The organism is Paenibacillus sp. FSL H7-0756, from assembly GCF_038006765.1.
Taxonomy (GTDB): domain Bacteria; phylum Bacillota; class Bacilli; order Paenibacillales; family Paenibacillaceae; genus Paenibacillus_AQ.
In genome coordinates this window covers 2,191,515-2,249,185 of record NZ_JBBOVT010000001.1, presented here as the reverse complement: position 1 = coordinate 2,249,185, position 57,671 = coordinate 2,191,515, and the positions used below count along the sequence as shown (strand labels likewise).

Here is a 57,671-nt window from a genome sequence, read left to right as displayed (position 1 = left end):
TGCCGAATCCGCACGCAGCGGCATCTTCCAGATTCTCGGCCATATCGATGCCATGAAGGGCAACTATCCGCCCTTCTCCGAGATCGCTGCTCCCAAGGAGATTGACGAAGCCTTGCGCGTGATCGGCGAATGCGGCCCGGCCATCGAGATCAACACCTCCGGCGGCACCAAGCTGTGCGGCGGCTGGTACCCATCCGATGAGATTCTGGAGCGGGCCCTGCACTTCGGCGTGGAGGTCAGCTTCGGTTCCGATGCCCATCTACCTGCACGTGTTGCCGACCAGCGTAATCAGGTGGCTGCGCGGCTGAAAGAGATTGGCTTCGAATACTGGGTCTATTACAAGCGCCGCGAGAAGGTTAAGGTTGCGTTGTAGGCAGACGCATAATTCATTTCAAAAACCCCGCCTTGCCAAAGTCTGCACCAGACTTGCAAGGCGGGGTTTCTATTGGGCTAAGTCGATACTATTAGAGAAGCGGACTACAAACTGTTAGCTGCTACCTTCCAACTCTTCACTAACATCTAACAGCTGCCTGCCCACCGACTGAGCCGCAGATCCCGGGAGGATCTGCATTCCTCCAGATGTTAACTAGTTACTCCTTATTCAGATTCTCACAGGTGAAGCCCTGCTGCTTCAGCGTACGCTGTGAGTCCCCATACTGCGGATTCAGAGCGTAGAAGCGGGCAATCATGCTGGTCCAGCTCCGCTCCGTCAGCCCCTGGGACTTGAGCAGCTCCCGGTGGGTCTCATTATATTCTTCGATCAAGTGTTGCTGATCAGGGTTATAGACCTCTTCATGGTATACAGCTGCTATAGGCAGGCGTGAACTCTTCGGCTGTTCTCCCGCCGGATAGCCAATGCAGAGACCGACCACAGGAAATACATACTCTGGCAGCTGCAACAGTTCAATCACTCCTGCCGTGTTGCGGCGCACGCCCCCGATCGGGATAATCCCCAGCCCCAGCGACTCGGCGGCAGCCACTGCGTTCGCTAGCGCAATGCCGGCATCCGTAGCTCCAACCAGCAGCGCGTCTACATCCGCAGCCGTTTCGAACGGCTGGCCTTCCAGCTCCGCCGCAAGCTTGGCCCGGTGAAAGTCCATGCAGAACACCAGGAAGACCGGCGCTGCCGCCACGTGCTTCTGGTTGCCGCACAGCACCGACAGCTGCTGCCTGCGTTCCTCACTGCGTACCGCAATCATCGATACCTGCTGGCCGTTCACCCAAGACGGTGCCGCCTGAGCTGCCTCAATAATCGTCTTCAGCTTCCAAGGCTCCACCGCCTGCCCGCTGTAGTTCCGGAACGAACGGTGGTTCATAAGTAATCTAATCACATCATTCAAAGGTTCATTTCCTCTCCCATCTATATTTGTCCATGTACCATCTACACTATCATAGCCCAATCCCCTTGGAGACTGCCAGCACACAATGTTTAATACCGCAAATATGGTGGCTGCAAATTCAGGGGCACTAATGCCCCTCATTCACTCCTCCAGCCCACTTCTAGCCGATCCAAAGGGATTTATCCCTTTCATCTCGGGCCCCTACCCGCACACGCCCAAAAAAAATGGACCCGAATCATCGGGTCCCAACAGCAGTTATATTTTCAAAAGGGGGTCATGTACTTAGTTTAACCGCTGACTGTTAGAGTTTGATAACGGCATTATTTCATTTGTGTAACAATGTGAATACTTTCATTACATCGCCCGAGCCGTCCGCCATCGGCAGGGTCCGCTCCAAGGTGAGGCCGTTCCTCAGCATGACCTGAGCGGACCGGTGATTATCCCCCCGGCAACGTCCCTCGACCTTCCTCAGGCCCAGTTCACTGAAGCTATAAGCCAGTAGCAATCCCAGTGCCTCAGCCGCATAGCCGCGGCCCCAGCATAACGGATTCAGCATATAGCCCAGTACCGCATGGCCCTCCTGCCGGTTCCAATTCTGCAAGGAGACTGATCCTATCAGCTCCGGCTGGCCTAAGATATAGATTCCTGCATGCAGCGCGCCGGGATCGTAGCCATGCAGCATCCGGGTCACCAGTTTATCCAGCACGCCCTGCCGGGAAGTCGATGCATGGCGCAGCTGAATATGCGGCTGCACCTCCGGATGGGAGAGGAGCGACTTCAGCAGCGCTCCGTCGCCGGACGCCATATTCTTCAGTTCCACCATAGAGCCTTGCAGCAACATCCCCATGATCATCTCATAAGTGCTCATGAACTTCTCCCTCTTCTTCTCCCGCCTATGGCGCCCCTCTCTTGCAGTCCGGCTACCCCCGGCGCAGAGTCAGCACGGTAAGCTCCGGGCGGCACAGGAAGCGCAGCGGCATCATTGTCTCGCCGAAGCCCCTGTTCACATACACCGGCATCGCCTTATTCTCTGTATAATACAAGCCGTCTATGTATTTCTTAGATCCGTAAGGCGTGAACGGCGCTCCGACCAGCGGCAGACGAATCTGACCGCCATGACTATGACCTGAGAGCTGAAGATGAAAAGGATAGGCTTCCGCCACCTCGGCGTAATCCGGCTCATGCATCAGCAGCACCGTGAAGATGCCTTCTGGAATATCCCGGACAGCTGCCTCCGGGTCCGGCTTGCCGTGCAGCATGTCATCCAGTCCTGCTACGGCAATCGTCGCTCCGCCTTGCTTGATCAGATAAGACTCGTTCCGCAGGACGCGGAATCCGGCCTCCGTCAGCAGACGGGTCAGCAGCTCCGTATTCTTGTAATCATGGTTCCCGAGGATGGCATACTTCCCAAGCGGGGCCTGCAGCTCCGCCAGCAGAGGGACTGCATCGGTCAGATCTTCAGCATAGCTGTCTACGATATCCCCGGTGAAGCAGATCAGATCCGGCTGTTCTTCCTTGATATGCTTCGTCAGCCGGGCCAGATCCTTCGCATCCTTGTTGAAGCCCAGATGCACATCGCTGAAATGGACCAGCCGGGTCCCTGCGAACGCGGACGGCAGCTCGGCAAGCGGCAGCTCCCGGCGGGTCACCTCTAACCAGTTCGGCTCTCCCTGCCAGGCATAGCCGCCGGCGAGGAGGCCTGCGCCGACTACCGCGCCTGCCCCCCGGGCCAGGAACTGTCGGCGGGTCATCTTGCGGCCGCCCCGGCCTTCCGGCTTCGGGGGGCCAGTTCCCGCGCCGTCCGCCGCAGCGGAAACTGTACGTTCGGGAGAGCCTCCGAACGATTTTTTCATAGGGAGATTCTCCTCTCTGTCTTGAATTCTAATCGGGTTATTGTCGATCCTCTACGGCTTCATCCACCTTGTCATCAATATCTACTTCAATGGCTGCCTCAACCTCTTCCTCTGTGGTATTTCCCCCAAGAATCTTGCGGAACAAGCCCAGCATGGATAGCGCATAAGCGACCGTAATGAAGCTGAAGCAAATCTGCATAACTACAACCAGCCTTGAGGTATTGTCTATGGGAGCTATATCCCCGTAACCGACTGTCGTAAAAGTAGCCACGCTGAAATAGAGGAACGTAATGAACTGGCTAAGCAGATCCTCGCCCAACCCTTTTCCCTGGAACGAGGACTGTCCAAACAACTTATATATCGATGTATATACGACTGTAAAAAAAATAATACAGGTGAATGCAGCGATGCTGATCCGGACCAGCGTCTGCTGCAGCCTGACCTCCTTGCTGTTGGAATCCCTGATTTCATGGAAAATAAACAGAATATAGAACAAGACTGAAGCCAGGACAAAAAACAGAATCAGTCCGCGCAGTCCCCGGTTGCCAGGTACAATCGTACCCAGATCGATTAGGTTCAGCAGATCCTCCACTGAGATCAGCGCATAGATGAGAATAGGAGCGAGCAGCACGCCTCGGCCTATCCAGCTCAGCTTCAACCGGGCAAACCTCACTACCAGGAATACAATGACAATGATATTGAAAGCCCAGATCCACCATGCCATGGCCTTTACACTCCTGTTCTATGCTCCCGGCTTCCCGCCGGGAAGGTCCTTATCCGGTCCTGCTTATACTCGCAGAGCAGCGGCTTGCCCGGACTTATACTACCCCTTAGTGCGCTGACCGGCTCCGGTCTTAGCCCGCGAGTCCTCCTCCGGTCCGCTAATGACCTTGATCCGGCATTCTTCCTCAGGAGCCTCGCGGTAGGCGCGGGCAATTCCCTTATCCTTAATGTCCGCCCGGCTGACCCGCCGCTGCTTGAAGCTCACTTCAACCTCCTGCGTGAACGGAAACGGAGTCAGGGTCAGCGTAGCGCTGTCCTGCCACTCCGCCTCAATGGCACGGCCGGAGGTGAAGCTGAACTCCTCGCTGCCGGAGAAGCCGTCTACGAACCAGGGGTGCTTCTCGGATTCGGCGCTGCCCGGCTTGCTCAGCGCCAGGAACAGCGACAGATCGTCGCAGAATTGCAGCAGTCTGGCGTCATAATACAGCTCGCCTTCTTCAAGCGGCTTGCTCTGCTCCAGCGCCCGGTGGATACGGGCGCGGCGGTCCGCTTCACCCTCCAGATATTGTGTCAGCTCCGGGCATTCCTCACCCGACACCTCAATTAACCGTTCAAAATGCGAGCTGCACAGCAGCGCCCCGTATGGGGTCTTCGCTTCCACCTCATCAATTCCCCGTCTATAAAAGGTCAGCTTCGGCACAACCGGGAAATCAAGGAAGCTGTAAGGCAGCCCCTCCGCATCATTCCAGAACGGTGTCTCATCCAGATCAATCCAGCCCCGGTCATGGTTGCTTACTGCCCACAGCACCTCAGCCCGGCGGCCTTCCGCAGGCGTATGCTCTTCCTTGAACCACTTAGCAAATTCTCCGGCCAGCAGCCCGTGCTCATGCTGCTTCGTCATTACAAGCGTTCCATCCTGTTCACGGCAAATCACAGTCATTCCTCCCCCTTATCCGCTACGCTGGCGGCTATCTTCAAAATATAAGAATTTATAGGTTTTACGCTATAAATTATCCTTCTATTTCTCGCTGAAACGATACCGTCCTTAAAAGGACGGCAAAGCCGTTTCCACTTGGCTATGTAGATTATAACATATCCACCTATATTTATCGGAACCTGCGGACGTATGGCTATTCTATGCAGCTTCAGGCTCTTCATTACAGGCTGTCTACACATGTACCCCTTTTCCAGCCGGCCAGAAACATCCGTACCTGTAACAATGCCGGGCGCAGCCAAACAGGCCACCCAGTAATGACATCTGAATGGCCTGCTACGATTCTGTTTATAGACGAATGGTCTGAAAAATGCTCAGACTCCCAGCCAACGCTTGAACATATGCTTGGTTGTCTGCTTGTTGATCTCGGCAATGGAGGTCGTGAGCGGAATGCCCTTCGGGCAGGCACGCACACAGTTCTGCGAGTTGCCGCAGCCATCGATGCCGCCGTCATCCATGAGCGCATCCAGGCGCTCTTCAGCGTTCATCTCACCTGTCGGGTGAGCGTTGAACAGGCGCACCTGGGAGATGGCTGCCGGCCCGATGAAGTTAGTCTTCTCATTAACATTCGGGCAAGCCTCCAGACAGACGCCGCAGGTCATGCATTTGGACAGCTCATACGCCCATTGGCGCTTCTTCTCCGGCATACGCGGTCCCGGACCGAGATCATACGTGCCGTCAATCGGAATCCAGGCTTTGACCCGCTTCAGGGCATTGAACATCCGGCTGCGGTCAATGACCAGGTCGCGCACGACCGGGAAGGTCTTCATCGGCTCAATGCGCACCGGCTGCTCCAGATTGTCGATCAGCGCTGCGCACGCCTGACGGGGCTTGCCGTTGATGACCATGGAGCAGGCGCCGCAGACCTCCTCCAGACAGTTGGATTCCCAGCATACAGGAACCGTATTATCGCCTTTCGCATTCACCGGATTCCGCTGAATCTCCATCAGCGCACTGATTACGTTCATCCCCGGACGGTAGGCAAGCTCGAACTCCTCCGTATAGGGGCTGGTCTCCGGTTCATCCTGGCGGGTAATAATAAATTTCACATTTTTGGGAGCTGCTGCTGTTTCCGCCATGTCAGTTACCTCCTAGAAAGTTTGGTTAGTCTAACCGGTCAGTCCTTCGAGTAATCCCGCACGCGCGGAGGAATCAGCGACACATCGACTTCCTCGTAGGAGATCTGCGGGCCGTCTGCTGTCCAGGCGGCTTTGGTGGTCTTGAGGAATTCCTCATCATTACGCGTCGGGAATTCCGGCTTGTAATGCGCGCCCCGGCTCTCGTTGCGCAGCAGGGCTCCAAGTGTCATCGCCTCCGACAGCTCCAGCATGTTCCAAAGCTGGCGGGTGAAGGCTACCCCCTGGTTGCTCCAGCGCGAAGTGTCGCTCATATTGATATTCTTGTAGCGTTCCTTCAGTTCTTTGATTTTGCCGATGGTGGCTTCCAGCTTCTTATTCTCACGCACCACAGTCATGTTCGCCGTCATCCACTCGCCAAGCTCCTTATGGATCACGTAAGCATTCTCTGTGCCAGTCATCCCGAGCAGCGACTCATATTTATCGGTCTGAGTCTTGTGGAAGCTGTCGAACACCGTGGAGGAAATATCCTGCACCGATTTCTTGAGGCCTTTGATATACTCCACGGCCTTCGGTCCGGAGACCATCCCGCCATAAATGGCAGAGACCAGGGAATTCGCTCCCAGACGGTTGGCCCCGTGGTATTGATATTCACATTCCCCTGCCGCGAACAAGCCGGGAATATTCGTCATTTGATTATAGTCGACCCACATGCCGCCCATTGAATAATGCACAGCCGGGAAGATTTTCATCGGAATTTTGCGGGGATCATCCCCCATGAACTTCTCGTAGATCTCGATAATCCCGCCCAGCTTGACGTCAAGCTCCTTCGGGTCTTTATGCGACAGATCCAGGTAGACCATGTTCTCGCCGTTAATGCCCAGCCCCTGATCCACACACACATTGAAAATCTCACGGGTAGCAATATCGCGCGGCACCAGGTTACCGTACGATGGATATTTCTCTTCGAGGAAGTACCACGGCTTACCGTCCTTATAGGTCCAGATCCGTCCGCCTTCGCCGCGTGCCGATTCCGACATCAGCCGCAGCTTGTCATCGCCGGGAATCGCCGTCGGGTGAATCTGAATGAATTCCCCGTTCGCATAGTGCACACCCTGTTGATACACGGCGCTTGCGGCGGTTCCTGTGTTGATGACCGAATTCGTCGTTTTGCCAAAAATAATCCCCGGACCGCCGCTGGCCAGAATGACCGCGTCCGCCGGGAAGGTCTGAATCTCCATCGTCTTGAGATTCTGGGCGCTGATACCGCGGCAGACCCGCTCGTCATCCAGAATCACCGAGAGGAATTCCCAGTTCTCACTCTTGGTAACCAGGCCTTCCGCTTCCCAGCGGCGTACCTGCTCATCCAGCGCATACAGCAACTGTTGCCCGGTAGTCGCACCTGCGAAGGCTGTGCGGTGGCGCTTCGTTCCGCCGAACCGGCGGAAGTCGAGCAGCCCCTCCGGCGTACGGTTGAACATTACGCCCATCCGGTCCATCAGGTGAATAATGCCCGGTGCTGCTTCGCACATGGCCTTAACCGGCGGCTGGTTGGCCAGGAAGTCGCCGCCGTAGACAGTATCGTCGAAATGCTCCCAAGGCGAGTCGCCCTCGCCCTTGGTATTCACGGCGCCATTGATGCCGCCTTGCGCGCAGACGGAATGTGATCTTTTGACAGGGACCAGTGAGAATAGATGTACATGCGCGCCGGACTCAGCGGCCTTAATGGTAGCCATCAGGCCGGCCAGACCGCCGCCCACGATGATGATATCGGCTGATGCCATGATTGTTCCCCTCCTAAAAAGTTTTGCGGAAGATCCGCTTCTTCGAGATAGCTGAGCAGCAAAACTTGCTTCGGAAGCATAGGCTTAAGTTTTGTCAGCGTCTGCTTCCTGATTCCTCATCGTACAAAACTTGCCTCGGAAGCATACGCTTTGGTTTTGTGAGTGTGTCCCAGCAAAAGTTAACCGCTTCCACTCACCTGTATATCCTTAAATGAAACTGCGCACTGACTGCATCGCCGTAGCGGCAGTTTGGAATTCATCGTTACGGAAGGTAACCAGCGACAGGACGAACATGAAAGTAACGATAACGAAAATACCGAGGCAAAGTACCGACGATACTCTCTGCGAACGCGGACCCACCGTGATTCCCCAGCTGATCAGGAACGACCATAGACCGTTGGAGAAGTGGAAGCAGGCAGCCACGATTCCGACAATATAGAGAGTCATCAGCAGCGGCTGGGTCACAATGTTATGCATCACTCCGCCAAGCTGATCATGCTCCACCTTGCCGAGCGCTACCTGGACGCGTGTGTCCCACAGATGCCAGACAATGAAGATGAAGGTGACAACTCCGGTGATCCGCTGCAGCGTATAACGCCAGTTGCGCTCTAGATTGTAGCGGTTCAGGTTCGGCTTCGACTGGTACGCGATGTACAGGCCGTAGACTCCATGGTACAGCAGCGGCAGCCAGATGCCGAACAATTCCAGGAAGAAGACAAGCGGCAGGCTGTTCAGCCACAGCACACTGTCTGTGAAACCAGAAGCGCCACCCTCTACTGCTGCGAAGTTCGTCAGCATGTGCTCAAGGAAGAATGCCCCGAGCGGGATAACGCCGAGCAAGGAATGAATCTTTCTGGAATAAAATCCTCTCATGCAAAGTGTCCCCTTTCCATATAAAACAGCGTTTTCACAAGTCTTTTTAAAGAGCATACACCGCCGGGAGTACAGTTGAAACAGGGCAGCGGCAGTCTTGATTTACCGGCTAATAGTCTGTTTTCACCACTATCCATTGTTTTCCCGGACTTTGCTGAATAATTCACAATATGTGAATATCTTGTGTCACTTTTCATGTTACTCTTTTTTTGCTTATAAGGGAATTGCAATCTAATTATTAATCGTTATACAATAATTGCATAAGAATATTTTTAATATGATAATAATTCTCATTTAGCTTCATCAATAACTTACAATTTAGGGTTGTCTTCCTGCACATCAGGAGAACCTTGACACATCGGCTATGCCTTTTATCACAGTTGTATGGGATTTGTAAGAGAGGAGCACTATGAAATGTATGATGATTTAGATGCTTTTGCTGCGGTGGTGGAGCATTCCAGCCTGAACCGGGCCTCGCGCCAGCTCAACCTGTCCCAGCCGGCCCTCTCCCGCAAAATCTCCAAGCTGGAGGAGCGGCTCGGCGTCGCCCTGTTCAACCGCTTCGGTAAGCGCCTGGAGCTTACAGAGGTCGGCCGCCTTACCTACACTTATGCGCTGGAGCAGCGTCAGCAGCGTTCCAAGTTTCTGGAAGCGTTATCGAAGTTCAAGGAGGGAGAGCCGCAGCTCGTAACCCTGGGCGCCAGCCTTACCACACTGCAGACAACCCTGCCCCCTCTGGTAAAAGCGTACACAGAGAAGTATCCGGCAGCCGAGCTGAAGCTCATCACCGGGAAGACTCATGAAATGGTCACCGCTGTCAGCGAAGGCAAATGCGATGTCGCCATCATCGCCTCCCAGGTCCAGGAGCCGGGGCTGCGCTGCATCCCGCTGTTCGAGGACCAGCTCCGGCTGGTCGTCTCCGAGCAGCATCCGCTGACCCTGACGCCGCGGCTCACCATGGAGCATCTCTCCCGGCTGCCGATGATTCTTTTCTCCAAGGGAACCTGGTACCGCCGGACGACAGATGATCTGTTCCAGCGCTGCGGGGTTGATCCCGATGTACGGATGGAGATCGACTCCTTCGAGGCCATCGTCCGCCTGCTGCCGACGATCAAGGCTGCGGCCCTGCTGCCGAACTCTTACTTGCGTCCGGAGCTGCTGAACGGCGGGGGGCTGGTCTCCCTGCACATCAAGGAGCTGGAGCAGACGCAGCGGACCACTTGCCTCATCTACCAGAGCAGCGGCGGACTCAGCACAGCAGCGCGCTGCCTGGTGCAGGTCACGGAGGATGTCTTTCTGAACAGCCGCGAGTAGCGGCGGGGAACACAGCAATCACCCGGCAAGCTTCCGTAATGCTACGGATCAGCCTGCCGGGTGAGGATACTGCCGGGTAATTCTTTTGCTATACTAAACCAGACTTACACCGGATTAACGGAATTTGCCTGCATCAATTGCCGCCTGCTTCTCATCGAGAATCTCCTGGTAGCCTGCCTCCAGATACGTCTTCTTGGCGGCTTCATACGTAGCATCGAATTCAGCCTCCGGAGCGAGCACCACCTTCACGTACAGCTCCTGGAACAGCGTGTTCAGATCGGCCTTGTATTCGTTCACCTTCTCCAGCACCACATTGAACAGGGCATCCGGTGTACGGAATTCGGCAACCTCGTCATAATATTTCACCAGATCATCCGCAAGCGGCTCATAACCGGCCGGTGCCCAGTTCCGCAGGTTGGCCTTGCGGGTCTTGGCTTCATCCGGGTACTGGGCAATTTCCGTCACCAGACCCCAGTAGTCCTTGTTATTGTTCTGTGCCAGCACCGCTTCGCCCTTATAATCCGGGTTCTTCAGCGCAATGCCGTCTGCGTCAAGCGTATAGTTCTCCCCTTCGATCCCGTTCTGGAACTTGAACAGGTTCTCCGGCTGGCTGAGCCATTCCAGATACATCCACACGGCTGCGCGTTCTTCCGGCGTGGATTCATAGTTAATGCCCATAATGAAGCCGAACGGCCAGTAAGCGCGTCCCTGAGGCTTCTTGCCTTCCGGAACCCCTGCATACGGAGGCACCACCGCAAACTCAGCATCGGGGTTATTCTGCAGCGTAGCCGCAAAAACATCGGTGTTGTTCGCCAGATAGAAGCCGAAGTTGCCGGTTTTGCCTGCCACGAATTCCGCCTTAATCTTCGGCTCATCGTTGCGCAGGTAGAATTCTTTATCAATCAGGCCATTGTTATACTGATAATTGAGGTTTCGCAGGTAAGCCTCTGTCTCCTTCGTAGTCAGATCGGCAACGCTGAGATCGGAATACAGCGCACGATACTTCGCATCCACGGGCCATTCACGGAACGGATAGTTGAAGTTGAAGAAGTTCTGCAGCAGATTGCCGCCGCTCACCCCGAGTCCGGCTTCCTTCCACTTGGCAAGCATCTCGTTATACTTTTCGAGCGAGGTGAGATCCTCCACCTTCATGCCTACCTTTTCCACCCAATCCTTGCGGATAATGTTGACGAAGTTGTCGGCTTCCGGGCGTGCAGCGAAGAAGAAGGTCTTCTGCTCATCCACGGTACCATACTGTTCAATCGTTTCACCCATGTTCTTCCAGTAGGTCGGCGCATAATTCTGGATCTCTGCATAGTCGAGCGGCTGCATCACATCCTCGCCATAATAAGTAAGCGCTTGCGGCATATCATAATGGAAAATAATATCCGGTGCCTTGTGCGAAGCCAGAAGCTGCTCGAAATCCGTTACTTCCTTGGAGCGGGTAATCGGCACATAGTTAACCTCTATATTATATTTGTCGCCGAACTCCGCCTGTACCCAGCGGGTATAGTAGTTATCGGACACGTTCCAGCCTTCATAGGCACGCTCATAGACCGGAATGTCCAGCGAGACTTTTTTCTCGAAGCCCTTGGAATAATCAGGATAGGCTCCTTCGGCCTGGTTCGTAGCAGCGGCTGTCTCGGCCGGCTTATTGCTGGATTCGGCTGTATTCTTGGTGTTATTTCCCCCGGAGCATCCGGCCAGCAGGCCGGCCGTCATGACGGATGCCATCATTAACGAATACACGCTTCTTTTACTCATCGCAATTCCCCCATTTTTTGAATTTTCGTAATTCCAAAGAATGACTATATACCAGGGACGCAGGATTACTCCTTAACGGCTCCGAGCATAACACCTTGAACGAAGTACTTTTGGACGAACGGATACACACAGAGGATAGGCAAGGTAGCGAATACAACGACTGACGCCTTCAGTACTTCGGGATTGCTGAGCTGCACCTGGCTGGCTTCCAGCTGGAAGCTTTCACTCGCCTGAATGACCAGATAATACAGCTTGAGCTGAAGCGGCCGGAGGGAGGTCTCATGCTTGATATAGAACAATGCGTCCTGATAAGCATTCCAGCGGCCCACCGCATAGAAAAGGGCAAGTGTCGCCATAATCGGCTTGGATAAAGGCAGCACAATGCTGAACAGAATCCGGAAATGCCCCGCGCCGTCGATCCGTGCTGACTCTTCCAGACTTACGGGAATCCCGTGCGTTAGAGAAGTCTTCATAATCAGCAGATTGAAGGCACTGAAGGAGAGCGGCAGCACCAGTGACCAGATCGTATCCATCAGTCCCAGATTGTTGATGTTCATATAGTCGGGGATAATGCCCCCGCTGAAGTACATGGTGAACAGGAAAATGAAGGTGATCACTCTGCGGCCCTTGAACTGGGTTCTGGACAGCGGATAGGCGGCGCAGATGGTCAGGATCATGCCCAGAATGGTGAACAGCACCGTCACGATGACCGAGATGTACAGGGAACGGAGGATGCTGGCATCCGCGAAGATTTTGTTATACGCTTCAATGGTGAAGCCCTGCGGCCACAGAAAGACTTTGTTGGCAATGACGAAGGAGTCAGAACTAAGGGATTTCGATACGACATGAATAAACGGCAGCAGGCAGATTAATGAAATGATGACGATAACGAGGCGGATCAGTGTTTCCCAGATATCTATGCGTGCTTTGTGGGGTGCGGCAGTGCCTCCGGCTATGGCTTTCATGGTTCCTCTCCTTTCTACAAAATCCCATCCTCGCCAAGCTTCTTGGCTACGCGGTCCGCGGAAATGACCAAAATAATTCCGATGACGGACTGGAATAATCCGATGGCGGTCGCCCTGCTGAAATTGCCGCTCTCGATCCCCCAGCGGTATACGAGGACCGGTATGGTGGTGGTGAACTCGGTGGTCGCTTTATTTTGCAGCGCATAGATCCGCTCGAAGGAGCCGTCCATTACTTTGCCCAGCGCCATAATCAAGAGCGTCACAATCGTTGCCCGGATCGATGGAAGGGTGATATTCCAGACCTTTCTCCAGCGGCCTGCCCCGTCTACCGTAGCCGCTTCGTACATCTCGGGGTTGATCCCGCTCATCGCCGCCAGATAGATAATCGTACCCCAGCCCATGCTCTGCCAGACCCCGATCACGAGATAGCTGATCAGCCAATTCGTATCCTGCTGCAGGAATGGAATCCGGGTGCCTCCCATCAGTTCTATGAGGTTATTGACAACACCGCCCCCCTCGCTGAGGAGCTGATAGGCGATGGCTCCGATAATGACCCAGGACAGGAAGTGGGGCAAATACAGCACCGTCTGATTGATTCTTTTGAACCGTACGCTCTTGATCTCGTTCAGCAGCAGAGCCAGCACAATCGGCATCGTGAAGCTGAAGCAGAGGTCAAGCACGTTCAGCAGCAGGGTGTTGCGGACGGCCCGGATGAAATCAGGCTTGGCAAACAGGTCCTGGAAAACCTGTAATCCCGCCCATTCACTGCCCCAGAAGCCTCTGGCAATCTTATAGTCTTTGAAGGCGATTACAAGTCCGGTCATTGGCAAATATTTGAATACGATGACAAAGGCCAGCGGAAGCATCACCAGCAGATAGAGCTGCCAATCCCGCTGTAAATAATAGCTGAACCCCTGTTTCCTTCTTAATAAAGGACTGTGATTCGTTTGTGAAGCGCTTGCAGCTTTCAACATATTCACCTCCTGCCTTGAATTCTTCTTACCGGCTGCCGGCTCATGGTCTCCGGCCTGACTTCTATGCTATCGCCTTTGCCGGGGCTTGAATATCATGAGTATTGATGATCACCTATCACAATTGATTCACAAATGATTGTTGCCCGGCACACCAAGCTTCAGACGAAAGTGCATTATCAAAACTGATAGGCATTCCCAAAAATAATAAAGCGCTTTCATTTATGGTGTCAGGTACAAGGTGGATAAAAATTGGATGGTGAGGGAGGGGGGTTGTGCTCTTCATTCGCTCGTTTAGCCAACTTTCTCGGGATTCAGGTGCACTTGTGCTCTTCATCTACTCACTTTCAGCTCCATCAGAGGGATTTATCCCTCTCATTTCCCTATCCGGCCCACTTTTTGCTCCATCAGAGGGATTTATCCCTCTCATTTCTGCATCCAGCCCACTTTCAGCTCCATCAGAGGGATTTATCCCTTTCATTTCCCTATCCCGCCCATTTTCGGCTCCATCAGAGGGATTTTTCCCTTTCTTTCCCGCCGCCTACCCACTTTCCGCAGACAAGCCGAAACAATATGGTCCCTGAAAGGAGCTACCGTTCCGCCGGGGAGGGCTTTAATGGGCTCCTAAGGGCTTTTATTTTACAGGATTTTATGACCATCTATGAACTTCTAAGAACTCTTGCTCTTCGCTGACTTGTAGCCGCTTGGCGGCATGCCTTCATACTTGCGGAAAAAGCGGTTGAAGCTCTGCACATTGGCATAACCGACCTCAGCGGCAATCTGCTTGATCGTCAGCCCCGAATCCAGCAGCAGCTCCTTGGCCTGCTCAATCCTTAGCTGGTTGACGAAGTCAATCATGCTGCTGCCGGTCTGCTCATATACAAGCTTGCGCATATAGGAGTAGCTGATGCCTATCTGCTTGGCCATATCCTCGAAGACGATCTCTTCCCGGTAGTGCTGCTTCAGGTACTCCGTGATCCGCTGCGCATAATTGGTCTCATGGGCGCTGCGGTCCAGGCTCTGTACAATCTCACAGTAGAAATCATACAGGTACTCCTCCAGCTCATCCAGCGTATCCATGGCGGCGAGAATCGAATATACGTTACCCCGGCCCATAATCATCCGTCCGGTCCCGAGGTGATTCTCGCGCAGATGCTTGATCGTCGCGCCCATCAGCTGATGATAGATGAACATAATATTATCGTAGGAGATATTGTCCTCTGCGGAGATCTGGCTGCGGATGCTCTGCAGCTCCTTGAAGATACCCGCCAGGTCGCCGGCATCCAGGAAATTGAGGATTCGCCGCTCGCTGCTCTCAGAATCAACATACTTGCGGCTGTTATCCTCCCCGTCATGCCAGTACATGATGCTTCCGGCCCCCTTGATCATGCGGCGCTTGATCACCTCCATCGCTTCGAACAGCCGCAGCGCCACCCTCTCCGGAGCATCCGTCCGCTCACTTACCCCAATCGTGACCGAATGCTCCAGCAGCTCAAGGGACTGGTCACGGATCTCCTCCAGCGCCTGATGAATCAAAGTGCTGTGCACCTCCCCCTCCTCCGGGGCAAAGTTCAGTACAATCACTGTACAGCCCTCATTATGGTAGACACAACGAGCTACCAGCGCTTCTGGGAAAACACTCTCATATTTGGCACTCAGCAAATACCGGTGATAGCTGCGCGTCTCGACATTGGTATGTCCAACGTATCTTCTATATTGGTCGATGGAGACCACCACCACTCTGTAGCAGGCATGCGGAAAAACCTCCGTGATCCGCGGCGGAATCTCACCGCGCAGCAGACGGTGTACGGCCAGACTGCGGGTATCCTGTTCACGCTCCTGCAACAGCTGGAACAGGCTTTCTTCCTCCTCCTGCATCCGTTTGAAGGCCAGATCCAGGAAGGCCAGCTCATTCTTGTTCACTACGCCCACATCAATCTTCGAGCGTATCGTCTGCACCAGCTGCCTCAGGGGCCTGGACAGCCAGGTGGCAAGGAAGATGGCCAGCAGCGTTCCGAGTACAATGATCGCCCCCGTCAGCAGAATGATATTTCCCTGCATCTCTCTCGATTTGGTCATCAGCTCATCCATGGAGCTCCAGCTTACATTCCACCACCCGGACAAGGAGGAACGGCTCCAGGCATACACCGTCCGTTTACCCTCCAGCTTACGGAAGGTGTAGCCTTCACTGGCTTCCTGATTCAGAATCTCCTGTAAGAACGGCAGCTTACGGCTGTCGGAGAGCAGCATGGACTGGTCATTGAAGGAAATCACCGTACCCGCAGCGTCCAGCAGGAGGTAGTTGCTGTCACCCACCTCGGTAGCATGCAGATATTTGCCGATCTGGCTCTCCTTCATATTGACGACGATTACTCCCCGGGTGGTAGTAGACAAGCGGTTGAGCGGGTACACATAAGACACCACGTTCTCGCCCGACGCAAGCTTACGGGGCACCCATACCCCGCTGATCCCCCTGCGTCCCTTAAGCGCTTCTGTAATCCATCCGATAGGCTCATAGCGGGCAAGCGTCGTGATGCTGCTGTCGGTAGAGAAGACATAATCCGAATCCTCCAGGACAAAGAATGAAGAATACACACCATCCACCCGGCGGTTCAGGTTCAGCAGCTCCTTAGTCACGGACAGCGCCAGACTTACATTATTATAGTTGGCGTTAATCTCATCGTAGGTCTCGAAGCTGCGGATGCGGTCAAAAATATTCGTCGCCGCCAGACGTGACGTATCCTGGGCCAGATTGGCCAGCGCGTTCTCATTCAGCCTGCGGTTGGCATTAAGCCCGGCCAGCGTAGATTCCCCGATAGCTGCTTCAGAATTCTGTATAATCTGTGACCCGCTGTACCAGGTCAGGACTGCTGTAGGAATAGCCATAATGCAGAATAGAATCAACGCCAGCTGCAGGATCATCGGTGTTTTTTTCATCACATATCCCCCTAAGGATTTCAATGTTACCGCTTTCAATATTTTTATTTTATCATTTCAGGATACATTTTACATATGTGTATAGGAAAATTTTTCAGTCTCCGCACAGCATGTCACAGGCTGGTGTCCATTGCTCTGATATGCGGATGCAGGCTTACGCAGAAACAGCAAAAACGCCTGGATGCATAGCTATCCGGGCGTTTATAGCTTTCTTTTATCGGGATAGGCTGGCTGGCAGGAAATGCTTACTCCGCATTCACCGCTTCATCCTCGAACTCCTCGATGCTGTCGTTGGAGCCGATCACCACCATGATATCCCCCTGATGCACATAATCATGTGCGGTCGGGGCTACGATGATGCCATCCTCGCGGTTCAGGGCAATGATGCTGCAGCCGTATTTGGCGCGGGTATTCAGCTCGGAGAGGCTTTTACCGTTCATGCAGGCGGGCACCGTCAGCTCAACGACCTTGTAATCCTTGGAAATCTCGATATAATCAAGCAGATTCGGCGTCACCAGCTGGTGAGCCACGCGGATACCCATATCACGCTCCGGGAAAATCACCCGGTCCACCCCCAGCTTCGACAGCGCGCGGCCGTGCAGAATGGAGATCGCTTTGCCGACCACCTGCTTGACGCCCAGCTCCTTCAGCAGAATCGCAGCCAGAATACTCCGCTCCATATTATCCCCGATCGCCACAATGCCGCAGTCGAAATTACGCACCCCGAGTGAGCGCATAATCCCTTCATCCGTAGCATCCGCCATGACCGCATGCGTCAGCCGGCCGCTCATTTCCTCCACCCGCTCCTCCTGGTGGTCAATGCCAAGCACCTCGTAGCCCATGGACATCAGCTCCAGCGCCAGACTTGAGCCGAAGCGGCCCAGGCCGATTACAACAAACTGCTGTGGTTTCATGACTTGATTCCCCTATCCAATTATCATTTTGCCTTCCGGATATTTATATAATGGTTTGCCCTGTCTCGGACCAAGCGCATACGCCAGCGTAAGCAGTCCTAGCCTTCCGGCGAACATGGTCAGGCAGATCAGGATCTTGCCGACCTGCGTCAGCTCCGGGGTCAAACCCAGACTTAGTCCGACATTGGCAAACGCCGAGATCGTCTCGAACAGAATCATCAGATACGGCAGCCCCTCTGTAGTCGAGAGCATCATTGAGACCGTCACGATCAGCAGCAGCGCCAGCAGCGTAATCGTCAGTGCCTTGAACACGCGCTCCTGAGCCAGCCGGTAACGGAAGAGCACGATGTCTTCGCGGCCGCGCAGCATGGAGATAACTGCACCGATCATCAGCGTGAAGGTCGTGGTCTTGATGCCGCCGCCGGTAGAGCCCGGGGATGCCCCGATGAACATCAGAATCACGATGAAGAACTGCGTGGCCTGACGCAGGCCCGTGATATCCAGGGTGTTGGCTCCTGCCGTACGCGGTGCCACGGATTGGAACAGGGAGGCCCACAGCTTGCTCCCGAGGTTCAGCGGTCCCAGGGTCCGCGAATTGGTGAACTCGAAGATGAAGATGACCACCATTCCGGTCACAATCAGTCCGGCCGTCATCGACAGCACCACCTTGCTGTGCAGCGACAGCCGCCGGGTGCGGCGGAAGTCGGCCAGATCGGAGATGACGATGAAGCCGATCCCCCCGGAGATGATCAGGAACATAACAACCAGGTTAATGACAGGGTCTCCGACATAGCTGATTAAGCTGTGATCATGCCCGCCGAACAGATCGAATCCGGCGTTATTAAACATCGACACCGCATGGAATACCCCGTAGTAGACTGCGCGGCCTAACGGCATATCTACCGCCCAGCGGATAGACAGGAGAAACGCTCCCGCAGCTTCAATGACCAGAGAATAGAGCAGCACCTTGCGGATCAGCCGCACAATCCCTTCCATCGAGCTCTGATTCATGGCTTCCTGAAGAATCAGCCGGTCACGCAGGGAGATTCTGCGCCTGAGCACCAGGGCAAACAGCGTGGCCATGGTCATGAACCCGAGCCCGCCAATCTGGATCAGCACCAGAATGACCGCTTGTCCGAAGCCGGTAAGATGGGTCCCGGTATCCACTACAGCCAGACCGGTCACACAGGCGGCGGAGGTGGCTGTGAACAGCGCATCCATGAAGCGGAGCGGCTGACCGGGTACACTGGATACCGGAAGCATAAGCAGCAATGTGCCGATGAGGATGACCGCAGCGAAGCTCAGCACCAGGATTTGCGGAGGAGCCAGCTTCAGGAATCGGAAGCCGGTGATCTTGGAAGACGGTGACGCCAAACTTCTCATCCTTTCAGGGTTCCTTATTTAGAAGTTACGAATCAGTCAGTATCAGATAAGCATACAAAATTATATACGTTATTGCCTAACTTCACAAAGACTCATTTTGACAAGCAGATAAAATAACATGCCTTTAAGCATAAGCCTGGACTTTTCCACGTAAAAGGATAATAAGGCATTTCTTTGTACCTGCCCGGTAAGTAATACTATAATGGATGGATGAGAGCATTATATTTCAAGGAGGCGTTCCATGAATCCCGTCGGCCAGCCCCTGCACCAGCGGCCCCTTACTATTAAACTTATCCTTGCCGGAATTCTCGGACTCATTCTATTTGTCATGTTCCAGATCGCTCCCCAGCTCATCTCCAGTTCAGATGGGGATACAACCATTCTCAGCAAAAGTGAAATCCGGGAGAAAGCCGCCGCGTTTGCCGCCGGGCAGCTCGGCTACGAAGCCGCAGCCGGAGATGAATGGGTGATCCTGTACAAGACGGACTCTTCCTTCTACGGCTATATGTCCCGTGAGAAGCTGCTCCCGGACTATTCCAAGAATAAGCTGGATCAACGCTATCCATTCGATGTGTACCATGCGGTGCTCTATACGTCCGGAGAGGCTGCAGCCCGGCTGGCAGTCGACCTCAATATGTATAACGGCGAGCCCGTGGCTTTTGCCGTTGGTGCCGATGCCGATGCAGCGGCCGGACTGAATTACGGCGAGCGGCCCGCAGCAGCAACCAAACGTACCGGTACTGCCAATCCTGCAAGCAGCCTACCGGATCTGAGCCTGGAGGCAAAAGAGAGGCTCGCACTTCCCTGGCTGAAGCTCTGGGGGGCCAATCCCGCCAAGCTGAAGATTGAGGCTAACCTTGATGGCTACGGGCTTGTCTATTCCGACAGCTCCGTCACCATAGGTGAATTACCGCTTAGATACCAATTCAATTATCTGAACGGCGAGGTCTCGTACTTCCGCGCCGGATTCTCGGCCCCTGCCTGGCATGATGCCTACGTGGATGGTCAAACTTCGCTGGCCAAGAAGCTAACTTTGTTCGGATACGGTCTGCCGACCCTGCTGCTGGGCCTCCTGGCACTGATCTACGGCATTCTGCGCAGGAAGCATACTTCCTGGAAGCGCGGAATCTTCCTGAGCTCCGTCCATTTCCTGATCATGATGGTCAGCAGCTACAATGTGGTGTCTGAATCCGGCAGCGGCAGCGCTGAGGCAAGAGTTACAGCCGTAGTCATGTTCGTCATCTACGTACTGTACAGTCTGCTGATGTCGCTCCTGCTCTATTTCTCTCTGGTCGGAGGGGACGGCTTGTGGCGTTCCGAGGAGAAGCTGAATCCTTGGCCCCGGGCCTCCGAGCCCGGCTACGGCCACTATGTACTGAAGAGTATCCAGGCAGGTTATATCTGGGCCTTCATTCTGCTCGGCGTACAGACCGTCATGTTCATTATTCTGTCCTATACGCTGGATAACTGGTCCACCACTGACGCCAGCCAGTCGCCTTACAATATGAAATATGCCTGGCTGCTGCCGATTGTAGCCTGGCTGGCCGGCCTCTCGGAAGAGGCGGTCTACCGGCTGTTTGGTATCCGCATGCTGAAGAAGCTGGTTAAGAATACGCTCATTGCTTCGCTGATCACGACCCTGATCTGGGCGCTCGGACATACGCTCTACCCGATCTATCCGGTCATCTCACGGCCGATTGAGCTGACGGTGATCGGTCTGCTGTTCAGCTATATTTTCATCCGGTACGGTTTCATCGCGGTGATGTTCAGCCATGTGGTATTTGACAGCATCCTGATGGGGGCGACGCTGATCTTCATGAAGGATACGGTGAATATCGGAGCTGGTATCGTCACGATCGTTCTGCCGTTCATCGTAGGTTACCTGGTCTACCGCTTCAACCCTCCACGTAAGCCTGATCCGGCGGAGCCGGTCCGTATTCAATAAAAACATGCAGCGGCTGCGTCTCCTGATCCGGGATAGCGCAGCCGCTGCTGCTGTAAAGAGCTATAATTGCTGTGCCTCTTCCGGCACAGAATGATACAGACGATAAGGAAAGCGGAGCCGGATCAGCGTTCCTTCGCCAAGCGAGCTGTGAATTGACACACCATACGGTCTGCCGTACTGCAGCTTGATCCGCTGATCCACGTTGCGGATGCCGTAGCCGATGCCCTGACCCGCAGGCTCAAGGATCTGCCCGATCAGCTCCTCCTTCATCCCGAGCCCGTTATCCTCCACTTCAAAGACTACATCCCCCTCTTCCAGATAAGCACGGATCATCAGTGTAATTTCATCGTCATACCAAGCATGTTCTAAAGCATTCTCTACAAACGGCTGCAGAATAAATTTCACGCTCGCACTCTCTAGCACCTCTGGCGCAATAACATAGACTACATGGATACGGTCTGCATTCTTGATCCGCTGAATATCGAGATACGACTTTGCAATCTGCAGCTCCTGTTCCACGGGAATAATCATCTCACCCCGGTGCAGCGTCAGCCGGTAGAACCGGGCTAGCGAACGGATGACCTCATGCAGCTTATCAATCTCCCCCAGCTTGGCCATCCGGCTGATGGAAGAGAAGGTGTTATACAGAAAATGCGGGTTCATCTGGGAATGCAGCACCTGCAGCTCCGTCTCCTTTTTCTCCAGACTGACGACATAGACCTCATCAATTAACCGCTGAATCGTGGAAGCCATATCATTAAAAGCACTGCCGATCTCCGCAAACTCATCATTGCCCTTAACCGGCATCCGTTTGTGGAAGTCCCCTTCCTGAAAAGACTTCAGGGAAGCGACCAGCTTCTGGAAGCTCCGCGAGAAATACTGGGACATCGCCAGACTGATCAGAACAAGCAGTACCAGAGTGACCAGACAGATGCCGATGGTCACATTACGGACCTGCTGCGAATTCTTTTGCAGGGAAGCATAGGGAATCCAGGCTACTATACTGGCCGGCATATTCGTAACCGGCTGTTTAATCTGCATATAAGATTTGGGCTGCTTCATATAACCGGAAGCGGCTGAAGACAGCAGATCAGGAATAAGCCCGTTCCGGGAGCTGGTGAAAAGCAGGCGGTTGCCCTCATCCACAACGAACAGGATGCTGTCCTCGCCCAGTTGCCCCGAGACGGCATCCGAGAAGATGTACTTCATATTCGCTGTCATTTGGATCAGACCGTTCAGTTCCAGGGTATCGTAGTTGATCAAGGGCCGCAGGTAAGAGATGCTGCCATTCACATTGTCATTCCCCACCTGCCGCCACTCCCTTGAGCTGTAATGCAGATTGAGCCTTCTGTACCAGTCCTCCTCCTCAATGCGGTCCATGTGAAATAAAGAATACTTCCGGACATCACCTGCTGCATGATCGTTGTAATAGAATTCACCGACATCAGGATTGCTTACATACACGGCCAGCCCGACCTCCGGGTCCGGCAGATTGGCAGCATTCTTCAGGCTGGGCAGAATATACTGCGACATAATGCTGTATTTCTCCCAGCCGGAATGATAGCCTGCCAGATAACGCGCCAGGGTCTGGTCCGCGTACAGCTCATCGGTGCTGCGGACCATATCCTTCAGCCGGAAATCCACATTACTGGCTATTTGCTTGACGGCCACCTCCAGATTGCTTCTTGCATGCTCCTCCGTGGAGCGCACAGATGACAGGTAAGCATAGCTTCCAAGGGCAATAATCGGTGCCAGCACCAGCACCAGATAAGAAATAAGCAGCTTGTAGCTTAAAGGCATGTATAATGATTTCGCACGCTTCATCTGCATGGCGGATCAGCTCTGCTTTCTGTAATCGGCTGCGGTCATATGGAAATATTCCCGAAACTGCCTGCTGAAATAAGCGATATTCTTGTAGCCAACCCTATCAGCCACCTCATAGATTTTGTATTGGGGCTGATCAAGCAGAAGAATCGCCTTCTCCATCCGCAGCCGCACAAGATACTCATTGAAGCTCTCCCCGGTATGCTCTTTGAACAGCACTCCAAGATGATTCGGCGAATAAGCGAAATGGCCCGCCACCACCCGCAGGGTAAGATTCTCCGTCAGCCTCTCCCGGATATAGGCTTCAATGCTCTCCATCAGCCGGCGGTTCTTGTGCCGCTTCTTCATGAACAGCAGCTCGGAAATCTCAAATAGGGTACGCCGGAGCCAGCGTTTGATATCGTCAACGGTCTCCAGATGATGAATGGCGTCCAATTGCTGCAGACTCTCGTAGGTTTCGTTGAGTGTCCCCAGATACGCCTCCAGCCGGGTAACAATATGAATAGAGAAATGATAGACCTTCACCGGATGCTCGAACAGGGCAGCCATCTCAAATAACTCGTCGATACAGTCGCAAATATCTGCCAGCCTATAAGCAGCCATGGCCCCGAACATCCCCTCCAGGACCACGCTCAGCTCCTTGATATCCTGGATCATGCCCGGCTTGTTCATCACCGGCGGAATCACCCGGTTCTTGCCGATGAACATCTTGCCATTCATATAGGCCTTAGCCTGCGAAAAGGAGGCGGTCAGCTCTTCGAGAGACCACACCTCTGCTCCATAACTCACTGTGATCGTGTAATCCGTGTGCTCACGGACCTTCAGCACCAGCTGCTCCAGCCACTCTTCCAGCATCCGGCGCTGCCCGGTATAGGCGAAACCGAGCTGTGAACGGTTCAGCCGGCACCATTTCCCGGCAGCAGAGATGCTAATCTCTGACCCGATGTATTGAAACAGCCTGTCCAGACCGGCATAGACATCCTCCGGCTGCTCCTGCACCCGCATCAGAACATCATCGGCTTCAATCAGCACGGCAGAGGCACTGGTGAAGGCCAAATCCAGCGGATACCGGGCCAGGAATGCGCCCAGCGTAGCCCCGTCAATACTGCCTTCCAGCAGATGCTGCAGCACATCATTCTTGATGAAATCGAAGGAAGCGATCATGCCGCCATCTTCTGGAACTCTGCTCCGTTCAAGCTTCAGCTCGGCGGTAGCTGTGCGCAGCACACTGATCAGCTCCTCATCATCAACCGGCTTAAGAATGTATGCATGGGCCTTCAAATCTAGCGCCTGCTTCGCATAATGAAATTCCTGGTATCCGCTGATGAACACAATTTTGAGCCCCGGATTCAGCTCCAGCGCCACGCGGGACAGCTCCATACCGGAAACCGCCGGCATCTTGATATCCGTAATCAGCAGATCAATCTCATGATTCTCGATATATTGGAGAGCGGCCAGCGGATTGCTCTCGCTGCAGGCCACCTCAATCCCAAGCTCACTCCAGGGAATCAGGCAGCGCAGCCCCTCCAAGTCATAATTCTCATCATCCACCAAGACAGCTCTGTACATCGCAATCAGCGCTCCTTCATGCGGAAAAGAGGGTACATGACGTATCCCTCTTCTCTCCAAACGTTTATTGTTCCGGTGAATAATCCCTTATCTTCTTAAGATTGCCCCGCCACACTTCAGTCTTCCAGGCAAGCAGCCTGTCATACCCTATGTCCGTCGCTTCCTTGTCTGCTTCCTTCAGCAGCTCCAGAAGCTCTTCATCACTTGCCGCAAAAATCATCCGGGGAATCACCTGCGCATATTGATCCCTCAGCCTTTGCAGGATAAGCCCCTCTTCCGAGGCGGGCGCCGGATCGAGATTGGAGAATTCGGTAAGGTTCATCGAAGTCCGGAACGTTATATTCGCTTGTCCAAGGGTGGTCCAGTCCCGGGCCCCGGCAGGCAGCAGCTTCTCGCGTCTTGCTTTGGCAGCATCAATATAAGAGGTATTGCCGTACCAGTTGAATTCTCCGATCTTCAGATCATCATACCTCTTCAAATCACGTCCAATATAGGCATCATTTGGAATGGGGATTTCATCCTTCACTGTATCATAAAACAATCCCTCCGGCCCGAAGAAAAGAATACGCTGTCCCTCGGGACTCGTCGCCCAATTCATATAGGAGAAGGTGGCTTCCGGATCGCTGGCTGAGGTTGTAATCACATTGACATTCCAGCCCAGCGTATTGTACCCGGAGGGGTAGACCTTACCTGGATCGACGCCTTCCCGGTGCACCGGCCAGATGAGCTCATAGCCGTCCAGCGGGTCCTTGGCAGAGAGCTGATTATTGGCTTCCCGGCCGATCCCTTCCACGACAGCGTCATAAGCGCCAAATACGGCAATCCGGCCGCTCTTGAGCTTCTCCAGCACCTGATCCCGTGTCCCGGTCAACAGATCCGGAGAGGTCAGCCCCTGACGGACCAGCCGTCCTGCCAGCAGCAGCGTCTCCCGGAACGCCGGGTCCCGGTACACAGAAGTCAACCGTGAGCCGGCGGGCACACCGAAGATCTGGCCTGAACCGGGAGCGATGAAAGTGGGCGTCCGGTTCTCCGCCGCCCCGCTGTAGAGCATACCTATCATCTGTATGTCCACGCTGTCACGAGTCTCCCCGAAATCGATCGGCACAACATCCGGGTAATTCTTCTGCACTTGCTTCAGATACGCTTCGAGATCGTCCCAGGTCTCAAGCCGGGGGGAGCCAAGTGCGCGGTGTATCTTCTTCTCCACCAGGTAACCCGCATTGCCGCTGCCGCCGCTGCCGTTAATATACCAGTTCGGAATCTGGTACAGCCTGCCGTCTTCACTGCGCAGCATGTTCAGCGTATCCTCGCCGATCATTCGGGCAAATTCAGGATAGCTCTCCAGATAAGGGTCCAGCGCCACCAGCTTGCCTGCCTTTTGCAGCCGTTCCACATCTTTGCCGCGATCCATAACCAGTACATCGGGAAGCTGATCCGAGACAATCATCGCGTTCAGCTTCTGGGCGGCAGCCCCGCCTGAGGGTACCGGTAGAAGTGTAACCTTCAGATGATCGGTGATCCAGCGGCTGTGCGGGCTGCTCTTCCAGTCCGGCGCCGTATACCAGTCATAGTTCACAAAGGCGGTGAACCGGACCGGCTTCACCTTGGCAGCCAGCTCCGAGAGGGGGGCGGCTGGAGGATGGCCCGCAGGCAGCGTATTGCCGGAACCGCTGCTGTCTGCGGCATCACTGGGGTTAGCGGTATCCGCTTTACCGGTGCCGGTGGTACTGGCATTAACGGTGCTGCTTACCGTATGGGGAGCGGCCTCCGGGTGTCTGTCTGAGCAGGCACTCAGGCTGCACAGAACCAGTAAGATCAGCAAAGTCACTGCCCTGTTCATTAATAGACTGACATTTCCCATAAAGAATAACCGTATTGTGTGCCGCGCTCCGTCCCGTTCACCTTCACATACCGCGCGCTGACCGGAGTGAAGCTAATATCGTCGACGTCCCCGTCCCCGCTTGTTGTGGAATACGCCGTTGTCCAGTTCGTACCGTCTGCAGACGTCTCGATCGTGTAGGCTTTGGCGTATGCCCCCTCCCAGTTCAGCAGGACACGGCTGACCGTCTGGGCAGAGCCCAGATCCACCTGAATCCACTGCGGATCACTGAAGTCCGATTCCCAGCGGGTACCCGCATTTCCGTCCACAGCGAGGGCAGCGGGCTGCTTCGGATTCTCTGAAGCGGTAACCGCCTTGTTCCGCGCAAGATTCACAGACGGTGTTGTTCCGCCAGTGATCACTTGCTGCACCGAAGTATCGGTATATCCGCCTGCGGTTACTGTAACCGTGTAAGTCTTCGCTGTGGGGAACAGCGCAGTGTTCAGTGTGATTTTACCGGCTGCCACGGTATAATTTGCTGCCGTTACTGTCACTCCATCCACCTTCACCGCAGTGATTGCATTTCTCCAGGCCGCATTCTCCGTGAACGTCAGCTCAATCGGCTGACCAGCTGCGTTCCCGGTGGTATCGGCTGCAAGGGCAGGTGGAGTAAACGTTGCCCCGCTGCTGCCGTACACTTCCAGTTCCCATAAAGAATACCCGTACTGCGTGCCTCGCTCTGTGCCGCTCACCTTCACATACCGCGCGGTAACCGGAGTGAAGCTAATGTCATTGATGGCCCCGTCTCCGGTTGTTGTAGAATACACCGTTGCCCAGTTCGTACCGTCTGCTGATGTCTCGATTGCGTAGGTTTTGGCGTATGCTCCCTCCCAATTCAGCAGGACACGGCTGACCGTCTGGGCAGAGCCCAGATCCACCTGAATCCACTGCGGATCACTGAAGTCCGACTCCCAGCGGGTGCCCGCATTTCCGTCCACAGCGCCGGCAGCAGGCTGCTTCGGATTCTCCGAAGCGGTAACCGCCTTATTCAGAGCCAGGTTCCCTGCCGGCTGAGTTCCGCCAGTGATCACCTGCTGCACCGAAGTATCGGTATATCCGCCTGCGGTTACTGTAACCGTGTAAGTCTTCGCTGCGGGGAACAGCGCGGTGTTCAGTGTGATTTTACCGGCTGCTATGGTATAATTCGCCGCTGCCGCTACAGTTCCATCCACCTTCACCGCAGTGACTGCATTTCTCCAGGCCGCATTCTCCGTGAACGTCAGCTCAATCGGCTGACCGGCTGCGTTCCCGGTGGTATCGGCTGTCAGGGCAGGCGGAGTAAGCAGCGTATCCGTGGTCACCTTCGTCGGATCCACCTTCACCAGCTTCCCGGGTGGAACCAAAGCTGAGCCTGTAACCCCTCCGCTATTGCGGAACGTAACGGTTATGGCCGCTTTCGTCGGATTCCAGACCAGCGCGCGGTAGGCCGAGCCTTTTTTATACACCGTTGCACTGTATCCATTCTCCGCCCAAATGTCCTTGGTGCGTGATCCGAGTGTTTCCATATTGTGCACGAACCAGTACGTGTTGAACAATTCGTTCTGCTGCGGCAGTGCCGGATTCCATTTATTCAGCACAGCCTGCGGATCGCTCAGTGCCTGAATCGGCCAGACAATATGGTACCAGTCCGGTTCCGGCCCGCCGTTATCGGCCACAAAGCCATTGTATAATCCGGCCACCTTGGCCGTATCGAATCCGTAGCTGGTCAAATATTCTGCTGTAGGCAGCCAGTGAATGCCATAGACATACACCGGATTCCCGTTGAAAAAGGTGCCGAAGAAATTCGAGCTTCCGTAGATCTGCCCTACTGTTTTATGCGTATAGCCCGGCAGCCAGTTATCCTGGTCATAGTTGAACCAGTATTGCTGCACTGCTCTAAGCTCCGTCGTGAAGCCCATAATGGACGCATCCCTGAAAGCCGTGTTGCCGGTCAGTGTGCTCCACATATATTGGCCGACCCAGCCGAACAGCGATTCTCCGGCTGCTTCCTGGTTATTGCCGCTGTCATTGTCGGCATAACCGCCGGCCCATGAATGGCCTTCATACAGGTCGAAGTTACGGAAGTAAGGATACTTCGGATCGGTCTTCGACGGATTGGCATAATCCCGGATCAGTTCATCGACCATCCCGCTGAATTTGTTCCTGAAGTCGGTATCATAGGTGGCAAGCACAGCGGAAGCAAAGACATAATATCCGTATGTGAAATGATGGTCCGTGATGCCGGAGTTCGCGCCGAACTCACTGTTTTTATAAATCAATGTTCCCCAGTCGGAGTTGTAGTCAAAATAATAATCGGTTTCCCCCGAGGTGTACGTATACCAGTCTGTAAGCACCATCTTCATCCGGGACAGGAATAGATTCTTGTAGCTCTCATTGCCGATCTGATCGGCGATCAGCACGCCCATAGCCAGCGGATGCAGCTTCTTGCCCTGCCAGTACGCATCGGCCTGCATCAGATTGGTGGCGGTGTCCGTATCGAGCAGCGCCAGATAATTAAGCAGATCCTGACGGGAATAGGTGGAATCTCCCGGCTCGGTGAACTGTGGCACAATGCCGTAGAATTTATCGGTGGTGGCGAACGAATTCCCTTCCGTCACCTTCATCGTTCCACGGATGGACGGGAAGGAGACAGCAGTCAGCGGTGTTGTGGTAACCTTCCACTGGTGGGGAAGCTGGGCCATCAGCGTGGTATTCGGGAAGCCTGAACGCTTAAGCTCTGTTACTGCATTGAAGGTGGTCGTGACACCCGAGGTCGTCTCGTTGAAGGTATAGGCCACCTTCGTGTCTGTCACGAAGGCATACCCGTGCTGGTAGAAATAATTCAGATTGGACGGTGCCGGAAGAGCGGACAAGCTCAGGTAGTTCTGGCCTCCGCCGAGCTGGATTTTGAGCTTGGCGCCGACCCGCTTGAAGGTTGTACCGGCCGGAGCATACAGCCCATAGTGTCTAGTCACCATTTCAGGTGTTGGCGCCCCATTGGTATTGGTGACCGCAATGCCGATATGGTCTGCAGTCACTGTGGCTCCGTCTGCGGCGAGAATCGTAGTATTGCTGCCGTCGAAGAAACGGGCCCCGGCCGGCAGATACACCTCAGGACTGGACGGATCGCTGAATTGCGAATAAAGATAAGGCGAGCCTTTGACGAACGTTGTCTTCAGCTTCTCAGCAGCGCCATCGCTTAATACGGCAGTCGCCGACCAGTCGCCGTAACCGGTAATCCGGTTCGACATTCCCGAAGTATTAATGTTGCCGGCCATCAGGAACAGGTCCGGGCTTCCCGCAGCTTCCTGTGCCTTGCCGTCAGCGCTTAAATAGCCTGCGCCCGGATTCAGAATGCTTAGACCCTGCTTGGTATACTTTGATTTGAGCGGAAGGGTGATAATGCCGTTGCCGAGCTGATTGATCATAATGGACTGCCACCAGTCATTGGAAGGCAGCGGCGCAGTCAGTGCATCCGATTTATACAGCGGATATTTGGGCTGAGGAACCGAGAGGTCATTCGCCGCATGGCTGCCTTGGCCTACGGGCACTGTGGTCAGCTGCGGCAAGGCCGGAATGTTATAGACCGGCTTCGGATCCCCTGCCACATAATCATAGGCCTGGAATTCAAAAATCGAATAACCAAAGGAGGTCGCTCTGCTGATGCCCTTCATCCGCAGGTAACGGCCGCTGGCATAGACGGGAAGATTAAGGGTGCCGCCGTCGCCGTGAAGCTCCCGGTATACTGTAGTCCATGAGCTTCCGTTATCCGAAACCTGAATATCATAGATCCGGCCGGCGGCTGCCTCCCAGTTGATGATCACCCGGCCCAGCGTGCGTATGCTGCCAAGGTCAACGCTCAGCCATTCATTATCGGTAGCATTGGAAGACCAGCGTGTGTTCAGGTTGCCGTCCACCGCCAGCTCCGGCAGGGTAGAGCCGACAGGCAGATAATCGGCCACCTGATAGGATGAAGCCGTCACGGGCTTGTTCAAGGCTACATTCGGCCCGAGAACCACCGGAGGAGGATTAACACCGCCAGTGCCGTATACCTCGAACTCATAGAGGGAGATGCCGTATTGCGTCAGGTTCCGCTCAGTGGCGAATACCCGTACATACCGGCCTGTACCGCTGAGCGTGAGCTCATCTACACCGCCATCACCTGTAGTTGTGGAGTAGACATCACTCCAGTTCAATTCGTCAGGGGATACCTGGATTTTGTAAGCTTTGGCGTAAGCTCCTTCCCAGCGGAGCACCACGCGGTCTATGGTGGCGTTTGCCCCGAGATCCACATAAATCCAGTTCGGGTCCGTCCCCCATGAGCTGCTCCACCTTGAACCTGTATTGCCGTCCACCGCCAGATCCGGGGTATTATTGCCCTCCGTGCCCGATGCATATGCCGGCCGGTCTTTGGAGAGCAGATAAGAGTCCGCAGCCTGTGCCCGTCCGGGCGGAAGGGCCAGCACGAGACTCAGCAGCATGATGATGCTCAGACAAAGAGCGGTCCCGTTGATCCCCTTCTTGCGTCTTACTCTTTTTGAATATGCCATTCCTTCATCCTCCTCTTTACGATTGGATTGCAGCTTCCCCATTACCCTGATTCTGGAAGTCTGCATCTTTCATTCAAACGCTTTCAAAGATTCATACTAAGCGTACCCTTTACCGAAACCGGTTGCAATTGCACAAATCAACGATTTTATGCATAAAGTAAAGATTAAGTTAATTACGCAGCACCTTATAGTGTTCGGTCTACTATGTACATTCGGCGCGCGCCCCCGCAACTCCCGATGTATTCGGTTTTTCACACACATTGCCTTCATCCCGACCTTGACTGAATCCCAAAAAAAGCCGGCCCACATGGGACCGGCTTCTGTTCAGTTACCGCGTGAACCTGCTTATTCAGACGGCTCCTCATCATTGAGCGCCTCCAGAATCTGCCCGGCCAGCTTCTCGCCGATGGACAGCACCTTGAAATCCTCGATAGAGGCTTCCTTGATCTTCTTAAGCGAGCCGAAATGCTTCAGCAGCAGCTTCCGGCGCTTATCCCCGATGCCCGGAATCGAATCCAGCTTCGAGGTAACCATCGATTTGCCGCGCTGCTCCCGGTGGAACGTAATGGCGAACCGGTGAACCTCATCCTGGATACGCTGCAGCAGGTAGAACTCCTGGCTGTCCCGCGCGAGCGAGACTGGCTCAGCAGAGTCGCCGACCAGCAGCTGGGCGGTTCTGTGCTTGTCATCCTTGACCAGACCGCAGACGGGAATGAACAATCCCAGCTCATTCTGCAGAATATCGATTGCCGAAGAGATCTGGCCCTTGCCTCCATCGACTACGATCAGATCCGGCTGCGGCAGATTCTCCTTCAGCACCCGTTCATAACGCCGCCGGATCACCTCGCGCATCGTCTCATAATCATCCGGCCCCTGTACGGTGCGGACCTTATACTTACGGTACTCTTTGCGGGCAGGCTTACCGTCGATGAAGACCACCATGGCCGAGACCGGATTGGCCCCCTGAATATTCGAGTTATCGAACGCTTCGATCCGGTTCAGCGAGTCCAGCCCCAGGCTCTGCCCCAAACTGCTGGCCGCCCCGGAGGTACGCTCTTCGTCCCGCTCGATCAGGCGGAATTTCTCATTCAGCGCAACCCGGCTGTTCTGGCAGGCCATGCCGACCATCTGCTTCTTCAGCCCGCGCTGCGGCACCAGTACCTTGATGCCCAGCCACTCCTGCAGAGCGGCTGCGCCTCCGGCCGCATCCACGGTCCCTTCAGCTGCCGCCTCCTGCTCCGTCTGCCCCTGTACAGCTTCATCAGCCGCTGCCGGAGCACCCGCAAGACCCTCACCTGCTATTCCTGTCTCACCGGTCTGTTCCCCAGCCTCCGACTCATCCTCTGCGCCCAAGGCCGCCATCAGCGCTTGACCGCTCGGCATCACACCGGCTGCCTGCACACCGCTTTCCTGGCCAGACACGCCTCCCCCTTCCGGCGGAAGCATTCCGGCGCTTGCCATATCCGGCAGCAGGATTTCCTGCGGCAGTGCGGGATTGTCGCTGTAATACTGCGTGACATAAGACATGAAGTCACCGTACGCCTCCCCGTAGAACGGAAAAGCCGACGAGTGGCGCTGAATCATTTTCCCCTGCCGCATGTACAGGATCTGCACACACATCCAGCCCTTGTCCACCGCATAACCGAACACGTCACGGTCCTTGGTGTCAGCCGTATTGATCTTCTGCTTCTCCATGACGGCGTCGATGTGCTGAATCTGGTCGCGCAGCTCCTTGGCCCGCTCGAAATACAGCTCCTCGGCCGCCTCCTGCATCTTCTTCTGCAGATCCTTCTTCACTGCATCATGTCCGCCCCCGAGGAAGGAAGAGATATTCTGAATAATCTCCTCATAGGCCGACTTCGGCACTTCCTTCTCGCACGGCGCGAGGCACTGGCCCATGTGATAGTACAGGCAGACCTCCTTCGGCATCACCCCGCATTTGCGCAGCGGATACATCCGGTCGAGCAGCTTCTTGGTCTGCTGGGCAGCGTAGCTGTTCGGATACGGCCCGAAATATTTAGCTTTATCTTTCAGCACCCGGCGGGTAACCTCCAGGCGCGGATGGGCTTCGTTCGTGATTTTCAGATAAGGAAAGGTCTTATCATCCTTCAGCAGCACATTGTAACGCGGCATATGCTTCTTGATCAGATTGCACTCCAGAATGAGTGCCTCCATATTGCTCGATGTCACGATATATTCGAAATCAACAATATTGGCGACCAGCCGCTGCGTCTTCCCGTTGTGACTGCCGGTAAAATAAGAGCGTACACGGTTCTTCAGCACTTTGGCCTTGCCGACATAGATGATCGTGCCCTCTTGATTCTTCATCAGATAGCAGCCAGGCAGATCAGGCAGCAGCGCAAGCTTGTTGCGGATATTATCCATATAATCCATAAGTTCTCCCCCACCTGTTACTACACGGTTATAAGGTAAGTTTAGAATAGAATGTACTATACATTCAAGCCTTAATATAGAACACCCGTTTCTATTGACAGACAAAGCGCCTTCGGAGTACCGAAGGCGCTTTGTCTTGAGGGGCCGCATGGCCCCGGTTACAGCAGGTTATAATCAATTATTGATGCTTAGCTACGATATTCTTAAGGGAATCCTTGGAGTTCAGTCCTACGACTTTGTCCACAGGCTGGCCGTCTTTGAAGAAGATCAGAGTAGGAATACTCATTACTCCAAAACGGGAAGCTGTCTCAGGATTCTCATCCACATTCAATTTAGCGATCTTCACATCGTCACCCAGCTCGGTGGACAATTCCTCGAGAATAGGGGCAAGCATTTTGCAAGGGCCGCACCAAGGTGCCCAGAAATCTACTACTACAGTACCTTGACCTTCCACTTCATTCACGAAGGATTGGTCAGACACGTTTACGATAGCCATGATATTGTTCCTCCTTAGATAAGTTTTGTGAGCTTAAGCTGTACGAAAAAACTTCCGCTTCTATAGCCTGAGCCAAGTCCGCAGAATTTACTCCGAGATCATAGCGGGATAAAATGCTTCATGTAATATGATAACCAGATTATCATTTACCGACACATCCTCAGTATAACATAAATACAATGCATTTGTTATATATTTTAAGAAATTATATTGTATAAAATTAATTTGTAATATCCAGCTTCATCGTCCAGGAGGTTCCAGAAATTCCGTGAAACTGAAACCCGAGTCTGTCATATAACCGGACGGCCGCCTGGTTCTGCGGGTCAACGCTGAGAGAAAGGGCGGTGTACCCCTGGGATACAGCCTGCTGAGTGATGGCCTGCATGAGTCTGATTCCTACACCCCGCTGCCTATATTCAGACCGTATAGCCACACCTAATTCCGGCGTCTGCGCATCCACAAATCCGTAGCCCTGGTTCGACTCGTCGAATAGCCTGTACCAGGCAGCACCTGCAGGGATATTGTCAATAAGGGCAATCAGAGCCAGATCGCCTTGTCTGCCCCAATTCTCGTTGTACTTCACCATCCCCGGGGAATTCAGCAGCTCACTTCTGGGAGGCTTCCCTTGTTCGATATGAATGGACTCATAATGCATATCCATAAGAAAATCATACTCCTGCGGTTCCATAGGTCTTATATGTATCATTAAATCACCCTTATTATCTTTACATCTACCCTGCATCTTCGTATACTTGAAGAAAGCGCATTAATTGTCAATGACTTCTCTCACATGTATAACTGTAACCCACTTCATGCAGTCATGCAACAGCAAGGAGGAAGAAGCGAATGGACGTCAATGTCAACGCACAGGTCCGTGACCCGCGGGAGCATATCAATGAGGAGCCCCGCAACGATCTTGGTGATCTTATGGCCGGTTTCTTCGGGATGACCGGCTTCATGACCGTGGTCTTCTTCGGAATGGTGATCATCAAGTATTTGTCCGAATAGCTGCTTAAGCGCAGTGTCCGGTATTCTTCGCCCGCGTCAGGGCAGGATGCCGGATTTTTTTGCGTTCCAGTTTGCATTCTATCACGGATCATCAATAATAACATAAATTTACAATTTAATAAAAAGAAAACACATTTTTGTTTCACAGGAGCCGTGTTACTCTGTATGCGAAAGCGCTCTTATACCTATTTTGAGGAGGAAAAAGAATGAAAAAGCTTGTCAGCCTTGCTGCTGCAGGCTTGTTGGCATCGGCGCTGTATTCCCCGGTATCGTTCGCTGACAACCCTGTTGTACAGACCATCTACACGGCAGACCCGGCCCCGCTTGTATACAATGATACGGTCTACCTGTACACCGGACATGACGAAGACAACTCGACCTACTATACGATGAATGATTGGAGGGTCTACTCTTCCAAGGACATGGCGAACTGGACAGATCACGGGTCACCGTTATCCTACAAGGCGTTCAGCTGGTCGAGCGGAGAAGCTTGGGCCAGCCAGGTCATTGAGCGCAACGGCAAATTCTACTTTTATGTCACGGCAAAAAGCACTTCGCTCGGACGGCCCGCCATCGGCGTCGCCGTCTCAAACAGCCCGACCGGCCCGTTCGTGGACGCTATCGGCAAACCGCTCGTCTCCAGCAGCTGGGGCGACATTGATCCGACGGTATATGTGGACAGTGACGGCCAGGCTTATCTCTACTGGGGGAACCCGACACTAAAATATGTGAAGCTGAACCCGGATATGATCTCCTACAACCAGAGCACAGGTATTGTGCAGGTGCCTATGACCACAGACAGCTTCGGTGTACGAAACGGCAATGCCGATAGACCAACCCTCTACGAAGAAGGACCCTGGTTCTACAAGCGCGGCAGCTTATACTACATGGTCTACGCCGCAAGCGGCATTCCTGAGAATATCGCTTATTCCACCAGCTCGTCGCCGACCGGACCGTGGAAGTACAGAGGGATCATTATGCCCACCCAAGGCGGCAGCTTCACGAATCATCCCGGCATCATCGATTTCAAAGGGCGCTCCTATTTCTTTTATCATAATGGGGCCTTGCCTGGAGGGGGCGGCTTCACCCGGTCAGTGGGGGTAGAGCAATTCACCTACAACGCGGACGGAAGCTTCCCGGTCATCAACATGACCACCGCCGGACCGCAGCCCATCGCCACCCTTAACCCCTATGTCAGAACACAAGCCGAGACCAGCGCATGGGCGGCCGGGGTAGAGAACGAGACCACCTCGGATACGGACGGGGGAATGAATGTCGGCTTCATCGATCACGGCGATTATCTCAAAATCAAAAATGTGAACTTCGGCGCCGGAGCCGCAGCCTTCGAGGCGCGGGTAGCGTCAGCAGGCAGCGGCGGCAATATTGAGCTACGGCTGGACAGTCCGACTGGAACACTGGCCGGCACCTGTGCGGTGCAGAATACCGGGGGCTGGCAGAACTGGGTGACCAAGACCTGCACGGTCAGTGGAGCCAGCGGCACTCACGACCTCTACCTGAAATTCACGGGCGGCAGCGGCTACCTGTTCAATATCAATTGGTGGAAATTCAGCGCCAGCTGAATCTAAGCATAGCAAAAAGGGGACCCCGCCAAATGACGGCGCGGTCCCCTCTTTGTGTGGAGCACAAATTATCCTGCCCTATGCTTATATTGCTTATTGCTGCAACTGTGCGTCTTAGTCTCTGGCCTTGCCCCGCTGGTTCTCCCCATGCAGCGGAATCACGTCTACGAACGGAGCAATCCGGTCCATCAGCCGCTGGCCCTTGTAGACCTCTTCCCCGTCCTTGCTGGTGATGCTGAGATGCTTCTCCAGCCCGTCCAGCGGATAATTCGAGGTGTAGAAGGTCGGCTTGCGGTTCATCCGGTAGTTCAGGATCGCTCCGAGCACATGGTCACGCGCCCAGGGATTGAGATTCTCGGCTCCGATGTCGTCGAAGATGAGCAGATCACAGTTCTTCATCGTATCGACCATTTCCTTCAGCTTCTGGTTATCCATCATGATCAGCTTCAGTTCCTCGATGAAATCCGGCATGTAGACAATCACGCCGCTGTAGCCCGAGATCGCCAGCTCATGGAGCAGATAGCACATCAGGAAGGTTTTGCCGGTCCCGAAGCTGCCCTGCAGATAAATGCCCCGCGAAGTCAGGCCTTCTGCCCGCACAGCTCCTATATAGTCAAATATCTTGTTCACGGCTGAGGCCCGCCGGGGGTCCTTGCCCATAATATCCATCTCATCATATCCGCCGTTCAGTACCCGCTCATCCACATAGAAGCTGCGGATCCGTTTGCGGACATTATCCTGATTATCCTGCGCAATCTTCAGCTTGCACGGCGTCTTGCGTTCATACAGATCCGTTACACCGTTCACTGTCTCCACCGACAGCTTGCTGTAATGCCCCTGGAAATCATTCGGGCAATTCGCCAGGCCGGGGCAGTTCTTACAATGCCGGTCCTCCTCGACATACTGGTACAGACGGCTCAAGTGCAGCCGCAGCCGGGACTCGTCCAGCTCAGGGTGCTCCGCCTGAAGCTCCTTGACCAGGGGATGGTTCAGCAGGGTCTGCTCCAGGTCACGGGAGCGCTGGCGCAGAGCAGGGTTGTTCATCGAACGCAGCACTTCGCCCATAGACTCCATCGCTGCACCTCACTTTCTTCAGGGCGTTCTCAGAACGCCTTTTTTCTTGCTGGCCTTGATCTCGGCCGCTTTCTTCATCATCGCCGCGAATTCCTCTTCCGATACGGTTCCGGCGCTGCCGTCATCAAGCACAATCGGAATTTCCTGTTTGCCGGAACGGCCGCCGCTCTTCGTATACGAACGCTGGCGGGTTCCCGCGTTGCCTGTGCCGGAGGTGGCGGAAGCCGCCCCCTTGCCCTTCACCTTCGACTGGTCGCGGATATAGCGCACAGCCTTCTCGTAAGTATTCACCTGCTTCACCAGCATATTGGAGGCAATCGCCTCCACGAAGTTGCGGTTCATCCGCTGATCGCCGCCGGAAGCCACCATCGTCATCAGATAATGAATCAGTACATTGATCACTTCGCCGCTGAGCTTATAGTTCAAATCAATCTTCTCGAAGATATCCATCAGCTGGCCCGGAACCGCCCCCGGGAAGAATGTCTGTAACAGCCGTGTATAAGGCTCGTTGCGCAGCATCATATTATATTGGTGAATGTCGCATTTGGACAGAAATTGCGGAGGCACTTCTACATAGAACTCCATTTCGACAGCCTGCTCCACCGGCACTGCAGAAGGATCACTCTCTTCCTCAGCGGCGGAGCGCAGCGACACCACCTTGGCGGCGGCAATCTCTCTTTTCTCCTGGCGCTTCCTATCCTGACGAAAATGCTGGCTCGCCTTGTACTGCAGCGTATCCAGAATCACCTCTCCGTCCGGCGTGAAGACATCATCCTCATCCAGCAGGCGGCATACATCCTGCGGGCCAAGCTCGTATTTGCGGGCCACATAATTAATGACACCCATCTGATTATGGTCAAAACGCAGCTTCTCGACATGCGCACGGTTCACCGATTCACGCGGGAAGCGCAGGATAATATCGCTGTAGGCTATATTCGGCTCAGCGTCTTGGGTGGTGCCGGGCTGACGAACGGAAGCTACCTCTGCCAGGGCCTGCTCCAGCTCATAGTCGATGACATGGGTATTCAGCTCAAAAATATCATAAAAGGGCAGTGAAATATTCTCTTTTCCCATCGACCGCCCGCTCCATTCCTCGGGTTCCCGGTGCCAGAACTGCTCGCGCAGCGACAGCACAGCGAACTTGCCGATCTTATCCCGGAGCAGCAGCGTCAGATGCTGGGTTGCAAAAAAATCAGCCGGCGACAGCGGCGGCATTAATTCGTACTCGTACATATAATCATCGTTCTCCGCGGCATACAGCCGGCAGGTCTGCAGCAGTCCCACCGCTTCCAGCCGGGAAGCCTGGTCTACCATATATTTACGGCCCTTCTCGTTTGGTTCAACGCCCAGGGTCATAAAGAGCCTGCGCTGCTGCTCCACACCGGAATAACCGATAGATTCAGCCGGAATATGCTCGAACAGCAATCTGTACAGGCTGATGGCGAACGCGCCTACCATTGGCTGATAGACTGAGCCCAGCATACGGCCGTCCAGCTGGCTTAGACCGAATTCGCGGGAAACGCAGTACCGATGATGTTCAGTGAAATGATGCAGGTTGCTCATACGCATCTGCGGATACCTCCCCCTCTTCTATACGATATACGAATTCATATAGATTTCTATTCTATCACAAAACACCCGGCCGGAAATGTAAAATAAAGATGAACCCTTGCTCTTTTTGGCGAAAAATAACCCCACAAAGTGGGGCTTTAGCGTAGGTGATGACTCAGGTACTTTGCGGGGACCCCAAAACATATAAATTCTTATCTATAAAAAAAACGGCTTCTCCCCGGTAGGAGATTAGCCGTTTCTTGTTGTACCGCCCTTCAGGCAGCGCTTAGAACATCTTGTATCCGCCCAGCCGCAGCTTCTGAATGGTCCAGCCGCTCAGCACCGCTCCGGCAAGACCAGCGATCCCGGTAAGATAATCCACGATGTGGAAGGTAGAGAGATGCTCCCATAGGGACATCGCGCTCCGGTCCCAGATGGAATAGACCACCACCGGAAGAATGACAATGACGAACAGATAGGCAGGGAACCAGGTAGTCTTCATCAGCATGTTAAGAATGAAGCCAATCCCGAACATCATCACAAAGAATAAAACGGCCAGAACAAACACCGGAATAAATCCCATCGTACCGCCATCCCCTCTCTCTATAAAGAACCGCACACCCAAGCTTATATAATAGTAAGTTTACTAGAAAAAATGTAGCGAAGCAATGAACATTATCGCGCTAAATACCGGAATAGGCGTGAATGGGGGGCCCGGCGTTTGCTCTCTGCCGCCCGCTGCGCTACAATGCAAATAGCACCCGACCTATGTTCATACATAATTAAGGTATGCGGACAAAGAAGATTTTACGCGAGGATATTCCACCGATAAACGATAAGGAGTGAACAACTTGAACGAAGCCGCTTTGACACTGGAAGGCTGGTATGCGCTACATGACTTCCGCTCGCTGAACTGGACAGCCTGGACGGCAGCAGATGACGAGGAACGGGCAGTTGCCCTGGAGGAGCTGCATGCCTTCATGCAGGAGTGGGGACCTGTCGAGGAAGCGAAGGAAGGCAGCACTGCCGTCTATTCCATCGTGGGCCAGAAGGCTGATTTCGTGATGATGTTTCTGAGAGAGAGTCTGGAGGCGCTGAATGCGCTGGAGACCGCTTTTAACAAAATTGCCTTTGCCCAATATACAACGAAGGCCTACTCCTACGTAAGCATCGTTGAGCTCAGCAACTATGCCGCAGGAGGAAGTGCCGGAGACGGCAGCGACCCGATGCAGAACCCGCATGTGGCTGCCCGGCTGAAGCCTGTACTGCCGCAAATGAAGCATATCTGCTTCTACCCGATGAACAAGAAGCGTGAGCTTGCCGACAACTGGTACATGCTGGATATGGACAAACGCCGGGAGCTGATGTATTCGCACGGCCTGATCGGCCGCAGCTATGCCGGCAAGGTGAAGCAGATCATCACCGGCTCCGTCGGCTTCGATGACTGGGAGTGGGGCGTAACCCTGTTCGCCGAGGATGCGCTGCAGTTCAAGAAGCTCGTCTACGAGATGCGCTTCGATGAAGTCAGCGCCCGCTATGGCGAGTTCGGCCCCTTCTATGTCGGCAACCTGCTGAACGAGGAATCGTTCGAGGAGATGCTGAAGCTGTAGCATCATAATGTATACAAAAGGAAGGTGACCTGTTCAGGAAACCTTCCTTTTGTATTTCCAATATTGTTAAACCTATCCATACAGGCTAATCAAATGGTATAATCGTAGAAGCAATGGAAGGCTTACAAGGGCGGTCGGCTAATCTCCCGGAAGGGAGGTGAGGCTCATGGAGGTTTATCAAGCGTTGTCATTGATGTTCATGTTTGGCATGTTCATTATTGCTTTGCTGAATTACCTCAATAGGAATAGGTAAGACTTTGAAATTATCTCCGTCTTTTCCCCTCCTCCACACCGTGCTTGCGACTTTCACCGCACACGGCGTTCCATCTTCTTAATTCAATATATCAATAAGTTCCAAGTTGCACTTTTTACGATATAGGTTTAATGATTTCATCATTTCAGATGATAAATCCAATCGGGTTTTGAGTTCAACAATCGTTTTTTCAGTCGTTGCATGTATGAGCCTGTGCACATCACGATGTAAAATACGGAGGTTGCTGAATTTATCGCTCCCTCCATTTTTCATCTGCTGGTAGTGGTGGCAATGGACTTCCTCTGCGTATAAGAACAATCCTGTAACTTCGCATCTGCCCATCTTCATACTGTATCTACTAATACGATTATCCATATATTCCACACTGCGACCATGTATGTTGGATTTCATGAGTTTAGAAATTTCTCTGAGAATATCCGGACTTAGCTCTTTGTGGATGATCCTTCTTCCTTCTTCGGTAAATGGACTAATGGACTGGTCGAAATTTGTGCTGATCTTCCATCTGATATCCGGAAGTGGAAAAAGGTAGACTCCGCATATCCTAAACGTTTTATAATTCTTACTATAAAATTTCGAGTAGGTTGGTGGCGGGATACACGGATATTCGTAAGTCGCGACTGAATTCAGACGATTAAAGGTGAACCGGCGTAGATCATGAGCAAGTCGTGAGAATTCGATGCTAACTTGCGTAGCTCGGCTAAAGTAGTTATGAATACCCAGGACGTAACTATTGAATAAGAGCGCATTTTGAGCAGTAGGTGACTGACGTATTTTCACGATACGCACTTTCGCTTCTTTCTTTATCTGCTGTTTTTTCCTGTCGCTTAGGCCCGTACGAGCAACTCTCTTAGGTCCTTTCGTTATCGCACGAATAGTAAATCCAAGAAATTCGGACGCTCGCCTTCTGAGGTTTACAATTTGCGATTTTTCCGGTGAGATTTCTAGTTTCAGACGGTCATATAGATAAAGCTTTACGGCATGAAACCACTTTTGGGCAGTTTTCCAGTCTCTACAAAGGATTTTAAAATCGTCGGCGTAACGGACAATGTACCCTTCCTTGAGATTGGTCCTTTTTAGGGCTGCACACTTCCCATCATTCCGTGCATATTTATGTCTAGAAGGAAACGTATCCCATTGCCCCGATACCCATTGATCCAGATCATGCAAAACAATGTTTGACAGGAGTGGCGATAATATCCCGCCTTGTGGTGTTCCCTTTTCAGGTATACCTTCGCCTTCAATCTCGGCTTTAAGCATTTTTCCTATGATCCGTAAAACTTTGCGATCTTGTATCCCCATATTCCATAGTTGTTTGATAAGTCTGGTATGGTTAACGTTATCAAAGAAACCTTTAATATCAATGTCCACAATAAAGTGAAAACGATTGAAATTAATAAGGTGTTGTACCCGGGCTACAGCGTGGTGGGTAGTACGCATCGGTCTGAATCCGTAGCTGTGTTTATAGAATTGGGCTTCAGCAATGGGTTCAAGTATCTGTTTGAAGCATTGCTGGATGATTCGGTCAACTATACTCGGAATACCTAATGGTCTTTGTTTGCCGTTTGGTTTGGGGATGAAGACTCTTCTCACTTTCTTAGGACGATAGTTCAATAGTTTCCCAGTGATAAGCTCTACTAATTCTTCTTCGGATGCCGTTTTAATATCGTCAATAGTTCTGCCGTCTGTACCTGCTGTTTTGGAACCTTTATTTGATTTAACTGTGCGGTAGGCCAGAAGAATATTTTCCCTAGAAGTGATCATATCGTAGAGATTCGTGAATATTTCCTTGTTTTGTGCTCTTCCATACAGTTCACTAAAGATTCCGGTCATGCCGTAATAATCCCAGTATCGTACCGCCGACATTGTGGTATCCCTCCCAACGGAGTAATATTCCCACGTTCTTACCCGATCGATGTCGTTCACTTTTGGAAAATTGAATTTGAATTAATAAGACTTGGGGCTGTTCCTCCAAACCCATTACAGGTGCTTCATTGGTCGTGCCCCTACTCTCACAGGGGTAAATACATTTCGAATAAGAACCCTTATAGTAACCGTCTTGGTTGGCAGACCATGAGACAACGCCCCCTGCTTTCCTTGTTCCTAGTGGCCTAGCTATCCATTCAAAACCTTAGGTGCTGCCTTTAAGCCTGCGAGTTCGATACTGCCATAGTTCAGTATAGCGAGTTTCCTATCTTTTATATTGTACTCTTCGCCGCTCACCTAGTATTTACTAGCCCACCAGTTTCCTAGCGGTCCTATTATAGACCTGTACATTCGGCAGTTCGTCAGACATGCGTGTCATTCTCACCATAGCTTGTTTTTCAGCCATCCGGCATATCGGCTAACATACCTTCTCTTGCGAGTGGCTCTAGTTCTCCTTCTGCCGCCTTCACCTGGCTCCATACGGTATATGCTGCCTAATACCGCATGCAGGAGTATTAATGAGGTCGTTTTGGGATACATGGTTCCCTCATTCCAACCTTCGGTCACTAAGTTAGATGCTTTGCATCCTTACGTTTCCCACACATGATGGTTATAGTAAAACAAGTCGCACAAAAGAAATAGACCGCCCTGGTCAAAGGAGACGGTCTATTTCTGCCTAAACCTATTACCGAGCCACCGCCCTTAAAAGCGGCTATTGCACCCGAGAGCCGTGTTGCAAGCACGGCTCTCTTTGCATTGTACGTCTTTTCTACCTCCACTATACCACAAGTGGATTTAATAAATAAATATCTACAGCTTAAAATCACTTATGCCGAAGGTTCCTTATCATCCTCGTCCGCTTCATCCTCATCCCGCAGGCTCTCCAGATATTCCGCTGTCGCCTGGTCACGGGCGCGGCTCTTCTCCTTCAGGCGCTCGATGGCCGGGAGGATCAGCAGGTCGATCTCCTTCTGGACAGGGTAGGCCAGATCGTACCGGGTCTGATCCTCCAGATAGGTGCCTACCTCAATCAGAGCATTGTAGCGGTCCAGCTCCTCGCGCGTCAGCAGTCCGCGTACTTGCACGCTGCAGTGGCGCATCTTAGAGGAATCTTCCTTTTTTGAGCACGAGCGGAATGCCGCCGATAATGAGCAGGTAGCGCATATCGACAACCTTCTTCAGCTGCGCTGCCTTCCAGCCTTTGTATGTCTTATCGCCGACTACGGCAATTCCCTGGCCCTTACCCAGTGAAGCTACGGTTCCCTTGTTGCTGAAGGCGAATTTCTTCGGCTGCTGGCTGCGGATGGCCACTACGAGATTATGCGCACAGCATTCCCCCTGCTGCATAGCAATCTGTGCTGTCGGCGGGTATGGACGGCCTTCCGGATTAATCATGAGGGAGCCGTCCCCAATGATGAAGATGTTCTCATGTCCCGGAGCCCGCAGATATTCGTCTACCTTCACCCGTCCGCGCATCGCTTCGAAGCCGGCCGCTTCAATCAGACGGTTCCCGCGGATACCGCCGGTCCATACGATCGTGGAGGCTTTGATCTCTTCACCCGTGGCCAGAATTACACCGCCAGGCAGGCATTCCTTGATCGCTACGCCCATCTTGAAGGTCACACCCTTCTTGGTGAGCACCGTCATGGCGTGCTCCACCAGCTCAGGCGCGAACCCTGGCAGAGCCGTAGGCGCAGCTTCTATATTATAGATGTTGACCATGCTTGGATCGACATCAAATTCTTTGCATAGGGCAGGAATCCGGTCAGCCAGCTCCGCTACAAATTCAATCCCGCTGAAGCCCGCGCCGCCAATGACGAAGTTGATATGCTCCTGTGCATTATTCTCATTCTTGTATTTGGCGAACTGGTACTGGATATGCTCCCGGATCAGCCGCACAGAGTTGATGCTGCGGATGGTCAGCGCATATTTGTCGAGTCCCGGAATCCCGAACGTTTCAGGCTCACCGCCAAGGGCAATCACGAGGTAATCATACGAGAGCGTTCCATCCTCCAGAATAACCTTCTTCTGCTGGGTGCGAATCTCCTGCACCGAGGATTTGACGAGATCGATCTTGAACTCATCGATTAATTTGGAAATAGATACGCGCGTATGCTCGATGCTGTCCGTGCCCGCTGCAGGCATATGCAGATGGGTCGTGAAATAGTGATATTCATGGCGGTTAACCAGGGTTACATCGGCTTCATTATAATTCAAAGCTTTCTGCAGCCGCTGGGCGGTCAAAATCCCTCCATATCCCGCGCCTAGAATAACGATTTTGGGAATACTGCTCATGTTCCGGCTCCTTCCAACAGGTGAATCTGTCTATGTGTTATTTTTTGTTAAAAAATCAGGTTTCTTTTGTGAATTTATACACTTAAATTCAGAAGAATTTCCAATAAAACTTAAAGGATTTCTAAAATAACCATATCCATTGTAAACCTTAGTATCGTTTTAATCAAATATAATCATACAACAAAATGTCACATTTTTCTTTGAAATCAAAGCCTTTGCAAGGCAGGTGAGACTATGTTTATAATGAGTAGGTACGCTTGTATGGCAAATTGAAACTATCAACTCGGAGGTGTAATATTACGTGACACTAGAGCAAACCGTTCCTATGAGCGATCTGCTGATTATAGGCGGAGGACCAGCCGGTATGTTTGCCGCTTTTTACGGCGGCATGCGCCAGGCTTCAGTAACACTTATTGAGAGTATGCCCCAACTTGGAGGGCAGCTTGCTGCTCTGTATCCTGAGAAATATATTTACGACGTCGCGGGCTTCCCTAAGGTCACCGGACAAGAGCTGGTGGATAATCTTACCCGGCAGATGGAGCTGTTCCAGTCCGATATCCGTCTGGAGGAGAAGGTCGTATCGGTTGTGAAGCAGGCTGAACGCCATTTCACTGTCACCACCGACAAGGCAGAATATCACACCAAAGCTATCATCATTACGGCAGGCGTAGGTGCCTTCGAGCCGCGGCGTCTGGAGGTACCGGATGCACAGCGCTTCGAGAAAGCCAACCTGCATTATTTCGTAAGCGATCTGAATGCTTATAAGGATAAGAAGGTGCTGATCAGCGGCGGCGGCGATTCCGCTGTGGACTGGGCGCTGATGCTGGAGCCGATCGCTGAACAGGTAACCCTGATACACCGCCGCGATAAATTCCGTGCGCATGAGCATAGTGTAGAGAATCTGATGGCCTCTAAGGTTAATGTGATTACGCCATCCGAGATTACCGAGCTGCATGGTGAAGAATTCATTACCAAAGTCACCTTGTCCCATATCAAGACCAAGGAAACTCAGGAAATCGAAGTAGACAGCGTTATTGTCAATTTCGGCTTTGTCTCCTCCCTGGGCCCGATTGCCGAGTGGGGAATTGACATTGAGGGTAACTCCATTGTGGTTGACTCCCGCATGGAGACCAGCATTCCGGGAATCTTCGCCGCTGGCGATATCACCACCTATCCGGGCAAGCTGAAGCTGATCGCTGTCGGATTCGGAGAAGCGCCGACAGCAGTGAATAACGCCAAGGTGTATATTGATCCGGATGCGAAGCTGTCTCCAGGACACAGCAGTAATCTTAAGCTCTAGGTTGTCTATAACCTTATAACCATAATAAAAGGGTATCCTTTCAGGTTGATTCCACCTCAACTTGAAAAGATACCCTATTCCTTGATGCTTGCGGTTTAATGAAGTCCTATGCTGCAGGGTGTGCTCTGATCTTTAATGAAGAACCGCATGGTCTGGAGAGTGTAAGTTCCGTTTGCGAATTTCAGCGAGAAGTAGGGCGATGAAATCATGCTCTAAATGCAGCTCTATCGCTCTGTGATAAGAGTCAAGCAGCATCTCATCCGACAATTCAACCATAACGTTCACCTACCTTTCCTTTATTTGGATCTGAATCTATCATAGCAAACTATCATTTTTCGAACAAGCGTTCTCATTATCCACAAGCTGCTGTGGAAATCCTGTGTATAATATGTGAGTAAGGGTTGTAATGTCAGCAATTGCACAGTGGACTATGGGGATAACAGTTATACACAGGGCTGAAACCTGACATCTCCACACAAAAACTTTTTTAGAATGTTCATAATTGGCTGGGATATTTCTTGTAGTATTACCTCTGAATCTGAACAACTAAACGCAATATTAGCCTATTACTGTATTTATCGTCAAATATAAAAATTTTATTAATCATTTGGGTCTTGTATTTACCTCCAGAATCCAAATCTTCCCCCGGTGATCTACGGCATAGTCGAAGCCCAGTTCACCGATCCCCGGGAAATGCCGCTCCAGCAGCTCGGTACAGATTAAGGTCAGCCTGCGCATCTCCGCCTTTTTGGATGAGGTTCCCACTCTTGGCAATGATCTTCGCAGTCCCTGGCGGCAGCTTAGCATCGTGCCCCCTTTGCAGAGATTCGTAACGAACAATCCCGGCCGGGCTACTCTCCCTACCATAGAGCGGAACTCCCAGTGCTCGCCGTTCTTCACCACCTTGACCCGGTAATCAATCGGACGCCCGGAGATCCGTGCAAGGGAGATCCCCTGCTGGATCAAATATTTCCGTTTCACCTTGAATCTGTCCAGTGCCTGGCGCATGGAAGTGAAGTCTCCATAGATCCGTGTGCTCTTCATATACGTGAAGCCGTACCCCCTCTGATCCCGGAACACCTTAATGACACCATATCCTCCTCCGCCTACAACCGGCTTGATGACAACATTGCCGTATCTGCCAAGCATCGCGGACAATCCGGCAGCACTATATTCCCGCGTTCTCGGAATGTAACCGGCAACCCGTGAATCGCTAAGCAGCGCCGCCGTCTTCAGCAGCTTGCTTGCCAGTTCTCTCCCCGCCATTATTTGCCCTCTCCTTTCGCATTCCCAGCCTACCCTATAGATTACTCACGAAAGGCCGTGCCCTCCTGTATGATTGTCCGTGGTATAGCAGTCCACAGCAAAAAAGGGCATATGGCTGCGGGGCCTTATGTCCCTGATTCATTTGACTGGAAAATCATTAAAATTCGTTGTATTATTGCCTGAAAGGGAGGGTTTCCTAATGGCAGAGTTTTTTGAAATCCTGTATTGGTTTGCAATGATCGGTATGTCTGTTGTACTGGCAGGAACGACAATACTCGTCTGTGCGCTTGGCTTCAAATTCATCAAAGACCGGCGCAGAGTGCTCGGTGCCGGCTGCATCGCCTTTTCCCTGGGGGCCTCCGCCCTGATCGTATTCATGATTAACCTGAAATTTATTATCCCCGCCTGAAGCTTGCTCCCGGCAGCAGTGGCCCAGGACGCGTATCGCCTAACTCCTGCCGCCACTGCTGCTGCCTCCGGGTGGAACTCTTAATCGTCCATGATTACATGATTCATAGATTCGCCCCGTTTCATTATTCTATGAAAACTGCGGCAGGCTGGCCTGTGCAGACAGACTGCTTCATTCGCTGAGCAGGTTCCGGCCTATTCCCCATTTTTTTGCTCCTCCCCTCTTCTGCAAGACACTCCAATCTTTGAAATTTCCGTTCAGACAACAACTTTTTCACTTTATATCCGTAATATGTATGTGCAATAAATTGGAAGACCCAATATTTTGAAAAAGGAGATTCTATTGTGTCGAAACCTGTGTACGGAAAACAAGCAGCTTCTGTCCAAGCTACGGACAAGCTCTCAGGGGCAGCTTGGACGCTTTGCGCTGCGTTCCTGCTGTTTTTTGGCTGGGCCGCTTTTCAGATCGGATTGTTCAACGGAATGACGGCGGAGTTCGAGAAGCCCATCTATGTTGCCGCATTATTAAGCTGTCTGCTCCTGCTGGCCGCTGCCGTCTTCTACTTCAGAACCTTCCGGCTTGAGGGACAGCGTGACTTGCTCATCGTAGCAGCCATTCTGCTTCCCTTAACCTATGCGCTGTCGCTGTTCGGCGCTGCTTCGCGGTATATGGCGATGAACATGCTGTTCACCCAGTTCACCTATGCCGCAGTCTTCATCGTCAGCATCCTTCTGCTCCGGCAAAAGCGGCTCAATTCCGCCGTCCAGCATGGCGTGCTTACCCTCGCTTACCTGATTGTCGGGTTTGGACTGCTCAACTGGCTCGGAAGCTGGAAGCTGGCCGGCAGCCTGGTGGGCTGGTTCTCAAAAGCAGTATTTAACAGCAGGTATAGCGAAGCGGTAATGACCGACTCGAACGGTCTGCGCCTGACTTCCGTTTTTCAGTATGCCAATACATATGCAGCCTTCCTGATGGCTTTTCTGTTCGTGGCCGTCTTTGCGCTGATCCGCTCCCGAAAATGGTCCGGACAGCTGCTGCACGGCTTCATGCTGGTGCCAATTATTGTCTCGCTGCTGCTTACCTTATCCCGCGGCGGACTGGTGCTGCTGCCGGTGGTCTTCATTCTCCTGCTGCTCTTCCTGAAGCCTGTGCAGCAGATTCTGTGGATTGTCCATCTCGCCATTGCCGGCCTATGCTCTCTGCTGATCACAAGCCCGGTCACGCGGCTGGGGCTGGAGCTGAATGCGGAGTTCAACTCATCCGCTGCCCTTAAAGGCTGGGGATATCTGCTGGGAGCATCCGCCTGTGCAGGCGTGCTCTGTCTGGTAGTCCAGCGTTATCTGGCGCCTTGGCTGAGCCGTAAGCTCAGCAAACTGGAGTCCCGCCGGATGAGCGGATTGTGGATTCCTGTCGTGTCTGTAGTTGGCGTTGCGATGATCGCCTTCCTGTTCATCGGCACGAGCGCACGTAATATTCTCCCGGCGAATATCGGAACACGGCTGGAGAATATCAACTTCAGGCAGCACAGTGTCCTGGAGCGCTTTACCTTTTACAAGGATGCCATGAAGGTCGTCAAGGATTATCCGGTACTGGGCGCGGGCGGCGGCGGCTGGGCCACACTCTATGAGCATTATCAGAACAACCCTTACCTGAGCCGCCAGGTGCATAATTTTTTCCTGCAATATCTGATTGAGGTGGGCATTGTAGGCTTCCTGGTGTTCATGGGCTTCATCCTGTTTATCTTCTACAAATTCAGCAGACAGTACCTGAAACGGGAGACCGATGACTATAACAACGGATTCTTCTATCTTATTATCGCCTTATCGATTCTCGTTCACAGCCTGCTGGATTTCAACCTCAGTTTTGCCTTCATAGGAATGCTCGTCTTCCTCGCTCTGGGCGGAATGGCTGTGGCCATGGAGAGCAAGCCGCTCCGTCTTCAGTGGAACAAACTGTGGATCAGAGCAGGTTATTTCACAGTACTTGGAATCGGAACGGCCTATCTGCTCTTCCTGTCTCTGAGTTACATTCGTTCCAGCTCTGAAGCCGGTGCAGGCAAGAAGCTGATCCAGGTGAGCCAGTCGTATGAGGAGATCAAGGCCCCTTTCTTAAAAGCACTCAACATCCGACCCTACCATCCGGAATCGGCTGTGTACCTGTCCATACTGGACCAGAAGGTGTATGAGCAGACGAAGAACGAGCAGTTCCTGGAAGAGGGCTATGCAGTTTTGACCCGTGCGCTGAAGAATGAGCCGTCCAACAAAGAGCTGCTCACCCAGCTCGCAAGCTACTATGATCTGAAGGGCGAGAGCGATGCAGCCTATCATGTCTATCTGGACAATGCAGACAAGTTCATGTGGGATATCAACTGGTATGCCGGTCTGATTAGCCGGGCCGCTCTCCTTGGACAGCAAGCTTATTCCAAGCAGGATGAAGCCGGGCAACAGACGTATTTCGCTTCCGCACTTGCTGCCTACAGACATGTAACGGACGGCATTGCACATTTGAAAAGCCTCCCTCCCGAGCAGATGCAGGGCCGTGAATTCTTCGCTACACCTACGATTGGCCTAAGCGCAGGGAGAGTACAATTCCTGTCCGGGGACAAGGACGCCGCGGCTGCGGCTGTGAAGCAGGGCTTCGTGAACGGATACGAGGATCTGACAGACAACGCAAGCCTGTGGACAACCGCCTGGTACAGCGGAGTCATTGCCCGGTCCCAGGAGCTGGGCGCCGCAGCCTTGAAGCGGTCGCAGGAAGCTGCGGCTGAGGGCAAGCTGGAGATCAAGGACCAGGAGACGCTTAACAAGCAGCGGTATTTCAAAACCGGCTTGGATACTTATACCTACGCCGCCGCAGACCGGGATGCACAGCAGCAGGGAGTCACTATGACACCGGAAATGCTGCTGAATACCGCGAAAATCCAGTACATGTCGCAGGACATGCAGGCCGCAGAAGCCACACTGAATCAAGGCCTCAGTGTGGACTACAGCAATCCTGTCAACCGCGAGGTTGCCCGGTGGCTGCTTGCCGTACAGCAGCGGATGCAGAGCGCCCAGGATCAGGCGGTCTATCAGAAGCTGACCGCCGCCGACCCGGAAGAAGCATCAAGAATAAATGAGGTAGCGGGTATGCCGCTGTAACCTTACAGTGTCACTTATCCCTCAAATAACAGCAAAGAGAGCGCCTGCCTGCGGCAGTGCGCTCTTTGCTGTGCGGGGCCATGCCGCCGTCATCCCTTCGTAAACCAAGTGTCATTAACTCATATCTTCGCTCATTCGTCCAATATATGGAAGGTTGTGAAGGATTGATTATAGCTGTACTTTTCTCGGGCAACGTATACTTTCAGTGATCAGACTTAAGGTTTGATCCAAATCGGTCCCACATAAGGAGAGGTTGTAATCATTGTGAAGAAACTACAACGCTTGTTATCTGTGTTCGTAACCGTTCTGCTCCTATTCTCATCCATTCCCATATCCTTATCTGCAGAAGCAGCAGGGACTTCCGGACAAGCAGAGCCGGGTCCTTGGACCTTCAGCGCGTTCGGAGGTAATACATCTCAGGGCAAGAACCCCGAGCCTGCCATAGAGTATCCTTCCACCGTAACGCTGACTACTTATGGAGGCAAGATTTCAGGCACCGATGAGGGGCTCTCTTTTTATTACCGGGAGCTTCCGGCCAGCACGAACTTTGAGCTCAGAGCCAGGGCTACCGTTATTGCCTTTAACAGCAATTCCGGCGTCAGTACGCCTAATCAGAAATCCTTTGGCCTGATGCTAAGGGATACGGTTAATCCTCATGGAAGTTCAAGTACCACCACTTCCAATTATGCTGCGGCTGGTGCGTTGGATTTGGTGATGAAGGGGTTTTATAAAAAAACGGCACAGGTCAAGCTGAATCCGTTCGCCGGGCTAAGCGCCCCTGCTGCGGGTGAAGTCTACGATCTCAGTATCCGGAAATCGGGTGATACCTATCTGCTGAGTGTTAACGGCCAGACCGAAATCGTAACCTTGGAGGACACTTTTTCCGAAACGATGTTTGCCGGGATTTACGTCTCCAGAGATGCAACCGTAGCCTTCAGTGAGCTGGACCTTCAGATCGAGACCAAACATGTAACAAGCTTGTCTGCCGACACCAGCGGAATGACGAAGACCTCATATCTGGTGGGTGAACCGCTGGATCTGACCGGGCTTATCGTGAAGGCTGTATTCTCCGATCACAGTGAAGCCACTCTGTCTTCTGAGGAGTATATTGTAACCGGATTTGACAACAGCACAGCCGGGGAGAATCGAATCCAGATTAACTATAACGGTGCCTCTGTAAGTATTCCGCTGCAAATCATCCCGCTGACCGTCAGCTCATTATCCGTCAAATACGAGCCTGTCAAAACCGTCTATTATCCAGGCGATTCCTTTGATCCGCAGGGGCTTGTTGTTGCTGCCCATTATAATAACGGCTACCTGATCAAGGAACTTGCCCATGATCTGTACACCCTCTCCATTAACGGCCAACCGGTAACAGAACAGCTTCCGTATACTTTTGCCGGGCCGGGCTCCTATGAAGTTTTGATCGCTTCCACAGAGACTCCGTCTGTCACCACAGCATTGCAGCTTGAGGTCATGGATGCTACCCTGTCCGATTTAGAAATAAGACATATGCCTAAACAAACCGTCTATTATATCGGCGACACCCTTCAGTTGGAGGGACTCTCCCTCTACGCCCATTATTCTGATCATACTGAGGTCAGGCTGGCCAAGGATGAATATATCATCTCCCCCCTAGACACCCTGACTCCAGGAGATAAGGAGATCAAGGTAACCTACAAGGAATTAACGGTAAGCTTCACAGTTAAAGTCAAAATCAAAGAGCTGACCGGCATCGAGATAACCCGCTATCCGGTAACCACGTTCTTTGTAAACGAACCCTTTGACAGCAGCGGTCTGACCGTGTCGAAGGTGTACGACAACGCTGACCGGGAGGTCCTAAGCGGGTTCACGCTGGACCACTCTGCATTCGACAACCGGCAATCCGGAGTATATAAGGTTCAGATCATCCCGGATGATTCTTCCATACAACCCATTACGTACACTGTCACGGTAAAAGAAAAAACCACGCCCGTCTGGCACAGTATCACCTTCGGCCAGTCTACGTCTGCTACGAATAACAAAGTCGTCGCTCAGGAAGACGGAACGCTCCGGGTGATCGCCTTGGAAGGCGGCGGTAAGGTCACAGAAGACCACGATGGCATAACGTTCTACTACACAGAGCTTAATGCCCTGGAAGATAACTTCGTGCTATCTGCGGATATTGAGGTGCTGAACTTTGCCAAAACCCCTTATGACGGGCAAGAATCCTTCGGAATCATGGCGCGGGATGCAATTGGAACACCCGGAACTTCGAGTGTATTTGCTTCAAATATCGCTGCCATAGGCGGCTACAGCGGCGGAACAAGAAGCGCTCTGGGTACCCAGCTGTTCGTCCGTTCCGGTATCGAGAAGCCGGATGGAACCGGAAGCAAAGGCATTAAGACAATTATGCTCAAAAATGAACGGCCTGCACCCGGCAACACGGCCCCTGCTGCACCATACCGCTTAACGTTGTCCAAGACGAACAGCGGCTTCACAGGCCGGATCAATTCGGAGCGGGAGGCTATCCATTTCGAGCCGGATATTCTTAGCGTACAGGATTCCACGATGTATGTCGGCTTCTATGCGGCCCGTCTGGCTACGATAGATATCCGCAATATCCAGTTGACAGTGACAAGCGCTGCTACTGATGCGCCTAAGGTGGAGCCACCCGCGGCTCCTGTAACACCAGATTTGAGCATACTGTCCCGAAGCAAAGCATCTACACCCGAATATGAAGTGATCGTCCGCCCTAACGTGAACGGAACCGTAACGGTGAAGCAGGGCTCCAGGATTATCGCACAGGATGTAGCGGCAACAGCCGATAAGCGTCTGGCAGTTCCTGCGGTACTCAGCGGACATGGGGATACGAACTTCAGTGTTGTTTTTTGGCCGGAGGATACCCAGTACTTGACTTCTTACGATACAATTGTCCGCAACTTCACTGTTAATATGAACAGCTATGGCAACGGGGAAGACATCTATGTATCGCCTGCCGGAACAAGTGCCGGGGACGGGACAATGGCTCTCCCGCTGGATCTTGATACCGCGATTGATTATGTGAAGCCGGGACAGCATATCCTTATGCTTGACGGGCATTACGTGCGGAAATCACCGCTGGTCATTCAGAAGTATAACAATGGTACCGAAGCTGCCAGAAAGGTTCTGGAAGCGGCACCCGGTGCAAGGCCCATTATCGATTTTGACAAAAAGACAGAAGGGGTGCTGCTCAGCGGGGACTACTGGCATGTAAAGGGGCTCGATTTCACCCGCTCGGCGGCCAATACAAAGGGATTCACGGTTGGCGGTAACCATAACATTGTTGAGAATAGCCGCTTCTATGCTAACGGTGACACCGGCCTGCAAATCAGCCGCACAGACGGAACTGCAAAGGACATCACAGAATGGCCGTCCTACAATCTAATTCTGAACAGCACCTCCTTCGATAACCGCGATCCGTCTGACAATAACGCAGATGGTTTTGCGGCCAAGCTAACCTCCGGTACCGGGAATATTTTCAGAGGATGCCTGGCGCATAATAACATTGACGATGGCTGGGATCTGTACACCAAAGCAGGCTCGGGTGCCATCGGTCCGGTACTCATCGAGAACAGCGCCGCCTTCAACAACGGGTATTTAACGGACGGAACCGTTGGGGCCGGTGATAAAAACGGATTCAAGCTCGGCGGAGAAGGCATTCATGTCGCGCATATCATCCGTAATTCGGTCGCCTTCGGCAACGGTGCCTACGGGTTCACCAGCAACAGTAATCCTGGAGTCATTGCGGTCAACAATATCGGCTATAACAACACCCGCGGCAACCTGAGCTTCACCACATATGGTCAGATTACTCCAGACTTTAAGATTGACGGCTTTGTATCCTACCAGTCGGGCAGCATCGGCAAGGATCAATATCCGGCTTCCTTAGCAGCGGAGAATAACTTCATGTACAATGGTACCGCGTCAGTCAACAAATCAGGCAAGCAGCTGACCGATGCCAATTTCGTAAGTCTGCAGCCGGTGACCTCTTATCTGCGGGATGCAGAGGGGAATATCATCTGGGGGGAATTTCTGAAGTTTATTCCTTTTGACGATCAAGAGCCGGGAACCCAGCCAGAGCCAAGTCCTTCCGCTGCGCCTGTTTCTTCTGCCACACCAAGTCCAATTTCTGCACCTAACACTAACAGCACTGGCACAGGATCTGCCGCCAACAATTCTATTCCGGCGGTTCTCTTGCTGGACGGCAGTGTTAGCATTGATTTACCCGTAAGTCATACCACAGGAAAAGCTTTAGCCCGGTTAAGCGAATCCGCATTGCATCAGATCGTTACTGTAGCCAGAGCCGATGCCACGGGTACCAAGACTCTGCGGATTCAACTCACTGCTGATCCTGACCAGGATATGAAGGAAGTGGAGCTAAGCCTTCCTGCTGCAGCATTTCGTTCAGGAGATGGTCTCCTCAAGCTTGAGATCCGTTCTTCCTTAGCGGCCGTTGGATTACCTCACAGTATCTTCGCAGCGGAGACGCTTGACGGCGTAAAGACTATTACTTTATCGCTAAGAAGTATGACTCCCGGCGGGCAGCTGCAAGCCAAGCTGGGGGACCGTCCGCTTATCGGATACGGGCTTCAATTGGATGGGGCGGCATTGCAGCCTGACCGGTTGCAATCGGCTATAGAGATCGGAATTCCCCATCCGCCAGCAGTTCCTGCAGCGGACAATGCTTTTATTGTTGTGTGGGGCATCCAAGAACAGGGAATCGTTCAGCCCGTGATACACGGGAAGTACAACGCAGAGAAGCAGCAGGCCATTTTCTCAACAAACGGAATCTCCGGCCAATATACGGCGGTCTACAATCACAAGACCTTCCAGGATATCGACTCAACCCATTGGGCCAAGTCCGCAGTGGAAGTACTCGCTTCCAAAGGGGTCATTCAAGGCATCTCGGCAGCGGAGTTCAGACCGGAGCAGCCTGTTACCCGCGCAGAATTTGCACTTCTCTTAGTCCGGGGAATGGAGCTTACAGCGTCAGAAGGGCCCAGCTTCATGGATGTGTCACCGGGGGATGATTATTACAAGGAGCTTATGGCTGCCCGAAAGCTTGGCCTCATTACAGGTCTGCCGGGAGGTCTATTCCAGCCGGATGTACCGGTATCCAGGCAAGAAATGTTCGTTATGGCAGCTAGAGCATTGCGCGCAGTAGAGCGCATGAATCCAGGGGAGAATACTTCTTCTGTATTAAAAGGTTTTACCGATCACCAGCAAATTGCAAGCTATGCGGCAGATGATATTGCCGCAATGGCCGCAGCCGGTCTCGTTAAAGGAGATGCACAGCAGCAGCTAATGCCCGCTGCCTCCTCGACACGTGCCGAAGCAGCTATGCTGATCTATCGGATGCTTGAACTATAGTTCAAGGCAGAATTAATTCAGCCTCTTACGCTTGAAGCGGGCTGAGAGAGGTATTCAAAGGGATTTATCCCTTTGGTTCAGCCCAGAGTCGGCTGGAGGGGGCATTTAAAGGGATTTATCCCTTTGGTTCAGCCCGAAGTCCGCTGGAGGGGGCATTCAAAGGGATTTATCCCTTTAATTCAGCCCAGAGTCGGCTGGAGGGGGCATTCAAAGGGATTTATCCCTTTAATTCAGCCCAGAGTCGGCTGGAGGGGGTATTCAAAGGGATTTATCCCTTTAATTCAGCCCGAGAGTCGGCTGGAGGAGCGGCTTGGGCAACTTATTTGCTCCCGTGGTTGTTCCTGTACTCATCCTCCAGAATCGAATATTGATAGGAGTCCATCCACTTCTCTTTATGATACATATGTCCTCTAATATGCCCTTCGTATGTCATGCCTAGCTTCTGCATCACACGGGCGGAACCGGTATTCCCGGGACGGCAGGTCGCATAGATCCGGTGAAGCTCCAGCTTATGAAAGCCTAAGTCCAGCAGTACAGCGGCAGCCTCAGTAGCATAACCCTGTCCCCAGTACAGCCTATTGTAGCAATAGCCTATCTCTCCCTGCCCTGTTCCGGTAATATGCAGGCCACAGCCGCCGATCAGCCGCCCGTTCTCCTTCAGCACCACCGCATACTCGAAGCCCTGGCGCGGCTCCTCCTGCTGCAATGTCAGCGTATGGCGGATATATTCGCGGGTATCCTCCAGTGAATTCGGCCCCCAGATTGAATGTGTTACTACTGCCGGATCGGACGCATATTCATGTACCTGCCCTACATCTTCCTCTGTGAATTCCCTAATCCACAGCCGTTCTGTCTCAAATTCCATATCTCTGCGGCCTCCCTGCTCTTTCATTTGTCAAATAACCCTCTACCCACCAAATTAGCCGTCACCGGCGGCCGGCCAATCTCCCGTGACCATACGGAGAGCTGGCCGATATGGTGGATCTCATGGGCAATCACGTGCCGCATCACTTCTCCGTAGGGGTGAGGCTCGTGCTCCCCTTCATCTGTAATATCCACCATAATCCGCTCTTCCAGCTCCTCCGACCAGCCATACACAAACGGAGCCAGCTCTGCATGGCAGCGGGCAGAGAAATCCCGCACAAGCTCCAGACTTGCCACTTCCCCGAACTAAGGGATGTCAATGGCTCTCTCCTGAATCCCTCCGCAGATCCAGCCGTATTCAACAGCAACAATGTGATACAACGTGGGCAGGATATACCCGATGCCGCCGGTGCGCGGCTTCATCAGCTCTTCCTTTTCCACCCCGCTGCACCAGCGGAA

At 52.9% G+C, this 57,671-nt stretch carries 41 protein-coding genes and 1 pseudogene (2 of these 42 cut by a window edge); 11 read left to right on the top strand and 31 right to left on the bottom strand.

Features of this window, described 5'->3' with window-relative positions; all coding sequences use genetic code 11:
* On the top strand, positions 1-373 hold the final stretch of the coding sequence (locus tag NST04_RS09990; RefSeq protein ID WP_341184115.1) for a histidinol-phosphatase. The gene continues 437 nt to the left of window position 1, outside the view; the window shows 373 of its 810 coding nt (coding positions 438-810); the start codon falls outside the window, past its left edge; the stop codon is at positions 371-373.
* A gap of 217 nt (positions 374-590) precedes the next feature.
* Here the strand turns inward: NST04_RS09990 and NST04_RS09985 are convergent, their stop codons facing one another.
* From NST04_RS09985 to NST04_RS09950, 8 genes are all read right to left on the bottom strand, one after another.
* Complete coding sequence (locus NST04_RS09985; RefSeq protein WP_341184114.1) at positions 591-1,331, bottom strand: NADPH-dependent oxidoreductase; 741 nt, start codon at positions 1,329-1,331, stop codon at positions 591-593.
* Between the two features lie 334 nt (positions 1,332-1,665).
* The gene (locus tag NST04_RS09980) at positions 1,666-2,208 is read right to left on the bottom strand and encodes a GNAT family N-acetyltransferase (RefSeq protein WP_341184113.1); all 543 of its coding nucleotides are present in this window, start codon (positions 2,206-2,208) and stop codon (positions 1,666-1,668) included.
* Positions 2,209-2,260: 52 nt separating this feature from the next.
* Positions 2,261-3,193 (bottom strand): metallophosphoesterase, encoded by a 933-nt coding sequence (locus NST04_RS09975; protein WP_341184112.1) that lies wholly within the window; start codon positions 3,191-3,193, stop codon positions 2,261-2,263.
* Positions 3,194-3,230: 37 nt separating this feature from the next.
* Entirely contained in the window at positions 3,231-3,917 is a 687-nt protein-coding gene (locus tag NST04_RS09970; protein WP_341184111.1) for an ion channel, read from the bottom strand.
* Between the two features lie 99 nt (positions 3,918-4,016).
* A complete protein-coding gene (locus tag NST04_RS09965; RefSeq protein WP_341184110.1) occupies positions 4,017-4,850 on the bottom strand; it encodes a DUF3891 family protein in 834 nt (277 codons plus the stop codon).
* 374 nt (positions 4,851-5,224) lie between these two features.
* Positions 5,225-5,989: a succinate dehydrogenase iron-sulfur subunit gene (gene sdhB, locus NST04_RS09960; protein ID WP_341184109.1), complete on the bottom strand. Its 765-nt coding sequence runs from the start codon at positions 5,987-5,989 to the stop codon at positions 5,225-5,227.
* A gap of 38 nt (positions 5,990-6,027) precedes the next feature.
* Positions 6,028-7,770: a succinate dehydrogenase flavoprotein subunit gene (gene sdhA, locus NST04_RS09955; RefSeq protein WP_036701593.1), complete on the bottom strand. Its 1,743-nt coding sequence runs from the start codon at positions 7,768-7,770 to the stop codon at positions 6,028-6,030.
* 207 nt (positions 7,771-7,977) lie between these two features.
* Positions 7,978-8,643: a succinate dehydrogenase cytochrome b558 subunit gene (locus NST04_RS09950; protein ID WP_036727089.1), complete on the bottom strand. Its 666-nt coding sequence runs from the start codon at positions 8,641-8,643 to the stop codon at positions 7,978-7,980.
* A gap of 414 nt (positions 8,644-9,057) precedes the next feature.
* Here NST04_RS09950 and NST04_RS09945 point away from each other — a divergent pair, with 414 nt between their 5' ends.
* Positions 9,058-9,957 (top strand): LysR family transcriptional regulator, encoded by a 900-nt coding sequence (locus NST04_RS09945; protein WP_036701597.1) that lies wholly within the window; start codon positions 9,058-9,060, stop codon positions 9,955-9,957.
* Positions 9,958-10,071: 114 nt separating this feature from the next.
* Here the strand turns inward: NST04_RS09945 and NST04_RS09940 are convergent, their stop codons facing one another.
* The 6 genes from NST04_RS09940 to NST04_RS09915 form a co-directional block, all read right to left on the bottom strand.
* Positions 10,072-11,721, bottom strand: a complete 1,650-nt coding sequence (locus NST04_RS09940; RefSeq protein ID WP_341184108.1) for an ABC transporter substrate-binding protein — start codon at positions 11,719-11,721, stop codon at positions 10,072-10,074.
* A 65-nt stretch (positions 11,722-11,786) separates the two neighbouring features.
* The gene (locus NST04_RS09935; RefSeq protein WP_341184107.1) at positions 11,787-12,686 is read right to left on the bottom strand and encodes a carbohydrate ABC transporter permease; all 900 of its coding nucleotides are present in this window, start codon (positions 12,684-12,686) and stop codon (positions 11,787-11,789) included.
* Between the two features lie 14 nt (positions 12,687-12,700).
* Complete coding sequence (locus NST04_RS09930; RefSeq protein ID WP_209875949.1) at positions 12,701-13,660, bottom strand: ABC transporter permease; 960 nt, start codon at positions 13,658-13,660, stop codon at positions 12,701-12,703.
* A gap of 666 nt (positions 13,661-14,326) precedes the next feature.
* Positions 14,327-16,594 carry an AraC family transcriptional regulator gene (locus tag NST04_RS09925; protein ID WP_341184106.1) on the bottom strand — a complete coding sequence of 756 codons (2,268 nt, stop codon included), beginning with the start codon at positions 16,592-16,594 and terminating at the stop codon, positions 14,327-14,329.
* Positions 16,595-16,839: 245 nt separating this feature from the next.
* Positions 16,840-17,508 (bottom strand): potassium channel family protein, encoded by a 669-nt coding sequence (locus NST04_RS09920; RefSeq protein WP_341184105.1) that lies wholly within the window; start codon positions 17,506-17,508, stop codon positions 16,840-16,842.
* 12 nt (positions 17,509-17,520) lie between these two features.
* Positions 17,521-18,891 carry a TrkH family potassium uptake protein gene (locus NST04_RS09915; RefSeq protein ID WP_341184104.1) on the bottom strand — a complete coding sequence of 457 codons (1,371 nt, stop codon included), beginning with the start codon at positions 18,889-18,891 and terminating at the stop codon, positions 17,521-17,523.
* A 241-nt stretch (positions 18,892-19,132) separates the two neighbouring features.
* On the opposite strand from NST04_RS09915, the gene NST04_RS09910 reads away from it, so the two are divergent.
* The gene (locus NST04_RS09910) at positions 19,133-20,836 is read left to right on the top strand and encodes a CPBP family intramembrane glutamic endopeptidase (RefSeq protein ID WP_341184103.1); all 1,704 of its coding nucleotides are present in this window, start codon (positions 19,133-19,135) and stop codon (positions 20,834-20,836) included.
* 60 nt (positions 20,837-20,896) lie between these two features.
* Here the strand turns inward: NST04_RS09910 and NST04_RS09905 are convergent, their stop codons facing one another.
* From NST04_RS09905 to NST04_RS09875, 7 genes are all read right to left on the bottom strand, one after another.
* Positions 20,897-22,636, bottom strand: coding sequence for a cache domain-containing sensor histidine kinase (locus NST04_RS09905; protein ID WP_341184102.1), 1,740 nt, complete (start codon positions 22,634-22,636; stop codon positions 20,897-20,899).
* Positions 22,637-22,672: 36 nt separating this feature from the next.
* The gene (locus tag NST04_RS09900; protein WP_341184101.1) at positions 22,673-24,229 is read right to left on the bottom strand and encodes a helix-turn-helix domain-containing protein; all 1,557 of its coding nucleotides are present in this window, start codon (positions 24,227-24,229) and stop codon (positions 22,673-22,675) included.
* Between the two features lie 64 nt (positions 24,230-24,293).
* Positions 24,294-26,057, bottom strand: a complete 1,764-nt coding sequence (locus NST04_RS09895) for an extracellular solute-binding protein (protein WP_341184100.1) — start codon at positions 26,055-26,057, stop codon at positions 24,294-24,296.
* A gap of 11 nt (positions 26,058-26,068) precedes the next feature.
* On the bottom strand, positions 26,069-30,637 hold the full coding sequence (locus NST04_RS09890) for a galactose-binding domain-containing protein (RefSeq protein WP_341184099.1): 4,569 nt from the start codon (positions 30,635-30,637) through the stop codon (positions 26,069-26,071).
* 345 nt (positions 30,638-30,982) lie between these two features.
* Positions 30,983-33,031 carry an excinuclease ABC subunit UvrC gene (gene uvrC / locus NST04_RS09885; RefSeq protein WP_341184098.1) on the bottom strand — a complete coding sequence of 683 codons (2,049 nt, stop codon included), beginning with the start codon at positions 33,029-33,031 and terminating at the stop codon, positions 30,983-30,985.
* A gap of 178 nt (positions 33,032-33,209) precedes the next feature.
* A complete protein-coding gene (gene trxA / locus NST04_RS09880; RefSeq protein WP_036701616.1) occupies positions 33,210-33,527 on the bottom strand; it encodes a thioredoxin in 318 nt (105 codons plus the stop codon).
* 220 nt (positions 33,528-33,747) lie between these two features.
* Complete coding sequence (locus NST04_RS09875) at positions 33,748-34,188, bottom strand: GNAT family N-acetyltransferase (RefSeq protein ID WP_341184097.1); 441 nt, start codon at positions 34,186-34,188, stop codon at positions 33,748-33,750.
* A gap of 185 nt (positions 34,189-34,373) precedes the next feature.
* On the opposite strand from NST04_RS09875, the gene NST04_RS09870 reads away from it, so the two are divergent.
* Positions 34,374-34,535, top strand: a complete 162-nt coding sequence (locus NST04_RS09870; protein WP_143803803.1) for a YqzM family protein — start codon at positions 34,374-34,376, stop codon at positions 34,533-34,535.
* A 206-nt stretch (positions 34,536-34,741) separates the two neighbouring features.
* Positions 34,742-36,115, top strand: coding sequence for a glycoside hydrolase family 43 protein (locus NST04_RS09865; RefSeq protein ID WP_341184096.1), 1,374 nt, complete (start codon positions 34,742-34,744; stop codon positions 36,113-36,115).
* 114 nt (positions 36,116-36,229) lie between these two features.
* Here NST04_RS09865 and dnaI read toward each other — a convergent pair whose 3' ends face one another.
* From dnaI to NST04_RS09850, 3 genes are all read right to left on the bottom strand, one after another.
* On the bottom strand, positions 36,230-37,189 hold the full coding sequence (dnaI, locus tag NST04_RS09860) for a primosomal protein DnaI (protein ID WP_341184095.1): 960 nt from the start codon (positions 37,187-37,189) through the stop codon (positions 36,230-36,232).
* Positions 37,190-37,207: 18 nt separating this feature from the next.
* A complete protein-coding gene (locus NST04_RS09855) occupies positions 37,208-38,758 on the bottom strand; it encodes a helicase DnaB (protein WP_341184094.1) in 1,551 nt (516 codons plus the stop codon).
* A gap of 268 nt (positions 38,759-39,026) precedes the next feature.
* Complete coding sequence (locus NST04_RS09850) at positions 39,027-39,323, bottom strand: YuiB family protein (protein WP_025707684.1); 297 nt, start codon at positions 39,321-39,323, stop codon at positions 39,027-39,029.
* Positions 39,324-39,591: 268 nt separating this feature from the next.
* Here NST04_RS09850 and hemQ point away from each other — a divergent pair, with 268 nt between their 5' ends.
* Positions 39,592-40,350 (top strand): hydrogen peroxide-dependent heme synthase, encoded by a 759-nt coding sequence (gene hemQ, locus NST04_RS09845; RefSeq protein WP_341184093.1) that lies wholly within the window; start codon positions 39,592-39,594, stop codon positions 40,348-40,350.
* Between the two features lie 166 nt (positions 40,351-40,516).
* Positions 40,517-40,603 carry a putative holin-like toxin gene (locus NST04_RS09840; protein ID WP_282705064.1) on the top strand — a complete coding sequence of 29 codons (87 nt, stop codon included), beginning with the start codon at positions 40,517-40,519 and terminating at the stop codon, positions 40,601-40,603.
* A 78-nt stretch (positions 40,604-40,681) separates the two neighbouring features.
* On the opposite strand, the gene ltrA is transcribed toward NST04_RS09840, so the two are convergent.
* From ltrA to NST04_RS09825, 3 genes are all read right to left on the bottom strand, one after another.
* Positions 40,682-42,487 carry a group II intron reverse transcriptase/maturase gene (gene ltrA, locus NST04_RS09835; protein WP_341184092.1) on the bottom strand — a complete coding sequence of 602 codons (1,806 nt, stop codon included), beginning with the start codon at positions 42,485-42,487 and terminating at the stop codon, positions 40,682-40,684.
* 887 nt (positions 42,488-43,374) lie between these two features.
* Positions 43,375-43,647, bottom strand: a complete 273-nt coding sequence (locus tag NST04_RS09830) for a hypothetical protein (RefSeq protein ID WP_341184091.1) — start codon at positions 43,645-43,647, stop codon at positions 43,375-43,377.
* Position 43,648: 1 nt separating this feature from the next.
* Entirely contained in the window at positions 43,649-44,842 is a 1,194-nt protein-coding gene (locus NST04_RS09825; RefSeq protein WP_341184090.1) for an NAD(P)/FAD-dependent oxidoreductase, read from the bottom strand.
* Positions 44,843-45,167: 325 nt separating this feature from the next.
* On the opposite strand from NST04_RS09825, the gene NST04_RS09820 reads away from it, so the two are divergent.
* The gene (locus NST04_RS09820; protein WP_341185216.1) at positions 45,168-46,142 is read left to right on the top strand and encodes an NAD(P)/FAD-dependent oxidoreductase; all 975 of its coding nucleotides are present in this window, start codon (positions 45,168-45,170) and stop codon (positions 46,140-46,142) included.
* Between the two features lie 132 nt (positions 46,143-46,274).
* Here NST04_RS09820 and NST04_RS09815 read toward each other — a convergent pair whose 3' ends face one another.
* Together NST04_RS09815 and NST04_RS09810 are read right to left on the bottom strand one after the other, a co-directional pair.
* Positions 46,275-46,418 (bottom strand): sporulation histidine kinase inhibitor Sda, encoded by a 144-nt coding sequence (locus NST04_RS09815; RefSeq protein ID WP_036721967.1) that lies wholly within the window; start codon positions 46,416-46,418, stop codon positions 46,275-46,277.
* A gap of 327 nt (positions 46,419-46,745) precedes the next feature.
* Positions 46,746-47,408 carry a YheC/YheD family protein gene (locus tag NST04_RS09810; RefSeq protein ID WP_209875924.1) on the bottom strand — a complete coding sequence of 221 codons (663 nt, stop codon included), beginning with the start codon at positions 47,406-47,408 and terminating at the stop codon, positions 46,746-46,748.
* A 199-nt stretch (positions 47,409-47,607) separates the two neighbouring features.
* Here NST04_RS09810 and NST04_RS09805 point away from each other — a divergent pair, with 199 nt between their 5' ends.
* From NST04_RS09805 to NST04_RS09795, 3 genes are all read left to right on the top strand, one after another.
* Entirely contained in the window at positions 47,608-47,817 is a 210-nt protein-coding gene (locus NST04_RS09805; protein WP_036701644.1) for a hypothetical protein, read from the top strand.
* Positions 47,818-48,161: 344 nt separating this feature from the next.
* Positions 48,162-50,957, top strand: coding sequence for an O-antigen ligase family protein (locus NST04_RS09800; RefSeq protein ID WP_341184089.1), 2,796 nt, complete (start codon positions 48,162-48,164; stop codon positions 50,955-50,957).
* 264 nt (positions 50,958-51,221) lie between these two features.
* Entirely contained in the window at positions 51,222-56,348 is a 5,127-nt protein-coding gene (locus NST04_RS09795) for a bacterial Ig-like domain-containing protein (protein ID WP_341184088.1), read from the top strand.
* 319 nt (positions 56,349-56,667) lie between these two features.
* Here NST04_RS09795 and NST04_RS09790 read toward each other — a convergent pair whose 3' ends face one another.
* Both NST04_RS09790 and NST04_RS09785 read right to left on the bottom strand, forming a co-directional pair.
* Positions 56,668-57,213 carry a GNAT family N-acetyltransferase gene (locus NST04_RS09790; protein WP_341184087.1) on the bottom strand — a complete coding sequence of 182 codons (546 nt, stop codon included), beginning with the start codon at positions 57,211-57,213 and terminating at the stop codon, positions 56,668-56,670.
* A 23-nt stretch (positions 57,214-57,236) separates the two neighbouring features.
* Positions 57,237-57,671: pseudogene (locus NST04_RS09785) on the bottom strand (DinB family protein) (it continues 45 nt past the right edge of the window).

What these genes read in the sequence shown, in the direction of transcription:
- NST04_RS09980 (WP_341184113.1), bottom strand. Translation starts at nt 2,208, where the DNA reads ATGAGCACTTATGAGATGATCATGGGGATGTTGCTGCAAGGCTCTATG.
- NST04_RS09975 (WP_341184112.1), bottom strand. Translation starts at nt 3,193, where the DNA reads ATGAAAAAATCGTTCGGAGGCTCTCCCGAACGTACAGTTTCCGCTGCG.
- NST04_RS09970 (WP_341184111.1), bottom strand. Translation starts at nt 3,917, where the DNA reads ATGGCATGGTGGATCTGGGCTTTCAATATCATTGTCATTGTATTCCTG.
- sdhB (WP_341184109.1), bottom strand. Translation starts at nt 5,989, where the DNA reads ATGGCGGAAACAGCAGCAGCTCCCAAAAATGTGAAATTTATTATTACC.
- sdhA (WP_036701593.1), bottom strand. Translation starts at nt 7,770, where the DNA reads ATGGCATCAGCCGATATCATCATCGTGGGCGGCGGTCTGGCCGGCCTG.
- NST04_RS09950 (WP_036727089.1), bottom strand. Translation starts at nt 8,643, where the DNA reads ATGAGAGGATTTTATTCCAGAAAGATTCATTCCTTGCTCGGCGTTATC.
- NST04_RS09945 (WP_036701597.1), top strand. Translation starts at nt 9,058, where the DNA reads ATGTATGATGATTTAGATGCTTTTGCTGCGGTGGTGGAGCATTCCAGC.
- NST04_RS09940 (WP_341184108.1), bottom strand. Translation starts at nt 11,721, where the DNA reads ATGAGTAAAAGAAGCGTGTATTCGTTAATGATGGCATCCGTCATGACG.
- NST04_RS09935 (WP_341184107.1), bottom strand. Translation starts at nt 12,686, where the DNA reads ATGAAAGCCATAGCCGGAGGCACTGCCGCACCCCACAAAGCACGCATA.
- NST04_RS09930 (WP_209875949.1), bottom strand. Translation starts at nt 13,660, where the DNA reads ATGTTGAAAGCTGCAAGCGCTTCACAAACGAATCACAGTCCTTTATTA.
- NST04_RS09925 (WP_341184106.1), bottom strand. Translation starts at nt 16,594, where the DNA reads ATGAAAAAAACACCGATGATCCTGCAGCTGGCGTTGATTCTATTCTGC.
- NST04_RS09920 (WP_341184105.1), bottom strand. Translation starts at nt 17,508, where the DNA reads ATGAAACCACAGCAGTTTGTTGTAATCGGCCTGGGCCGCTTCGGCTCA.
- NST04_RS09915 (WP_341184104.1), bottom strand. Translation starts at nt 18,891, where the DNA reads ATGAGAAGTTTGGCGTCACCGTCTTCCAAGATCACCGGCTTCCGATTC.
- NST04_RS09910 (WP_341184103.1), top strand. Translation starts at nt 19,133, where the DNA reads ATGAATCCCGTCGGCCAGCCCCTGCACCAGCGGCCCCTTACTATTAAA.
- NST04_RS09905 (WP_341184102.1), bottom strand. Translation starts at nt 22,636, where the DNA reads ATGCCTTTAAGCTACAAGCTGCTTATTTCTTATCTGGTGCTGGTGCTG.
- NST04_RS09900 (WP_341184101.1), bottom strand. Translation starts at nt 24,229, where the DNA reads ATGTACAGAGCTGTCTTGGTGGATGATGAGAATTATGACTTGGAGGGG.
- NST04_RS09890 (WP_341184099.1), bottom strand. Translation starts at nt 30,637, where the DNA reads ATGGCATATTCAAAAAGAGTAAGACGCAAGAAGGGGATCAACGGGACC.
- uvrC (WP_341184098.1), bottom strand. Translation starts at nt 33,031, where the DNA reads ATGGATTATATGGATAATATCCGCAACAAGCTTGCGCTGCTGCCTGAT.
- trxA (WP_036701616.1), bottom strand. Translation starts at nt 33,527, where the DNA reads ATGGCTATCGTAAACGTGTCTGACCAATCCTTCGTGAATGAAGTGGAA.
- NST04_RS09875 (WP_341184097.1), bottom strand. Translation starts at nt 34,188, where the DNA reads ATGGATATGCATTATGAGTCCATTCATATCGAACAAGGGAAGCCTCCC.
- NST04_RS09870 (WP_143803803.1), top strand. Translation starts at nt 34,374, where the DNA reads ATGGACGTCAATGTCAACGCACAGGTCCGTGACCCGCGGGAGCATATC.
- NST04_RS09865 (WP_341184096.1), top strand. Translation starts at nt 34,742, where the DNA reads ATGAAAAAGCTTGTCAGCCTTGCTGCTGCAGGCTTGTTGGCATCGGCG.
- dnaI (WP_341184095.1), bottom strand. Translation starts at nt 37,189, where the DNA reads ATGGAGTCTATGGGCGAAGTGCTGCGTTCGATGAACAACCCTGCTCTG.
- NST04_RS09855 (WP_341184094.1), bottom strand. Translation starts at nt 38,758, where the DNA reads ATGCGTATGAGCAACCTGCATCATTTCACTGAACATCATCGGTACTGC.
- NST04_RS09850 (WP_025707684.1), bottom strand. Translation starts at nt 39,323, where the DNA reads ATGGGATTTATTCCGGTGTTTGTTCTGGCCGTTTTATTCTTTGTGATG.
- NST04_RS09840 (WP_282705064.1), top strand. Translation starts at nt 40,517, where the DNA reads ATGGAGGTTTATCAAGCGTTGTCATTGATGTTCATGTTTGGCATGTTC.
- ltrA (WP_341184092.1), bottom strand. Translation starts at nt 42,487, where the DNA reads ATGTCGGCGGTACGATACTGGGATTATTACGGCATGACCGGAATCTTT.
- NST04_RS09830 (WP_341184091.1), bottom strand. Translation starts at nt 43,647, where the DNA reads ATGCGCCACTGCAGCGTGCAAGTACGCGGACTGCTGACGCGCGAGGAG.
- NST04_RS09825 (WP_341184090.1), bottom strand. Translation starts at nt 44,842, where the DNA reads ATGAGCAGTATTCCCAAAATCGTTATTCTAGGCGCGGGATATGGAGGG.
- NST04_RS09820 (WP_341185216.1), top strand. Translation starts at nt 45,168, where the DNA reads ATGAGCGATCTGCTGATTATAGGCGGAGGACCAGCCGGTATGTTTGCC.
- NST04_RS09815 (WP_036721967.1), bottom strand. Translation starts at nt 46,418, where the DNA reads ATGGTTGAATTGTCGGATGAGATGCTGCTTGACTCTTATCACAGAGCG.
- NST04_RS09810 (WP_209875924.1), bottom strand. Translation starts at nt 47,408, where the DNA reads ATGGCGGGGAGAGAACTGGCAAGCAAGCTGCTGAAGACGGCGGCGCTG.
- NST04_RS09805 (WP_036701644.1), top strand. Translation starts at nt 47,608, where the DNA reads ATGGCAGAGTTTTTTGAAATCCTGTATTGGTTTGCAATGATCGGTATG.
- NST04_RS09790 (WP_341184087.1), bottom strand. Translation starts at nt 57,213, where the DNA reads ATGGAATTTGAGACAGAACGGCTGTGGATTAGGGAATTCACAGAGGAA.